Here is a 52398-nt window from a genome sequence, read left to right on the forward strand (position 1 = left end):
CCCCTTGAAGACGACGAGGTAGATAGGGCAGAGGTGGAAGTGTGGCAACACATGGAGCTGACTGTTACTAATCGGGTGAGGGCTTGACCAAAAAGCCGAGGAAGCGGGCAGGATGTAACAGAAATGGGGCGGAACAAGCTTGCTTGTGGAGAACCATTTATGGTACAGACTGAACATTTGCGAAGCAAATGACATCGAACGACAGAGTCGTGAGATGACCCCTGCTGGAGTAGCCTAAAGAACAGGCGATGCAGCTTTAGCTGCGAGCCCGTGAAAAAAGCTACGAATCGGTACGCAGGTTAAAATTGATTCAACAAAACGATTAGCTATCAATAGATACATGTATGTAGTTTTGAATATACAATCGTAAGAAAGTGGCTTAAACAGCCACTTTTTTTGTGCTATAATAAAGAAATACTTTATCATCGATTTCCCTATCAACTGAAAAAAGTTTCTCTATTCACGGTCCATAGCAAAACGAAAGGATTTATTTATGAAAACATTATACGTATCAGATCTCGATGGAACTCTTTTGCGAAAAAATGAAACTCTATCTTCATATACAATAAAAATAATCAATGCTTTAACTTCTTCAGGCATGTTATTTTCCTATGCAACAGCTCGTTCCTTAAATACGGCAAAAAAAGTAACAGAAGGCCTTAACACACATTTCCCTCTTATCATATACAATGGGGCATTTGTGAAAGATAATATAACAGAGGAAATTCTCATTGCCAATTATTTTGCAGAGGATATATATGAGGTATTGAGGGATCTTTTTGCGCATGAAATATATCCGATCATATATTCATATCAGAATAATATTGAAAAGTTTTCTTATATAGCAGCAAAGGCAACAAGTGGAATGCAGGCATTTTTAAACAGCCGGAAGGGCGACAAACGTACGAATATTGTAACTACAGAATCTGAACTGATGTATGGAGATCTTTTTTATATTACCTGCATTGATAAGCCGGAGAAGCTTGAACCATTTTATCATAAATATAAAAATAAATATCATGTTGTTTATCAGAAGGACATCTACACAGGAGAGCAGTGGCTGGAGATCATGCCGCAAAAAGCATCCAAAGCGCAGGCTGCTTTGCAGCTAAAACAAAAACTGGAATGTGACAGATTAGTTGTTTTTGGTGATGGAAAAAATGATATTGATATGTTTAAAATAGCGGATGAAGCCTATGCAGTGGAAAATGCAGTGAGTGAACTGAAAGCTGTGGCAACCGGGATCATCGGTTCCAATGAAAACGACGGAGTAGCGAAATATCTCCAGAAAATATCTATTTCAAAATCAACTGTTTTATGATATCATATAGCTTAACCTGCGGAAAATGGAGGTTATAAGACATGAATCATATTGAAGAAAAGATCATTCAGACTATAGATGAACACAGAGATGAGATCATAGCCTTTGCGAAGGATATCCAGAGTCATCCGGAACCAGGGTTTTATGAGGAGAGAACAGCCGCACACGTAGCGGTTTTTTTGCGTGGCCTTGGACTCCGTGTACATGGAGGACTTGCACGCACAGGGGTTCGCGCTGAGTGGATGGAACAGGACGGACCGAACATTACGATTATCGGAGAACTTGACGCCATCGGATGTAAGTCGCATCCGATGGCTGATCCCGCCAACGGGACAGCACATGCATGCGGACACCACGCACAGATTGCAGCTATGATCGGCGCAGCATTGGCACTGACCAATGAGGAGGTTCAAGCCTCTCTGTCTGGGTCCGTATCTTTTTTTGCCGTTCCGGCGGAAGAATACATTGATGCAGATAAACGTGCACGGCTTCGGAAAGAGGGAATCGGCTTCCCGGCATCCGGAAAAAGCGAGCTGATCCGGCTTGGAGAATTTGATCATTCAGACATTATTTTGACCACACATGTGCACATGATGCCGGTAGAAGAAGATTTTTACCTGGGAAATGCGGCATGCAACGGATTTTCCGCAGAACGAGTGACAGTAAGAGGAAAAGCCGCACATGCAGCCATTGATCCATGGGATGGTGTCAATGCATTAAGTATTACTTCCAGTGCCATCCAGATGATGGGACTGATGCGGGAAACCTTCCGGGAGGAAGACCATGTGCGTCTTCACAACGTGATCCGAAAAGCCGGAGATGTGATCAATGCAGTTCCGGACGAAGCGGTGATCGAAACAAAAGTCCGTGCAGCGTCTCTGGATGCGATCCGGGCAACACAGGAAAAAATGGACCGTGCCTATGACGGAGCTGCCTATGCATTCGGTGGTACGATCGAAAGAGAACCGCTTCAGGGATATATGCCGATCCTGCACAGAGGTGCGGATAAAGTGATGGAAGAATCCGTAAAGCTTCTGGATGCTTCATACCGATGTTCAAAGCCGGCAGATTTTAACAACGCCTGTACTGACGTAGGAGACCTGACCCATCTGTTTCCAGTGCTGAATTTTACATTCGGAGGATTTGCGGGAAAACTTCACGGAGCAGATTTTAAGATCATGGATGAAGAACTGGCATATATCAAACCAGCCAAGCTTCTGGCACTGACTACGTATCGTCTTCTTTGTGATCAGGCAAAAGAAGCAAAAAAAATCTGTCGGGAATTTAAACCTGTATTTAATAAAGAAACTTATTGTCAGTATATACGAGATAATTTTCATGAAAATGAGTAGTTAACCGAATCAGAGAAGTCCAATGAAGGTACAATAAGCAATCTTGAATCAGGAAATCCTATGAAGGTACAATAAGCAATCTTGAATCAGGAAATCCCATGGGGTACAATAAGCAATCTTGAATCAGGAAATCCCATGCGGGGTACAATAAGCAATCTTGGATCAGGAGAATCCCCTGCGAGAGTACAATAAGCAATCTTATATCAGGAAAGTCCCATGCAGGGTGCGGATATCATAGCAAACAGAAGGAGAACTAAATGTCCGAAATTTCATTAGAACTGAAAAACATAAAAAAGAGCTTCCAGGAAGGTGAGGACGTCCTGGAAAGCATCTGTCTTACAGCAAAAAAAGGAGAATTTGTCACTCTGCTGGGGTCTTCCGGCTGTGGAAAAACCACCACACTGCGGATCATTGCAGGCCTGGAACAGCCAGATTCCGGCCAGGTTTTTCTGGATGGAAAGGATGTGACATCCCTGGAACCGAATCAGCGCAATGTGAACACAGTGTTCCAGAACTATGCACTTTTTCCCCATATGAATGTAGCAGATAACATTGGATATGGGCTGAAATTGAAAAAAACATCGAAAGCGGAGATCAGCAGAAGAGTCAAAGAAATGCTGGAGCTTGTCCAGCTTCCGGGCTTTGAGAGGCGTAAGCCGTCAGAGCTTTCCGGCGGTCAGCGCCAGCGTGTGGCCATAGCCAGAGCACTTGTGAACAATCCGGAGGTACTTCTTCTGGACGAACCCCTTGGTGCGCTAGATCTGCAGCTGAGGCGTGCCATGCAGCACGAGCTGAAGCGCCTGCAGAAGAAGCTGGGGATCACCTTTATCTATATCACCCACGATCAGGAAGAAGCCATCAACATGTCTGATACGATCGCTGTGATGAACCACGGTCGCTTTGAGCAGATCGGGACGCCGGATGAGATCTATAATCATCCGAAGACCAGCTATGTGGCAACCTTTGTTGGAAATGCCAATATCCTGACCGGTATTGTGGAAAGCATTGTGGAAGAGGAGATTGACGGTACTTCCGCTCAGATCACCGTAAGAACTGATGCCGGAAAAGTAAAAGTATCAATGGACACCGCAGCTACATCTAACAGAGGATATTTCCCACAAAAAGGAGAAAAGGTTACCATCGCAGTAAGAAGCGAAAATATCCGGTTTGAGGAAAATAAAAAAAATGCACAACAAAGCACGCCGAATTGCACATCAGAAAACACACAAAAGAGTGTACAGGAGCCCGCAGAAAAAAACACAGATGACAGCTGCGATGGCTTAACCGCCGAAGTCATTGAAAAAAACTTCGCCGGCGGCCAGCTCCGTGTTGTTTTGAAAACTTCGGAAGGTCAGGAAATCGTGGCAAGCCGTTACGGCATTGATACAAATGTCAGTGTAGGAGAAAAGGTGCGCTGCTGTTTTCTTCCTACAGATGCAGTGCTGGTAGATCGGGAAGAAAGATCAGAAGAAGTATTGCCGGATCAGTCAGGTCCCTGTGCAGGAGGTACCCATGCGTAAGCACAGAGCAGGCTCCGTATGGATGATCCTGCCGCTGTATCTTTTTACACTGATCTTCGTTGCACTGCCTCTTCTGTATGTAGTTGCACTGAGCTTTTCTACAGCAGACGGCGGCTACGGTGTGAATTGGAAATTTACTCTGGATAATTACAAGCAGATCCTGGAGCCTGTATACCTGCAGACCTTTACGGGATCCTTCCGCCTTGCGCTCACCAGCACTTTGATCATCTGTCTGGTGGGCTACCCCTTCGGATACTTTATGGCAAAGCTTTCCGAGGGCAAAAAGAAGCTGGCCATGCTTTTCCTGATGCTGCCTTTCTGGGTGAATTCCCTGATCCGTCTTTATGGCTGGATCATCATTCTCCAGAAAAAGGGCCTTCTGAATTATCTGCTGATGAAGCTTGGCATCATCCAGGAGCCCTTAAAAATCCTGTACAGCTATCCTGCGATCGTGATTGGTATGATCTATGTATTGCTGCCGTTTATGGCACTGTCCGTATATTCCAGTGCGGAAAAGCTGGATTGGTCCCTTGTGGAAGCTGCCAGAGACCTTGGAGCCAGCAGATGGAAGGCTTTCTGGAGCGTTACCTTTAAGCTGACTTTGCCGGGACTTCTTTCCGGAGTGATACTAACCTTTATCCCGTCTATGGGGCTGTTTTTTATTGCGGATATCCTGGGCGGAAACAAGATCGTACTTGTGGGAAGCCTGATCCAGGAGCAGATGACAAGAGGCAATAACTGGCCCTTTGCCGCAGCACTGGCTGTGGTACTGATGATACTGACAACTCTGATGATCGTATTATATCGGAAGCTTACCAATGTGAAGGAACTGGAGGGAATCGGATGAAAAAGAACTCAAAGCTTTCAGGACTGTACCTGGGAATCCTGTTTTTCCTTATGTATCTGCCCATTGGTGTGGTAGTGGTATTTTCGTTTAATGAAGCAAGACTTCCGGTGCGCTTTACCGGATTTTCCCTGAAATGGTATCAGGAACTGTTTCAGGACAGGGATCTGATCCAGGCATTGAAAAACAGTCTGATCCTGGCGGTGTCCAGCTGTGGGGTATCTGCAGTGATCGGAACACTGGGGGCTGTAGAACTTTCCAGGATCCACTGGAAAACAAAAGGGGTGATGGAGTATATTTCCATTCTGCCTCTGATGATCCCGGAGATCATTCTGGGAATGGTACTGATGGCATTTTTCTATATGCTGAACCTGCCATTTGGAATGCTGACACTTCTGATCGGACACACGGTTTTCTGCGTGCCCTATATTTTGATGGAGGTAAAAGCAAGGCTTGTGGGAATGGATCCGTCCCTGGAAGAGGCAGCCAGAGATCTTGGTGCCGGTTCCTTTCGGGCCTTCTGGGACATTACCCTGCCGCTGATCATGCCGGCTGTTATATCAGGCTCTCTGCTGGCCTTTGCCATGTCCATGGACGATGTGGTGATCAGTATTTTTGTAACCGGGCCACGTGTATCCACGCTGCCGATAAAAGTTTACACACAGATGAAAACAGGCGTTACGCCGGAGATCAATGCACTTTGTACCATAATGCTGGGAGTGATCCTTCTGGTACTGGCAGTATATCTGATCGCAGGAAAACGCGGGAAGGGGAATATAAAAGATGAGCAATAAACTGATCGAGTTAAAAAATCTTACAAAAAACTTTGATGACCAGCAGGTGCTCCGGGGCATTAATCTGGACATTCACGAAAACGAATTCCTTACGCTTCTGGGACCCAGCGGCTGTGGAAAGACAACAACCTTAAGGATCATTGCCGGCTTTGAGGAGCCAAGTGGCGGAGAGGTACTGTTTAACGGAATTGAGATCTCCAAGCTGCCTCCATATAAAAGAGAGATCAACACGGTATTCCAGAAATATGCATTGTTTCCGCATCTCAATGTTATGGACAATATCGGTTTCGGCCTGAATCTGAAAAAGGTAGATAAATCTGTTATTGAGCAGAAGGTAAAAAGGATGCTGAAAATGGTAGGGCTGGAAGGCTTCGAAAAAAGAGATGTTACACTTCTTTCCGGTGGACAGCAGCAGCGAGTTGCCATTGCCAGAGCTCTTGTCAATGAGCCGAAGGTTCTTCTGCTGGATGAGCCACTCGGCGCACTGGATGCCAAGATCCGTAAGCAGATGCAGATCGAGCTGAAAAAGATCCAGAGAGAGGTAGGGATCACCTTTATCTATGTTACCCATGACCAGGAGGAGGCACTTTCCATGTCTGATACGGTAGTAGTCATGAACAACGGTGAGATCCAGCAGATCGGCAGCCCGACAGATATCTATAATGAGCCGGAGAACCGTTTTGTTGCCGGCTTTATCGGAGAGTCCAATATTATAGAAGGAACGATGATCAGGGATTTCCTTGTGGAGTTTGATGGCTTCCGTTTTGAATGTGTAGACAAGGGATTTGAGGACAACGAAGCCATTGAGGTTGTTCTCCGCCCGGAGGATCTGGATATTGTGGAACCGGATCAGGCCAAGATCAGAGGAACTGTACGGAACATTACGTTCAAGGGCGTGCATTATGAGATTCTGGTCGAGACGGAGCTTCGTACATACATGGTGCATACTACCGATTATGCAGAAGTGGGACGTGAAGTGGGACTGAAGTTTGGTCCTGAGGATATCCATGTTATGTGCAGAATGGGAGGATACTAATGAAACAGTTCAAGCATCTGATCAAGCCGTATATCATCTGGGCTTCGATCCTGATCGTGGTACCATTGATCCTGATCGTGCTTTATGCATTTACCTCAGATGGAAATGAAGTTCTGACCCTGCATTTTACATGGGCGAATTTTGCAAAATTTCTGGAAACTACATATTTAAGTGTTATCCTGAAATCCTTCCGCCTGGGTATCCTGACCACACTGATCTGCCTGGTCTGCGGATATCCGCTGGCATACATTATCTCCAAATATTCCGAAAAGGTGCAGAGCTTTCTGATCCTTATGGTCACCATTCCCATGTGGATCAACATGCTTCTCCGTACCTATGCATGGATGAACATTCTTTCTGACAATGGTCTGGTGAACAACCTTCTGAAAATGTTGGGAATCTCGCCGATTACCATGATGTATACAGATTTTTCCGTTATCGTGGGCCTTGTCTGTAACTTTATGCCCTTTATGATCATTCCGATCCATACATCCTTAAGTAAAATGGACAAGTCCCTGATCGAAGCGGCCAACGACCTTGGTGCCAATCCCTTCCAGACCTTCTGGAGGATCACCTGGAAGCTTTCCATGCCAGGTGTGGTCAATGGTATCATGATGGTATTCCTTCTGTCCATATCAACCTTCGTTATTCCGAAGCTTCTCGGCGGCGGCCAGTACATGCTGATCGGTAATCTCATCGAGTCACAGTTTATTTCTGTAGGTGACTGGAACTTCGGAAGTGCCATCTCTCTGATCCTGGCAGTGATCATCCTGATCTTTATGAGCCTGATGAAGAAGATGGATACTCAGGACGATTAAAGGAGGCAGGAGATGAAAAGAAAAAATACCATATTTTCAAAATTATATGTAGTGCTGTGTCTGGCATTTTTTTACCTGCCGATCCTTGTGACCATGATCTTTTCCTTTAACTCATCCAAGTCCCTGACCAGATTTACAGGATTTTCCCTGCGCTGGTACGGAGAGCTGATAAACAATATGGAGATCAGTAAGGCAGTTTATGTTTCGGTCACAGTGGCAATTCTGGCAACTGTTATTTCCACAGTGCTGGGAACCATCACAGCCATCGGACTTTCAAAATCCAGAAAGGTGCTGAAGGAGATGGTCCTTACCATCAATAACTTTCCAATTCTGAATCCGGAGATCGTAACCGCGATTGGTCTGATGCTGCTGTTTTCTTCGCTGGGAATGACGAAAGGCTATCTGACCATGCTGCTGGCACATATCGCATTCTGTACGCCCTATGTGATCACCAGTGTATATCCGAAGGTACGAAGCCTGGATCCGAACCTTGCCAATGCAGCCATGGATCTTGGTGCAACGCCATATCAGGCACTTACCAAGGTTATTGTGCCCATGATCAAAGAAGGGATTTTTGCGGGAGCGCTCCTGGCCTTTACCATGTCCTTTGACGATTTCGTAATTTCCTACTTTGTTTCCGGAAACGGAGTAAAAAATATATCCATTGTTGTATATAATATGACAAAGCGCATCAATCCCACCATCAACGCCCTTTCTACTATTGTGATCGTGGTCATTGTACTGGTGCTTCTTTTTGCAAATCTGATCATGCCGAAGCTTCAGGCCTCCACCGTGAAAAAAATGGATCCGAAAAAAAGAAGGATCGTTGCGGTTATCACAGCTGCTGCGGTTGTTCTGGTATTGGGAAAGTGGACGATTGTAAGCCAGGGAAACCACGTGCTTCGTGTATATAATGCCGGAGAATATATGGACCTGAGTCTTCTGGACAAATTTGAGAAGCAGTATAACTGTACTGTTGTATATGAAACCTTCGAGTCCAATGAGATGATGTACACCAAGCTGGCCAGTGGTGAAACCTACGATGTTCTGGTTCCGTCAGATTATATGATCGAAAGACTGATCAAGGAGGAATATCTTCAGGCCCTTGACTGGAAAAAGATCCCAAACAGCAAAAATCTTCTTCCCGAGGTACAGAATAAGGACTATGATCCGGGAAATCGTTATTCCTGTCCGTATTTCTGGGGAACTGTAGGAATCCTTTATAATAAGAATGTAGTCTCTCAGGAGGATCTTGACAAAGAGGGCTGGAATATTCTCTGCGATGAAAAATATAAGGGAGATCTTTATATGTATGATTCCGAAAGGGATTCCTTTATGATTGCCCTGAAAGCGCTGGGGTATTCCATGAACACAAAAAATCCTGATGAGATCCAGCAGGCTTATGAGTGGCTGATCCGGCAGAGAGATACCATGGATCCGATCTATGCAGGTGATGATGTGATCGACAATATGATCTCAGGAAACAAGGCAATGGCGGTTGTTTATTCCGGAGATGCTTCCTATATCATCAGCGAAAATCCGGAGCTTGGCTATTATACTCCGCAGCAGGGAACCAATACCTGGTATGATGCCATGGTCATCACCAAGGACTGTAATGAAGTAGATCTGGCTCATGAGTTCATCAATTTTATGTTGGATGATGAAAATGCTCTTTCCAATACCGAAGAAGTAGGATATACTTCTACTGTAAAGAGTGCATTCGAGGAGATGAAGAACGGAACTTATGAGGGAATTTCTTCCTATATTCCGCAGATTGACAATCCAAAGAATGAGATCTTCGGATACCAGAAGCCAAAGATCAAGCAGAAATTCGCAGAGCTTTGGACAAAGGTAAAAGCAAAATAACAAGATGTCAGAGAGAGACATGAAGGAGGTTCTATGAAATCAAAAAAAGCAGCAGCGATCATGTTATGTGCGGTACTTGGAACATCTATGATAACAGGTGTCAGTGTCAGTGCAAAGGATAAGGATGAACTGGTACTTTATACATGGGACGGAATGTTTCCGCAGGAAGTGCTGGATGATTTTGAAAAAGAAACAGGGACCAAGGTGGTATATTCCAACTTTGATACCGATGAGACCATGCTTGAGAAGCTTTCCCAGGCAAAGGGCGGCGATTACGATGTGGTAATTGCAGATGATTACATTATCGACAGCGCGGTAAAAGAAGGACTTGTCCAGAAGATCGACAAGGATACCGTTTCCAATTTTAAGAACATCAACCCCCTTTATCAGGGACAGTTTTATGATCCGGATGACGAATATACAGTACCTTACGGAGCAGGAATCCCACTGATCGTTTATGATCCGGAGCAGGTAGATATCGACATTAAAGGATACAAGGATCTCTGGGATAAGTCTCTGGAGGACAGCATTGCCATCGTAGGTAATTACCGCGTGATCTGTGGCATCACACAGCTTTCCATGGGAGAGAGCATGAACGAAGAAGATGTAGCCGTGATCGACAAGACCGGTGAGAAGCTGAAAGAGCTGGCACCGAACATTCGTATGATCCAGGATGACAATACACAGAATGCACTTCTCAACGGAGAGGCAAGTGTGGCATTTCTTTATACATCACAGGTAACACAGGCGCTGAAGGATAATCCGGATCTTAAGGTGGTTTATCCGGAGGAAGGTCTTGGATTTGGTATTATGGGAATGTTTGTGCCAAGTGAAGCACCGAATGCGAAGGCTGCCAATGAATTTATCAATTATATCCTGGAGCCGGAAGTATCTGCACAGTGCATCAACTATATCGGATACTACAATACAAACAAGGCAGCAGATGATCTGGTAGACGAGAGCCTGGTTGTTCCGGACAGCGTGACAAAGGGTGAGATCGTACAGAATGTAAGCCAGGAAGCAGAGCAGGAATACAATAAGATCTGGACAGAGTTTAAAGCTGCCTGCGATTAAGCAGACGAACCAGTAAGGGGGTTTTTCAGGTGGAGATATACAAAGGTACATCCGCTTTTTCCGGAATAGCTATTGGAAAAATACTGTATTACCACAGAGGCGAATATCAGATCCGTCAGTCCATGGTAGACAATGTAAAAAAGGAGCTGGATCGTCTGGATAATGCAAGAACAGCGGTAAAGAACCAGATCCAGCATATGTATAAAAACGGAGCACCCCTCCCCAAAGAGCAGGAGCTGACCTTGAAACGTCAGCTGAAGCTCTTAAGTGGCGGCAGCTTTCAGCGGGCTGTGGAAAGCATGATCACGACAGAAAAGGTCAGTGCAGCTTACGCAGTCCAGACAACCAGGGATGAGCTTGCAAATGTGTTCCGCAAGCTGGAGGACGAGGCTGTCAAAGAACAGATCGAAAATATCAGGGAGATCTCCGAGCTGCTGATCGGCGCCATGGGTGGTTCCCATGCACGGATCAATCTGGGAGATGAGCCGGTGATCCTTGCAGCAGAGCAGCTTTCCCCCAATGAACTTCTGGAGATGAACAAAGCCAGTCTTCTGGCGGTAGTCATGCATCAGGGGTCTGTTATTTCCCATGTATCGATCATGGCAAAATCCATGGAAGTCCCCACCCTGGTCGAGGTGGAGATACAGAAAGAATGGGATGGCCATATGGCTATTGTAGATGGGTATACAGGAACACTGTATATCGATCCGGAACCGGAGCTTCTTAAGGAATATGAGATCCGTCATGCAGCAGATAAGGAAGAGCGGGAAGAACTTTTGAGACTTCGGAACCAGAAGGATATCACAGCCGATGGCAAGGAGATCAAGCTTCTGGCAAACATCGGAAATCTGGATGATCTGAATACGGTTCTTTATTACGGAGCAGCAGGTATCGGTCTTCTTCGAAGTGAATTCCAGTATCTCGGAAGAGAGAATTATCCAAGAGAAAATGAGCTGTTCCGTGCCTATAAAAAAGTAGCCGAGGATATGGATGAACGGCCGGCAGTGATCCGTACTGTGGACCTGGGGGCAGACCGTCAGGCAGAATATATGGCGATTCCTGATGAGGTCAATCCTATGATGGGAAACCGCGGCATCCGCCTTTGCCTGGATCGCAAAAAAATGTTTAAAGCGCAGCTTCGGGCTATTTACCGTGCAAGTGCCTATGGAAATATCAACCTGATGTATCCGATGATCACGTCCGAGGAAGAGCTGGATGAGATCGAGAAGCTGATCCGTGAGGTAAAAAAGGGCCTGGATGAGAAGAACATTCCTTACAAAAACATCCGTACCGGAATTATGATCGAAACACCGGCAGCGGTCATGATCAGTGAAGAACTTGGAAAACGTGTGGATTTCCTGAGCCTTGGAACCAATGACCTGACTCAGTATACCCTGGCTATGGACCGGCAGAATCTTCTTTTGAAGGATAAATACAACGATCATCATCCGGCGCTTGTAAAGATGATCCGCATGGTAACAGAGGCAGGACATAAGTCAGGATGTGAAGTTTACATATGCGGAGAGCTGGCAGCAGATTCCAATCTTACAGAAGCTTTTATCCAGATGGGAGTGGACGGTCTTTCCGTTGTTCCTGCCTGTGTACTTCCAGTGCGAAAAGCGATCCGCAGCTCCTATGCGGATGAGGCAAACCGGCCGGAAGAAGCAGTAAAAGAGAAATAATATCCGGAAAAATAAAAATCCTGAGAATTTCTATGTTGATATCTGTTGATATCTCACATAGGATCCTCAGGATTTTTTGACGGAATCTTTCACTCACGGCTTATTGCTGTTCTCAATTGAAGCAGTGCGTGGAAGCATATCTGTTCCGGTTAAAGTTATCGAAGTCCAAGCACCTGGGCGGTTTCCGAAATAAACTCCGGTGTGGTACCACAGCATCCGCCGATCACGGAAGCACCGTTGTCCACCAGCACCTTCATATAACCTGCAAAATCCGCAGGGGTCATACTGTAAACTGCATTTCCAAGATCATCGATCTGGGGCATTCCCGCATTGGGTTTGGCAATGACCGGAATGGAAACGTTCTCTTTGATATTGCGGATAACCGATACCAGCTGATCCGGGCCAACCGAGCAGTTGATGCCGACAGCGTCTGCACCTGCAGCTTCCAGGGACATGGCAGCCTCTATGGCATTTCCGCCGCTGAAGATACTTCCGTCTGCTTCTACAGTCACGGTACAGATGATAGGAAGCTCGCAGATACTCTGGCAGGCGTCTACAGCAGCCAGTGTCTCCTCAATATTGATCATGGTTTCCGCTACGATCAGGTCCACACCCGCATCACGGAGATAGCCGATCTGTTCCTGATAGACTTCGAAGGCTTTTTCGTAAGTCATGTCACCGGCCGGTGACATCATCTTGCCTGTGGTGGTGATATCACCTGCTACGAAAACACCCTCCGGTGCGATCTCCTTTGAATAGCCTGCCAGGGTATGATTGATCTGTTCAATCTGATCCTCCAGTCCGTGCATAGTGAGGTTAATACGGTTTCCGCCGAAGGTAGGCGCATAGATGATATGGCTTCCCGCCTCGATGTATGCCTTCTGCAGAGACTGGATCACATCCTTGTGCTCAATCACCCAGCTCTCTGTGCAGACACCACGCGGCATGCCGGCCTTCATCAGGTTGGAGCCGGTAGCACCATCCAGCAGCAGGACATGATCTTCGGTCAGTTTCTGAAATTCCTGTTTTGTCATATGTTTATATCCTCCTTATGGCAGCCAATCACGGTTGGCAAAAAATAGGGCTCCTCCTGTAACCGCTGCACTCATTGCCGTGGGTTTATTTTAACACAGGGAATAAAAATAATCTATCCTGTTTCTGGGACGGGAAATAAAAAATAATAAAAATTAGGCAAATTGTACATATTTAACGGCTTTTCTGTCGGATAAAGAACTTGCGTATTAGAAAATGGGATTGTATAATAATCTGTAGACATGCCCAAGGGGCAAGACTGTCATCAGATAGAACATAAAGGTAAAGGTGAAAAGGAATTATGATTAAAGTTAAACTGAGCAACTGGAAGTCTGATCACCAGATGGATGAGGCTTATAAAGCTCTGCGAACAAATATCCAGTTCTGCGGGGCAGATAAGAAAGTGATCGCACTTATCAGCTGTACTCCTAATGAGGGAAAGAGCAGTGTGGCATTTAATCTTGCTGCCTCTCTTGCTGAGAGCGGCAAATCAGTGCTTCTGATCGATGCCGATCTGCGTAAATCCGTTTTGATGGGACGTGTGACAGTAGACCAGGAGGTAATGGGACTTGCTCATTATCTTTCCAAGCAGGCCAAGCTTTCTGACGTGATCTGTGCCACTACACTTCCGAAGTTCCATATTATCTTCTCCGGTATCGTACCTCCGAACCCGGCAGAGCTTCTCGGAAACAGACTCTTCAAGGATATGATCCGCGTGGTAAGAGATGTTTATGATTACGTTATTGTAGATACACCGCCGCTTGGACTGATCATCGACAGTGCTATCATAGCAGATTCCTGCGACGGATCTGTAATCGTCGTTGAATCCGGTACCATCAGCTACCGTTTTGTACAGGAAGTAAGAGATCAGCTTGCCAAGAGCAACTGCCCGATCCTGGGAACCATCCTGAACAAGGTGGACTACAGCAAGGCAGGCAATTACGGTCACTATGGCAAGTATGGTAAGTATGGTAAATACGGCAAGTACGGTAAGTATGGTTCCTACGGAGATTATGGTGAGAGCAGCAGTAAATAAAAAAACATTGACAACAGAAATGAGTAGGTTATTTTAATGAAGGGACTTTATGATATTCATTGTCATATCCTCCCCGGGGTGGATGACGGTGCAAGAAACATGGAAGAATCACTCTGGATGCTCAACAAGGAGTATCAGGAGGGCGTACGTCATGTGATCCTGACACCACATTTCCGGTACGATATGTTTGAGCCGCATATGAACATTGTGACAAGACAGTTCATGCAGCTGCGTAGAGCAGCCATGAATATTGGTGATGAAGGCATGAGACTTTATCTGGGCTGTGAACTCCATTCCAGTATGGATATGGTGGAATGCCTTAAGAAGGGACGGCGGCTTACCCTTGCAGGTTCCAGATATGTGCTTGTGGAATTCAGCAACGGAGATGAGAAAAATTATATTGAAGAACGGGTCAGAAGTCTTCTGATGAATGGTTTTATCCCGATCATCGCTCATGTGGAACGTTATAAGGCTACCTGGAACGATATTGGATTTTTGACAGAGCTGAAGGATATGGGAGCACATATCCAGGTCAACGCAGATACCATCAGCGGTCAGGACGGATTCGGGGCAAAAACCTTTGCACGGAAAGTCATGAAGCATGGGCTTCTGGATTTTGTCGGTTCTGACGGACACCGTAAGACGGAGCGTATCCCGGAGATCGGCAAATGTGTCGCCAAAATGGAAAAAACAATGGGGAGCGAATATGTAAAGAAGATCTTTATCAAAAATCCCCGGAAAATCACAGGGTAATGGAGAAAAGAAATGGAAAATCAGACTGTTAACAACAACGACGAAGTAGAGATCGATCTTGGTGAGGTATTTCACCTGTTACTGAGCAAGCTGGGTGTTATCATTTTATCCGGTATTGTTTTCTGCCTGGCAGCTGTTATGGGAACCATGCTTCTGATCACACCGAAGTATGAATCCACAACCAAGATCGTGGTACTGTCCAAGCAGGACAGCAGCATACTGACCAATCAGGATATCCAGACAAGTACATCACTGACCAAGGACTATGCGGAGCTGATCAAGAGCCGTACAGTTACTGAGGGTGTGATCGCACAGCTGAAACTGGATATGACACATGAGGAGCTTCTTAAGAAGCTTTCCGTAGATACACCAACGGATACACGAGTAGTATCCATCACAGTTACAGATACCGATCCTTATACAGCGGCACAGATCGCAAACGCAGTAAGAGATATTGCTTCCAAGCATATCCAGCAGGTTATGGATATCAAGGCAGTAAATGTGGTAGAGACAGCAAACATCCCGGATGAGCCATCAAGCCCAAGCGTACCGAAAAACGGTGTGATCGGCGGACTTCTGGGTATCCTTCTGGCAGCAGCCGTTGTGATCATCGTATATCTGACAAACGATACTGTAAAGACACCGGAAGACGTAGAGAAATATCTTGGATTAAGCGTACTTGGTACAATCCCATACTCTTCCAAAATGGGCAATAAATCCAAAAAGAAAAAGAAACGTCACGCATAAAAATAACAACAACGGATCAAAGTGTTGGGAAAGGCCGGGAGCAGCAAAAATATGAAGAAATTTTTTGTGTTTTTATTAGTAGTCATCTGCCTTGGTATGGGAGCCGGTGTAGTATACATGAAGAGCTCCGAGGATAATGAAGGACCGAAGATCACATTTGAAGAGGGAAAAGATATGAATTATACATCCGATATGACAGAAGAGGATCTTCTGAAGGATGTAAAGGCACAGGATGACAGAGATGGAGATGTTACAGAGTCTCTTACTGTAGAAACCATATATCCGAAGAATGACGGAAAACAGGTTTCTGTTATCTTTGTTGCAAAGGACAAAAACAACAACGTAACAAAAAAAGAATTTACCATGGAAGCTCAGGACGGCAGTGCCGAAAATCCGCAGCTGGGACTGATCGATAATGACGGTCTCACAGAGGACGGAGATTCCACAGACACAACAGAGCCTGCAGAAGAGACAGATATGCAGGATGGGACAGAAGCAGACAGCACAGATGCTGAAAGCGGAGATTCCGCAGAAGGAGAACTGACTCCGGAGGAACAGGCGCAGAAGACACAGGAAGACAAGATCGAGCAGCTTTCTCCGCAGGATCCGAAGATGTATCTGACTACCTATTACGTAGAGGTACCGGTAGGAACTACGCTGGATAAATTAAGCTATGTAAAGGATATCCAGGATGATACAGAGTCAACCAGTGATCTTTTCAAAAGGATCCAGATCACCGGTGATGTAAATACAGCTGCACCGGGAACTTACGAGCTTACATATTATGTAGTAGACAACAGTGGAAACAGCTCCAACGGAGCCGTACTTACCATTGTCGTGAAATAAATATCATCCCCTCTCCAGGTACCTGAGATACCGGAGAGGGGATAAATGCAACAAAAAATGTAAGCGAGGGAAGGCGTAGAAAAGAATATGTATCAAAAAGAAAACAGCAGCTGGGTAAAACATGCAGATTTTACGATTTGCGATATGTTGTGTCTGCAGCTTGCGTTTGTACTTGCATACTGGATCCGAAACGGGATCGATCAGCCATACGAGACAGAGCTGTATCGAAATGTGGCAGTGGTGATGTTTCTTATCCAGCTGATGGTCACATTTTTTAATGAAAGCTTCAGCGGAGTTCTGCGAAGAGGAATGCTGGTGGAACTGAAGAAAACCTTTGAACAGTGTACACTGGTCTGCCTTCTGGTCCTGGCATATATGTTTCTTTTAAGAATTGGAAACAATTATTCCAGAATGATCCTGCTGATCACCTATGTGCTTTATATCTGCTTCAGCTACTGCGGCAGACAGGCACTGAAGAAATTCCTGAAGGATCACAGATACGAAGAAAGCGAGAAGCGATCCCTGCTGATCGTTACAGTCAGTGAAAATGCAGACAATGTGGTGGAAACCATCCGCAAGAATAATTACGGAACCTATCATCTGGCAGGAATTGCTTTTATGGATTGTGACAAGAAGGGAGCATCCGTCTGTGGAGTGCCGGTAGTAGCCGGAAAGGATGATATGATCTCCTATATCCATAAGAACTGGATTGATGAATTATTTTTTGCAGTGCCTAAGGAAATCCCGATCCCGGAGCAGATGATCAAAGATTGCTCTGCAATGGGAGTTGTCATCCATATGAGACTGGCAACTATGAAATCCCTTGGCAAGAACCAGGTGGTGGAGGAGCTTGGCGGATACACTGTGCTTTCCAGCAGTATCCACATTGTAACACCGCGCCAGATGTTTGTGAAACGAGCTATGGATATCGCAGGCGGTCTGGTAGGTTGTCTTTTTACAGGAATCGCAGCGATCTTTCTGGTTCCGGCCATTAAGATCAAATCTCCGGGTCCTGCATTTTTCTCACAGGTCCGCATAGGAAAGAACGGTCGTCCGTTCAAGATCTATAAATTCCGCTCCATGTATATGGATGCAGAAGAACGCAAAAAAGAACTGATGAAACAGAATAACGTAAAAGATGGAATGATGTTCAAAATGGATGATGATCCACGAATCATCAAAGGAGTAGGACATTTTATCCGAAAAACATCCCTGGATGAATTTCCACAGTTCTGGAATATTCTGAAAGGAGATATGAGTCTTGTAGGAACCAGACCGCCGACAATGGATGAGTGGGAGAAGTATGAGCTTCACCATCGCAAACGTCTGGCCATCAAGCCGGGACTTACCGGTATGTGGCAGGTAAGCGGTCGAAGTGATATTACGGATTTCGAGGAAGTCGTAGAGCTTGACACAAAGTACATTGCCGAATGGTGTCTGAAGCTGGATATTGAGATCCTGGTTAAGACAGTTATGGTCGTTTTCCGCGGAAGCGGCGCCAAATGATCCATACATATTGAGATTCGAATATAATGACCCGGGCTGCGGAGACGCAGTTCGGGGATAAAAATAAATTAGATAAGTTATAAATATAAAAGAGGAAGTAAAAATGCAGATTTTATTGATCATGCTGATCGTAGTACTTCTTGCGTTCTCGGTCCTGCTTCTGGCACTGGCAAAACAAAGTCCCAGGGAAAAGCAGACAGAAGACAAAGAGCAGGAAGAATACATCAGGGATTATGCAGAAACAGTAAGACAGACCGGAGGAAGTATGAAGAAGTTAGAACATTGGAAAGTAATTGCGATATATCTGATGGAGAAAACTCCAAACGACCTCATCCACATCGGCAAACCCATCGAAATGGACGTACAGGAATTCGGATGGTTTTTGAAGTACTTTTTCCTTCGGCATTTGTATAGGACTGAGTGATATAAAAGGACTCGGAATTTTTTGATTTTGATGTTGTTATGCGCACAATAATCACCTCTGTCACTATTATACCATATATCACTAAATATTACTATATAATAAAGATGAAAATTTGACAAAAAAATAAGCCTATTTCAAGGCTTTGCAGTACTTTTTTGGATTTCAATGTGTCAAACTCCCGGGAACTGTTTTTGCATTTGGCGATTTACGATATTTCTTGCTTTTATCAGTAAAAAAGCGTAAAATGATTAGGATATTTGAATCTGTACAGAGAGTGTCCATATGAAATATTTTCTGTACCAGCAAAAATGGAGGATTGCATATGAGAAAAATGGGAAAACATATCCCAGGGCTGATCGTGACGCTTGTGGTTCTGATCACAGCGATCGTATTTGCGGTCATGCTTCTGAATATGAAGGTGATCCCGACGAAGTTCATTGCAGTGATCGGACTGGTAATGCTGGTCCTGATCGTGATCGTCGGAGCGCTTGTATGGAGTACGGATGGTAAGATAAGATTTGTAGTGGGAGTGATCCTGGCAGCAGTTTTTGCAGCAGTATTCATTCTCGGAAGTATGTATGTTTATAAGACACATTCCACACTGGCAGGGATTTCCGGTGTGAACACAGAGGTTACGGAGGTCGGCATTTATGTCCGTGCAGATGATTCTGCAGATTCCATAGAGGCTACAGCAGATTATGTGTATGGTGTGCTGACAGATCTTGACAGAGCCAATTCGGACAAGGCTATCCAGGAGGTGGATTCCGAGACAGGCAAGACTGTGCAGGTCCAGGAGTATGCAGGACTTACAGAGCTGGTTGACGGTCTTCTGAACGGACAGACAGGTGCGATCGTGCTGAACAGCGCATATTTAAGCGTTATTGAAGAGATGGATGGATATTCCGATATTTCTTCCAGGATCAAAGAGCTGACCGTGAAGAAGGTGGAGACGACCATTGAGCCCCAGGAGACAGAGGCGAAGGCTGAAGAGAGTACCAATGACGGTTCTGTATATACTATCTTTATCAGTGGTATCGACAGCCGCAGCGGTCTTGTTGCAAAGAGCCGCAGCGATTCCAATATCATTGCTACGGTAAATACAGCTACCAGACAGGTGCTTCTGGTTTCCACACCTCGTGATTATTTTGTACCGCTTTCTATTTCTGGCGGACAGAGAGATAAGCTGACACATGCAGGTATCTATGGTATCAATGTATGTATGGATACTCTGGGAATGCTTTACAACGAGGATGTCAACTATTATTTCCGTATCAACTTTGCAGGATTTGAGCAGCTGATCAATGCGCTTGGCGGAGTTACTGTTTATTCTGACTATGACTTTGATTCCAAGAATGAGACAGGATATCACTTCAATCAGGGAGAGAACTACCTGAACGGTGAGCAGGCTCTGGTATTCAGCCGTGAGCGTTATGCCTTTAAAGAGGGCGACCGTCAGCGTGGCAAGAACCAGATGGCAGTGATCAAGGGTGTGATCAACAAGGCTCTTTCACCGGAGCTTCTGAAGAATTATTCTTCTGTTCTTTCCAGCATCCAGGGATGCTTTGAGACCAATATCTCCTATGAGGAGATCGCCAGACTGCTCCAGCAGCAGCTGAACAACGGCGGTGACTGGAACATCGTAAGCTACAGTGTAAATGGTACCGGTGACACACAGAAGCCGTACTCCATGAGCCAGAAGGCTTACGTTATGATCCCGGATGAGTCTACCGTTCAGAAGGCGGAGGCCATGATGAAGAAGGTTCGTGACGGAGAGACTGTTTCCCAGGAGGAGGCAGACAGTGCAACATCAGCGGCAGCAGCTACGGATAATGATGCCCAGGCAGCTGCAGAGGGAAGTACAGCAGAAGCGCAGGGTGAGACTGCAGATGCCACACAGGATGGCACAGCAGATGCCCAGGCAGCAGACGGAACTGTTGCACAGCAGTAAGATAAAATTATTAAATTTTAGCATAAGAACAGCCGGGGAAGCGTAAAGCTTTCCAACGGCTGTTTTTTCATGAGAAACAGAACGAAAAAAATCCACCGGCGATCACCGATGGATTTTTTTTTACAGGATCTCTTTCAGATATCTTTCCAGGGCATCCTGCCATGTTGGAAGTGGCTGGAAGCCGTTTTTTACAAGCTTGGATTTATCCAGGCGGCTGTTGAATGGACGTACAGCCTTGGAAACGCCGTACTCTGCAGTTGTGACAGGAGATACCTTTACTTTTTCGTATTCCTTGTGGCCGAGGGCAGCAGCCTGGCGGAAGATCTCTTTAGTGAAATCATACCAGCTGATGAAGCCGCCTTCGTTGGTTGCGTGATAGTAGCCGTATTTCTCTGTCTCGACCATGTCTACCAGAAGACGTGCAAGGTCGTAGGTGTAGGTCGGAGTTCCGATCTGGTCACTGACTACGGTAAGCTTGTCATGGGTTTTTCCCAGATTTACCATGGTACGGATAAAGTTTTTGCCGTTTTTGCCGAATACCCATGCAATACGTACGATAAAGAATTTATCTACAGTGCCGGATACTGCCAGTTCACCGTCAAGCTTGGTCTGACCGTATACGTTCTGTGGAGCGTAGTCCTTGCAGTCCGGATCCCATGGTGTGGTTCCCTGGCCGTCAAAAACGTAGTCTGTGGAAATATACATCATCTTGATGCCAAGCTCCTTGCAGATGTCCGCAATGTTCTGTGTTCCTACAACATTGACAAGACGTACCTTTTCACGGTTTTCCTCGTCCTCTGCAGCGTCTACGGCTGTCCATGCGGCACAGTGTACCACTGCATCAGGCTTTACCTCACGGATGGTTTTTGCTACCGCTTCTTTATCTGTGATATCAAGCTGCACATAAGGCATGGTGGTAACAGGAGTACCATCAGCGATGCCGCTGTAGGAAGGAGCAATGTCACTTCCTACGCCTTCATGTCCACGGCCGGACAGTTCATTCATTACGTCATGGCCAAGCTGGCCGCCAACACCTGTTACGAAAAATCTCATGCTTTAACCTCCTCACGGTTTCCATACATTTCTTCGTAGTAGTTCTGATACTCACCGGAGATGATGGTTTCCCACCATTCCTTGTTATCAAGGTACCATTTGATGGTCTTTTTGATTCCGTCTGCGAATTTTGTTTCAGGAAGCCATCCAAGCTCGTTGTGGATCTTGGTCGGGTCGATAGCGTAGCGCATGTCATGGCCTTTACGGTCTGCTACATGTGTGATCAGGCTTTCCGGTTTGCCAAGCTCCTTGCAGATCAGTTTTACGATATCGATGTTTTTCATCTCGTTATGTCCGCCTACATTGTAAACCTCGCCTACACGTCCTTTGTGGATGATCAGGTCGATGGCACGGCAGTGATCCTCAACATAGAGCCAGTCGCGGACATTTTCACCCTTTCCGTAAACCGGGAGTGGTTTGTCGTTCAGAGCGTTGGCGATCATCAGCGGGATCAGCTTTTCCGGGAAGTGATACGGGCCGTAGTTGTTGGAGCAGCGGCTGATGGTCACAGGCAGGCCGTAGGTTCTGTGGTATGCGAGAACAAGAAGGTCAGCACCTGCTTTGGAGGAGCTGTACGGGCTGCTTGTATGGATCGGAGTTTTCTCTGTGAAGAAGAGGTCCGGTCTGTCAAGAGGAAGATCTCCGTAAACCTCGTCTGTGGAAACCTGATGATAACGCTGGATTCCGTATTTACGGCAGGCATCCATGAGAACAGCAGTACCCTTGATGTTGGTGTCAAGGAATACCTCCGGGTTTTCGATGGAACGGTCTACGTGGCTCTCAGCTGCGAAGTTTACCACGATGTCCGGATGCTCCTCCTCGAAAAGCTTGTAAACAGCGTCACGGTCTGTGATGCTTTCCTTTACAAAGCGGAAGTTCGGTTTGTCCATGACCGGTGCAAGAGTGGAAAGGTTTCCGGCATAGGTCAGGCAGTCCAGGCATACGATACGGTAATCCGGATGAGCCTCCATCATATGAAAAATAAAGTTGCTTCCGATAAATCCGGCGCCGCCGGTAACGATGATTGTCATAAAAAATCTCCTTTATAATAAATGATTGATCTTATACGGATTCCGTCGAAACGGAGTCCGCAGGTAAATTCAGTGTCGGAAAATCAGATCGGCTTAGTGAAGCGCGTCCAGATATTTTCCGTCCAGAACATCCTTGAGATACTGGCCATACTGGTTTTTCTTAAGGATTTCGTAAACCTTGAGCACGTCCTCCTTTGTGATCCAGCCGTTTAAGTAAGCAATCTCCTCAAGGCATGCGATCTTGCGGTGCTGATGCTGCTCCATGGTTTTTACGAAGTTGGTTGCCTCTACAAGGCTTTCGTGTGTACCGGTATCCAGCCATGTGAAGCCCTGGCCCAGAAGCTCAACGTTCAGCTGTCCCTTCTCAAGGTAGATACGGTTCAGGTCAGTGATCTCAAGCTCGCCTCTTGCGCTTGGCTTCAGATTTTTTGCGTACTCTACAACCTTGTTGTCGTAGAAGTAGAGACCGGTTACACAGTAGTTGCTTTTTGGCTTTTCCGGTTTCTCTTCAATGGAAACAGCTTTTCCGTTCTGGTCGAATTCCACGATGCCGAAACGCTCCGGATCATCTACATAGTATCCGAAAACAGTGGCACCTTTGCCTGTTTCTGCATTGTCTACAGCAGCTTTCAGGCGCTTTTTGAGGCCATGTCCTGCGAAGATGTTGTCACCAAGGACCATACATACGGTGTCGTTGCCGATGAATTCCTCGCCGATGATAAATGCCTGGGCAAGTCCGTCCGGGCTTGGCTGTACAGCGTAGGTAAGGTTGACACCGAACTGATGGCCGTCACCGAGAAGCTCCTCAAATCTCGGGGTATCCTGCGGGGTGGAGATGATCAGGATATCACGGATGCCTGCGTTCATAAGAACAGACATAGGATAGTAGATCATCGGTTTGTCAAAGATCGGCAGAAGCTGTTTGGAGGTCACCATGGTAAGCGGGTAAAGACGTGTTCCGGAGCCTCCGGCTAAAATAATTCCTTTCATATGTTTTCTCCTTTGCGTGATGATGTGCAGCATAAGTCGTGCCTGCACATAACTTTGTTACTGTAACTGTATTATAAAAGGTGACGTAAGGTTACCTTCAAGAGTTTTTTTCATATTTTTTATTTTTGGCTATTTTTCACAAAGAAATACGCCGGCATCCTTGGTGATGCGGAATCCTTTGGCAGTTTTTCTGGCGGTGTAGGCCCGGAATTCCTTGTAACGGTCCAATATATACTGATTCTGGTTGCCGTGGCAGGAGAGGACGTAGGAGATCAGCGGCTCCGCATCCTGGACCAGAAGGCAGTCTTCATAAGAAAGCCACTGAGCCTTTGGGAAAAAAGGCGCCAGGATACTCTGGCCGTTTTCACGTCCGAACCGTTCATAAAGCCGGTCTGCGGAAAGCACGATCCGTTCATCAAAATCCTGCACCAGCTGGCTGACCTCCTGCATATGTGCCTTTCCGTAAGCACTGCAGAGAAATCTCCCACCGGGAGCGAGGACACGGCGGACTTCCTTCAGGACGGAGGGAATATCATCGCAGTAAAAAAGCACGTGATTGGCGATCACCAGATCAAAGCTTTCGTCCTTGCAGGGGATTTTTCTGCAGTCAAAGGCCCGGAATGCAAACCGGGTATCCGAGGAACCGATGGCTCGTCTGGCATCGCGGAGCATACCGCTGGAAATATCGGAAAGTGTGATGGAGATATCCTCCGGCAGAAGGGAAAGGTTGTCGGTCCATAACGTTCCGTCCCCGCAGCCCAGCTCCAGAATACGAAGACCGGGTGAGATCCGGCACTGCTCAAAGATCCAGGGAAACCATCCCTGTTTGTTCTGGGAGTACAGGCTGTGGAGGTTGATCCTGGAGGAAATGTTGGTGGCATTCTGATACTGATTCTTGAGGCTTTTTTCCATGCCGGTCAGGTGAATCAGGTTCAGCATCTGGCTCCAGTCAATGGTGTGCTGTTCCTTTATCATCTGTGCGGTATCCTGGATCGCTTTTTCCACCAGCTGCATCTGTTCGATCCGGTCACGGACCAGACGAAGCTGGATATTCAGAGAATTCAGCATGAAATGATAATCGGAATCACCGATGGTCATTTCACGGATGTCATCCAGGGAAAAGCCCAGGTATTTCAGAAGGAGGATCTGCTGAAGCATTGCAAAATCCTCGTCTGTATAAAAACGTGCGCCGGATTCGGTGACGAGAGAGGGTTTCAGGATATCCTGTTTATCATAATAGCGGACAGTACGCAGAGTTACGTGTGCCATGCGTGCAAATTCGCCGGAAGAATAGTAGCCGTCTTTTTTCATAAAAAATAGAATCCTTTCTGAGGAAATAACAAACATCCTGTCATAGAAGTCATAAAAGAATTATAATTCAGATCCGGAAGCCGTACAAGAGTAAAACGTACAGGAGAAAAACAGCATTGACAAAATTCTGCTGGTTTGTTAGTATATCGTTTCGAAAAAAAGGAACCCCGGAATCATATTTCCGGGATAAGTGTTCGATATAAAAAGGAGTAATTTTTATGCGAAACCGTACTCTGGATATGGTAAAGGCGATCTGTGCTTATGCAGTTGTGCTTCTTCACGTCCATTTTCCGGGAAATGCCGGAATCATAGCCAATGTACTTGCCAGATTTGCAGTACCTGTGTTTTTTATGGTATCCGGATATTTTTGTTTCCGTGGCGATGATACGGAATTTATAAGAACCGGAAAAAAGATCCGGCATGTTCTGAAGCTGATGCTTGTGGCATTTCCGGTCTGCTGTCTGTGGGAGCTGATCCAGAATTACATCGACGGAGCAAGCCAGAAGGAATGGCTGGAAGCCCTGGTTTCGGGGGAACATATCCGCCAGTTTCTTCTATATAATAACAGCTCTCAGGTGAAATGGCATCTGTGGTTTCTCCCGGCACTGCTCTATTGTTATCTTCTTTTTGCCCTGGCAGCAAGATTCCGGATTTGTAAGCAGGCATATGTTCTGATACCGGTGCTTCTTCTGATCCATTTCGGAATGGAGGAATTTTCGACCTTCCTGTTCCCGGAAAAGCATTTCCGTGTTATGCAGTTTCGAAACTATCTGTTTACCGGATTTCCGTTTTTTATGTTGGGACATCTGATACACAGACATCAGGAAAAGCTGGAAGCCTGGTTTGCCGGAAAAAAAGTGCTTTTTTTGTATGGCATGGCAGCTGGCGGCGGGATCGCAAGTCTGCTGGAATACCGGTATTTTGGCAAACTGGAATTATTTCTGGGTTCAGTATTTATGGCTGTTGGCCTTTTTCTCATTGCGATCATGGGAAAGAATCGGAAAGTGCCCGAGCTTCCGGTAGCCATCGGTCAGAAATATGCATTTTTTATTTATCTGTTCCATCTCTGTGTGGCTGATATCCTGAAGGATGTGGCTGTGGCAGCTGGAATTGAGAAAAATCTTTTATATCTGTGGATGAGACCGGTGATGGTCTGTGTTCTTGTGACTGCTGTGGCGGTAATGTATGGATATGGAATGAGGATCTGCCGGAAATAGAAGAGTTTATGGTATTTTCATATTTATGCGCTGTGATTTTGTACCAAAATATGCTAAAATATCCTTTATTGATAAGTCACAGCACACACCCGGAGGATGCGGGGAAAGCGACTGGAATATCCCGCTTCAGGGTAAAAAATACTGAGACATGAAAGAAAAAGGAGATTTTTATGGATTTACAAAACAGAGCGGAGGCCGGCAGTGACGGACATGATGAGAGTGTACTGAATCCGGAGATGCCCAACGAAACTGATCTGACGAAGAAGGAACGCCGCCGGATCGAAAAAGAGAAACTGAAGGGAATGGAAACAGGTAAGAAGATTCAGTATATCTGGATGTATTATAAGATACATATGCTGTGCGTGCTTCTTGCCATTGGCGGAGTCTGTCTGGGAGTGAATATTTATCGTCACGCACAGATGAAGACGGTGCTTTCCATTGCGGTGGTGAATGCAGGGAATTATGACTCTGAGAAGGTGGAAGAGGATGCTCTGAAGACACTGGGAACAGAGGATAAATATGCAGAAGTCAGTGTGGCGCAGAATCTGATGACGGACGAGACAGGAGAGGATTTTGATTACTATGCCAGGATCGCATATGTGACGGAAATCCAGAGTGCTACCGTTGATGTCCTGATCATGCCGAAGGAACTCTATGAACATGAGAAAGACAGCGGAATGTATGCAGATCTCAGGGAAACGTTTGGAGATGAGGTGTTTGAGTCTCTGGGCGCTGTGGATGATCAGCATCTGGAGCTTGACGGCAGCAGTAGTGTTGCTCAGGAATTTGGCCTGAGATATGATCCGGTGTGCATCTGCCTTCCGGGTAATGTGAAGAATAAGGAGAATGCGTTGAAATGGATCCAGTCTGTTCTGAAATGACGGATCCATATGCTTAGCTGAGTACAGAGATAAATAAGGCCTCCGGTTCGTAACACAGGAACCGGAGGCCTTATTATATATGAATATTACAGTGTATCGTTACGTTTGATGTAGCCAGGCTCATCCGCAGGACGGATGATCTCCTTGGCATGCGTGATCTTGGCATGCTTGTCTACCACCAGATTTTCGATATGGACATTCTCACCGATGGTGCAGTCTGCAAGAACTACACAGTTCTTGATAACAGCGCCCTTTTTGATGGTACAGCCACGTCCGACAATGGAATTCTCTACAGTTCCCTCGATCATGGAACCATTGGAGATAACGGAGTTGGAAACATTGGCTGTGTCAAAATAATGAGTCGGGCAGGAGTTATTGGTGCGTGTATAGATTGGCCAGTTATCATGGAAAAGATCCGTTGCAGTTTTGTAGTCAATCAGATCCATATTTGCATCGTGATAGCTCTTGAAATCAGTGATCGATGCAAAATATCCGCGATGAGATATACCACGCACATCCAGCTCACCGTCTCTGCAGCCGGCATTGATCACGTCTGCAAGGGTATAAAGAGAGGAAATCTCTTTTGCCTTATGGATGAGGCTGATGAAAAGCTCCTTGCTCATTACGTAGGTATCCATGAAAATGTTGCGGTTCTTCGCATTGCCATGGTTGTGCTCAATGGAGAGAACACCCTTCTGACGGTTCAGGTTCAGGATGTGGCAGTTCAGATGGTTATCCTTGGCATTATCAACGGAATGATAAAGCATGGTCACATCTGCACCGGATTCGATATGGGCATCGATCAGCTTGGAGTAGTCGGTGGTGTAGATCATGTAATTCGGAGCGATAACAACATACGGATAATGAACTGCTTCGATGCACTCCAGATTGGAGTAGTAGTTGTCGATATCGGTGTTATAGATATCGTTGACTCCGGAATGCTCTGAAAAGAGAATCTGGAGATTACCGCTCTTGGAGTTGATGTTGTAGTGACGTCCGGTTCCGAGATGTTCTACAAGAGAACGGGGTTTGTTCTTTACATAGACCTGAATGTACTCGATCCCGCTGTTGGTCATATTTGAGATCGGGAAGTCGATGACACGATATCTTCCGAGAAATGAAAAGGCGCCGATCGCACGGTAGTCCTGAAGCCCCTCCACATGGATATTTCTTTCTGAGGAATTCACGATTCCAAATGCTTTAAACATATTACTCAGCCCCCTTTACACGTTTTGATACAAGTTCGATGTGCTCACTGTCTTTGGAACCGACACGAGCGTTGGCACCGATCACGACTCCGCCTGCAACGAGAGCACGCTGGACAACGGCACCTGCCTCAACAACAACACCCGGCATCAGGACACTGTCGATGATCTTGGCACCAGAACCGACCTTGACGCCTGTGAAAAGTACTGAGTTGGTGATCTCACCCTCCACAACACAGCCCTGAGTGATGAAAGCAGTGTTGATCACAGCTGTATCACAGATATACTGTGGAAGAGAGGTGGCATCCTCAGTGTAGATCTTCCAGGTAGGATCGTTAAGATCAAGTTCACTGTTTGGACTGAGAAGATCCATGTTTGCTTCCCAGAGGGAATCGATGGTTCCTACATCCTTCCAGTAGCCTTTGAACTTGTAGGCGTAGAGCGCCTTGTCCTGTGCAAGGAGTGTAGGGATGATGTCTTTACCGAAATCGTGATTGGAATCCGGATTTTTGATATCTGCCAGCAGGAGCTTGCGCAAAAGCTTCCAGTTGAATATGTAGATACCCATGGAGGCAAGATTGCTCTTCGGGTGTTCCGGTTTCTCTTCAAATTCCACGATGCGGTCATCTTCACCGGTGTTCATGATACCGAAACGGCTGGCTTCCTTCATGGGAACCTCTATAACTGCAATAGTCGCATCTGCCTTATGCTGGATATGGTCATCAAGCATCTTTGCATAATTCATCTTATAGATGTGGTCACCGGAAAGGATCAGAAGGTATTCCGGGTTCTGTGAGTCGATGAAATCAATATTCTGAGAGATCGCATCAGCTGTTCCACGGTATACATCCAGACCGGCATCAGCCTTCTCACGTGGAGGAAGTACATAAACTCCGCTGTCCTTGGCATCAAGGCCCCAGCGGCCACCGGCTGCTACATAGCTGTTCAGTAAAACTGATTCATACTGTGTCAGTACACCTACGACATCAATGCCGCTGTTGGCACAGTTACTGAGCGGAAAATCCACGATACGGTATTTACCGCCATAACCAACGGCTGGCTTGGCAACTTTATTCGTCAACTCGTGAAGACGACTTCCTCTTCCACCGGCCAGGATCATTGCTAACATACTGTTTTGTTTCATGGCGAATCCTCACTTTCATTTCTTGTTTACTGCCAGGTGTCTTTAACCATAAAAACAATAAACTTTGTTAATATTATACACCTTTCAAAAAAGAAAATCCAGTTTTTTTGTGCAAAAAAACGTTGTTTTTATGTTGAAAAATTAGACGGATTTGGGAAAATTGATGGAGGATCTGTCGAAAAAAAGAAACGCTTAAGAAGGTTCCGGGATGCTGAAAAAACAGTAACACTGAAAATAGCCGGATTTCGGATACATCGGCGAAGATTCTTGCGGAAAATGTGAAAGCAGTGTATTCTGTAAAAAAAGTCCGGAATACAGCGGAGAAAGGATATCGATATCAGACAGGGAGAAGACAGGATGAAAGAAGAAAGAATTTCCAACTATGTAAAACTATGTGAAGAGTGGGCACAACGCTTTTTGAAGATGGATCAGGCAGATCTGCATAAACGGGTGCCGGAACTGAAGGAAGAAAACGGGTTTCTCACGATCATTCATTTCGGAAGAAGATACGGGGTGAGTCTGGAAGACGGCAGTATCCGGAGCCTGGATGGACAGAGAGAACCGGATACTACGGAGATGCTGAATATTTATACGCTTCTGGGGTATGCGAAAGAGGGGGCTTTTATTATGGATAAGTGGGTCCCTTTTGCAGATCTCAGGAATGCAAGACCATTTGCGCCGGCGTATCAGATCGGAGAGACGGATGTGTTCAGTGCTACATTTTCCGGCCATGAAAAGGAATTGAGGGAGGCGTTTCAGAAGCTTGACGGCAGGGAACTGCCCCAGGGTGATGTGGGATATGAGATCAGGGCCTTTGACTGTATGCCTATGAGATTCTTTTTCTGGGAACGGGACGAGGAGTTTGAAGCACAGGGAAATATCCTGTTTGATTACAGTGCCACAGATTTCAATCATGTGGAGAGTGCGGTATCCATAGCAGATTCCGGGATCAAAAGGCTTGCGGAGCTTGCCGGGGTTCCGCTCAGGGGGAAATCTTTTCAGATGCGCTGATAACCGAAATATAATAAAACCAATATGAAAAATAAATAATACGAAAGATAATTGCAGTTGTCAGAAAAATCGTATATAATGAAAGAATATTTAAGGATTTTGAGACAGTAACTGTCACGAAGGATCTATGAGAAATTTACGAATCCGGAGGTGATGCTCGTGGGGAAAAATGCATCGGGAATGTATGTCATAGATGAGGATTATAAGATTATCAGCTATAACCTGGCAGCACGTGAGATCTATCCGCAGCTGAAGAGGGGCGAGAAATGCTATCACTGTCTGAGAAACAGAGAAACTCCCTGTGAGATCTGTCCGGTCGTTAACGGGATCAAAGGTCCGAAGAACTATCTGGAACCGGGACGGAATATCCTGCTTTCGGTTGATGCTGTGGAGATTCCGCTGGAATCCGGCGGGACAGGACATGCCCTTGTTTTTTCGGATACAGAGACGAATGATGAGATCAGCAGCGGAATGATGGAGAATCCGCTTCTTATGGGGATCATTAATGTTCTCGGAAAAAATTTTATCAATATCTACTCTGTTGACAGAGAGACTCATAAGGTCCAGGTATGCCGCTTCCAGGGGCAGAGTGGAGCTTATGGGGAGGAGGGACTTCGCAGGGATGAATCCTATGAGAAGATCATGGATATTTATATTGAGAGCAGTGTTGCGGCAGAGGACAGGATCCGGATGCATCAGATGATGGATTTTGAGAAGATATGCCAACGTCTTACAAGGATTCCCCAGTTGATGGTACATTATCGTGTACGCCGAAGCAACGGGAGGATTGAATATTTCTATGTGAAATGTGCCAGGGTAGGAACGGCTGAGGATTTTCAGGCCGTGGTGTTTGCTTTTGCCAATGAGGATATGGATGTACGGTACAGTGAGATGGAGGCCATACTGGAACCAGGAGGAACAGCATCCGGAAGAAAACTTCTTATTGTAATGAATGACGAGACGGATCGGAAAGCGCTTACAGAACATCTGGAGGGCAGTTTTGAGGTTATCACTGCGATGAATGAAGCAGAGGGGATGAAGCGTCTGTCTGAGAATTACAAAACCCTTTCTGCAATTCTTCTTGATATGAGTGTGCCGGTATGTGATGAATTTCAGTTTCTGGAGCTGATCCGTGATAATGTGATGCTGACCTCTGTGCCTGTGATCATCATAACCGGAAGTAACCGGTTGGAGGATGAGGTGCGATGTCTGGAACTGGGAGCAGTGGATTTTGTACGGAAACCGTATAATGTCCGTATATTAAAAAGTAAGATCAACAATGTGATCAAGCTGAGAGAGTCCGTGATGGTACTCTCAGCTCTGGAATATGATGATCTTACAGGGCTTTATATCAGACAGGCCTTTTTCCATCATGCAAAGACGCTGATGCGCTTTAATACGAATCAGGATTTTCATGTGGTGGTGGCAGATATAAAGAACTTTAAATGGATCAACGGAACCTATGGAGAGAAGACCGGTGATCAGGTTCTTACCTATCTGGGAGATACGTATAGAAATCAGGTTCGCTACGGGACGGTGGGCAGATATGGAGGAGACCAGTTTGTAGCCATCATATATGGAAAGAAAGAGATCCGTATGACAGATATGGAGAAATTTATCCACAGGGTCGAGAGCGGAGCACCGATTCCTAATCTGGTGGTCAACTATGGGGTCTATGAGAATGTGGATAAGACACTGCCTTTTACCCTGATCTGTGACAGAGCTTTTCTGGCCATGAAGAGTATCCGGGATGACTATGAGCACCAGATCGCTTTTTATGATGATGAGATGAGACGGAGACATATCCGTAACGGACAGATGGAGAATGCTTTCGAGGAGGCTATACGCAATGAAGAATTCGTAGTCTACCTGCAGCCGAAATACAGTGTGGAGACAGAAGAGATCGTTGGGGCGGAGGCACTGGTGCGCTGGAAGAGAGCGGAAGGAACTATGGTTTCGCCGGGAGAATTTATCCCTCTTTTTGAGAAGGATGGTCTGATCGTACGCCTTGATGAATATGTTTTCCGAAAGGTATGCAGCATCCAGGGGGAACGTATAAGATCAGGGAAAAAGATACTTCCGATTTCGGTGAATCTGTCACGTGCCAGTATCCATTACGATAATATGATCTGTCGTTATGTGAAGATCGTGGAAGAAAATGGCATTCCGTTTTCTTCTGTTCCCATTGAATTGACAGAAACTGCTGCGTTGTATAATGATCGGATCAGTAAGCTCATAGAGAAGATGGTGGATGCAGGATTCGAGCTGCATATGGATGATTTTGGCTCCGGCTATTCATCTATGACAAGCCTGAACCAGCTGCCATTCGATACTCTGAAGCTGGATAAAAGTCTGATCGATTACATAGAGAATTTTCGTGGGCAGCAGGTGATCCGTCATACCATTTCGCTGGCACACAGCCTTGGAATGAAGGTTCTTGCCGAGGGCGTGGAGAAAGCAAAACAGGTGGAGATCCTGCGAAGCCTGAGCTGCGATGAGATCCAGGGCTTTTATTATGCACGGCCTTTGCCATGGGAAAACTTTGAAACAAAGGTTATAAGAGCAAAAGAGGCGTGTAAAAAATGAGAGATCATTTTTACACGCCCTTTTTACAGCTAATGCTTCCGGACCTGTTTTTCAATAAGATAAAGTGCAAAATACAGCAGCATGGCAATGATGCAGAGGATCACAATGGACATCAGGACCCATGTAAGTCTGAATGTCTGGCTTCCGTAAATGATCAGGTATCCCAGGCCTTTTCGTGCACCGATAAATTCTCCGATGATCACGCCTACCAGGCAAAGCCCGATGTTGACCTTCATCACACTCAGGATAAGAGGAACGGAGGAGGGCAGGACGATCTTCAGAAGCTTTTCCTTTTTGTGTCCCCCCAGAGTTTCGATCAGCTTCAGCTTTTCCGGATCTGCCTGGCAGAAGCCGGAGTACAGATTGATAACGGAGCCGAAGATGGCTACAGACATGCCGGCGACCACAATGGTACGTTCGTTGGCACCAAGCCATACGATCAGAAGAGGGGCCAGAGCAGATTTCGGGAGACTGTTCAGTACCACCAGACATGGCTCCAGGATCCGTGCGATCCGTCGGGAGCACCAGAGAAGTACTGCGGTTCCTACACCCAGGATCACAACAAAAAAGAAACTGACAAGAGTTTCTGCCAGTGTCACGGCAATATGTGCAAACAGGGACTGATCCCTGCACATGGAAAGAAAGGTCTCTGCGATCAGGGAAGGACTGCTGAAGATAAAGGAATCGATCCATCCAAGATCAGAGGATATTTCCCAAAGTCCCATAAACAGAACAAAAAGAAGTGTCCGTGCAGCCAGGATAATGTGTTTTTCTTTTTTCTGCCGTGCAAGATATTGTTTCTGCTGTCTGGAAATTTCAGGCATTTTCATTGAGCTCCTTCCATATGATGTTAAAATATTTCTTAAAATCCGGAGCATTTCTGGAGGAGAGGGGAGTGCGGTCGCTGATATCCAGATCGATATCAATGATCTTTCGTACAGTAGCAGGACGTGCAGAAAGGATCAGTACCCGGTCGGCCATGCTGATGGCCTCTGAGATATCGTGAGTGACCAGGATCGCAGGCTTGCCGGAGCTTTTGAGGATTTTTCCGATATCATCACTGACATTTAAGCGTGTCTGGTAATCCAGTGCAGAAAAAGGTTCGTCCAGAAGAAGGAGCTCCGGTTCCAGCACCAGGGTCCGGATCAGAGCGGCACGTTGGCGCATACCGCCGGAAAGCTGGGAAGGGCGGGCATCACGGAAACGGTCCAGACCGTAGGTCTGAAGAAGGGCTTCTGCATGTGCCAGCTTTTCAGGTGTGAGTTCTTTCCGGATCTCCAGGCCGAGAAGGATGTTTTTGTAGATGCTCCGCCATTCCAGAAGATGATCCTTCTGGAGCATATATCCTACAGCGGCACTGCCGGAGGATACCGGCCGGCCTCCCAGAGTAATGGAACCGTGCTCCGGAGTGAGCAGGCCGGCAATGAGATTCAGAAGAGTGGATTTTCCGCATCCGGAAGGTCCTACAATGGACAGGAATTCACCGGGCATCAGGTCAAAGGATATATGAGAAAGGGCGGGTGTCTCACCGGACAATGTGTGATAGGAGAGACACACGTCCCGCACTTTCAGGACAGGATTCATGGATATTGCCTCCTTTTCGTAGATAATGGTATAATATTATCATATGTCTGAAACATGAGAAGGCCAATGGCAGAGATGTATACTTTGATGTCTGCCTGAAAACAGTCATAGAGAAAGGAATTACAAACATTGAACAAGAGAAATTACCAGAAAGAACTGGATAAACTGATTGAAGGAAACCAGAAAGAGGGGAAAATTCCCAGACTTTTTCTGCATGCCTGCTGTGCACCCTGCAGCAGCTATGTGATGGAATATCTGTCACAGTATTTTGAGATCACCATATTTTTTTATAATCCTAATATCGCACCGGAGGAGGAATATGCCCATCGCGTGGCTGAGATCCGGCGTCTGATCGGGGAGATGGAGTTTGTACATCCGGTAACGCTGGTGGAAGGACGGTATGACCCGAGAGAATTTTATGAGATGGCAAAAGGTCTGGAAGATGTTCCGGAAGGAGGAGAACGGTGCTTTCGGTGTTACCGTCTGCGGATGGAAGAGGCGGCAAAACTGGCGAAGGAGGGAGGATATGATTATTTCACCACAACCTTAAGTATCAGTCCGCTGAAAAATGCACAGAAGATCAATGAGATTGGCGAGGAGCTGGCAGAAATCTATAAAGTGCCACATCTGACTTCAGATTTTAAGAAAAAGAATGGCTACAAGCGTTCCATTGAGCTGTCTCATGAGCATGCTCTGTACCGGCAGAATTACTGCGGCTGTGTATTTTCAAAGAAAGAAGCCATGGACAGAGAACGGCTGGTTACTGAGAACCGAGTGAACAGTAACAACGGCTGAAGACAGCAAACGTATAATTATGAAAAACTTTGCATTTTTATAAAAATATGTTACACTAACACAGAAAAGTGCAGACGTCCGGGAGACGGAGCTCGTGTATGTCCGGAGAAGACAGTTCTGCCGCAAAAAAGAAAAGTGAGGAAGAATCAATATGGCACAGTTATGGGGAGGCCGTTTTACAAAAGAAACGGACAAGCTGGTTTACAATTTTAACGCATCCATTTCCTTTGATCAAAAATTTTACAGACAGGATATCCGTGGAAGCAAGGCACATGTTGCCATGCTTGCAAAACAGGGGATCCTGACAGAGGAAGAAAAGGAGCAGATCACAGAAGGACTGGACGGTATCCTTGCAGACGTGGAAGCAGGCAAGCTGGAGATTACAGCGGAGTATGAGGATATCCACAGCTTCGTGGAGGCAAACCTGATCGACCGTATCGGAGATGCCGGAAAGAAGCTTCACACAGGAAGAAGCCGTAATGACCAGGTAGCTCTGGATATGAAGCTTTATGTCCGCGACGAGATTGATGAGACAGATAAGGAGCTGAAGGACCTTCTTCTTGCCCTGCAGAAGATCATGGAAGAGAATGTTCACACCTACATGCCGGGATTTACCCACCTTCAGAAGGCACAGCCGGTAACTCTGGCACACCATGTAGGCGCATATTTTGAGATGTTCCGCAGAGACCGTGACAGACTTTTTGATATCCGTAAGAGAATGAATACCTGTCCGCTTGGAGCGGGAGCACTGGCAGGAACCACTTATCCGCTGGATCGTGCCTATACTGCAGAGCTTCTCGGCTTTGATGCACCAACCAGAAACAGTATGGATTCCGTATCTGACAGAGATTATGTCATCGAGCTTCTCAGTGCATTTTCTACGATCATGATGCATCTGAGCCGTTTTTCAGAGGAGATCATTCTATGGAATTCCAATGAGTACCGTTTCGTTGAGATCGATGACGCATACAGCACAGGCAGCAGTATCATGCCGCAGAAGAAGAATCCGGATATCGCAGAGCTTGTCCGTGGAAAAACAGGCCGTGTTTACGGAGCGCTGACATCTATTCTCACAACCATGAAGGGAATCCCGCTTGCATACAACAAAGATATGCAGGAAGACAAGGAGCTGACCTTTGATGCCATTGACACCGTAAAGGGCTGTATCGCCCTGTTTACCGGCATGGTTTCCACTATGCAGTTCAACAAAGCCAACATGGAGGCAAGTGCAAAGAGAGGATTTACAAACGCCACAGACGCAGCAGACTATCTGGTTAACCACGGTGTACCGTTCCGTGATGCTCACGGCATCGTCGGAAGACTGGTCCTTCTCTGTCTGGATAAGGGAATCTCTCTGGATGAGCTTCCGCTTTCCGAGTACAAAGAGATCAGTCCTGTGTTTGAGGAGGACATCTATGAAGCCATCAGTATGAAGACCTGCGTGGAAAAACGTGTGACTCTGGGAGCGCCGGGACCGGACGTGATGGAGCAGGTGATCGCTCAGAATAAAGAATATCTTGAAAAAAATTAAGATAATGCTTGCATTTTAGGAAAAATTGGTATAGTATTTACAGAAAAGACAAATGTGTGCCATGGAGGGACACAAGATGAGGAGAGTTTTATTATGAGTGAAAAGCTTAAAGTCGGTATTTTAGGTGCAACTGGAATGGTTGGTCAGAGATTCATTTCTCTTCTGGAGAATCACCCGTGGTTTGAGGTGGTTACTGTAGCGGCAAGCCCGAGAAGCGCAGGCAAGACCTACGAGGAGGCTGTAGGCGGCAGATGGAAAATGGATACTCCGATGCCGGAGGCAGTAAAGAAGCTGGTTGTTATGGATATCCACGAGGTTGAGAAGGTTGCAGCTACTGTTGACTTTGTATTTTCCGCAGTTGATATGACTAAGGATGAGATCAAGGCGATCGAGGAAGAATATGCAAAGACAGAGACACCGGTTGTGTCCAACAACAGCGCACACCGCTGGACACCGGACGTTCCGATGGTAGTTCCGGAAATCAATCCGGAGCACTTCGAGGTTATCGAATTCCAGAAGAAACGTCTCGGAACAAAACGCGGCTTTGTAGCTGTTAAACCGAACTGCTCTATCCAGAGCTACGCTCCGGTACTTACCGCATGGAAAGAGTTCGAGCCGTATGAAGTAGTTGCCACTACATACCAGGCTATTTCCGGAGCAGGAAAAACCTTTAAGGACTGGCCGGAGATGGAGCACAACATCATTCCGTACATCGGTGGTGAGGAAGAGAAGAGTGAGAAGGAGCCATTAAGACTCTGGGGCAAGATCGAGGACGGTGTGATCGTTCCGGCTACCACACCTGTCATCACATGCCAGTGTGTACGTGTTCCGGTTCTCAACGGACATACAGCAGCTGTATTCGTTAAATTCCGCAAGAAACCTACCAAAGAGCAGCTGATCCAGAAGCTGGTTGAGTTTAAGGGACTTCCGCAGGAGCTTGAGCTTCCAAGCGCTCCGAAGCAGTTCATCCAGTATCTTGAGGAGGATAACCGTCCGCAGGTACAGATGGATGTAAACTATGAGAATGGAATGGGAGTATCTGTAGGACGTCTTCGTGAGGATACTGTTTACGATTACAAGTTCATCGGACTTTCCCATAACACAGTAAGAGGTGCCGCAGGCGGAGCGGTTCTCTGTGCAGAAACTCTGAAAGCGAAAGGATATATCCAGGCTAAATAAGAACTGGATCCTTTACAGGAAATAAAGAAAATCATCAGAAACGGGATATCGGTTTTTCCGGTGTCCTGTTTTTGCGTATGTGGAAGGAACAAAGGAGATATGCGCAGAAAAGTAATTACTACAGTTGTGACATTTTCCACAACCACGGCTGCCATGAAAATGGAAAGAACGGCCAGGGAATCTGAATTTCCGGGAAGGCTGATCCCGATCCCTTCAGAGATCAGTGCCCAGTGCGGACTGGCATGGAAATGCGTGGAGCAATCAGAGGAGGAAACAGAAAAATTCCTGAAAAAAAAGGAACTGGCCTGGGATGGCATCTATCGTGTTCTGGTATAAAACGGATATTGTTTGTTGTATGTAACAAAACGAAAATTTTTGAAAATTTTCGCATTTTTATTGTTAAATAATTAGTAAAGTGTTACAATATAACAAGCAGATTTCCGGAAAGCGTGTTGCTGTGAACAAAGAAGCAGCAACAAAGTGCCACGCTTGCTAAAAATATGTGGAGGTGCTATTTATGAACAGGGAGGATGTAGAGAAACTGTCAACCGCTGCGAAGGGTAAGATAAACTTACTGAACAGCAATTTCGGAAAATACTTTATGCGGGCGATCATGGCCGGATTTTTTATTGATGTGGCGATGATCTACAGTAACGTTGTTGGAAATGTATTTTCCAAGACATTCCCGGAATGGGGGAAATTCCTTGGAGCCATCGTGTTCTCTATTGCGGTCCTGCTGATCGCAATGGTAGGAGGAGAGCTGTTTACCGGTAACAATCTGGTAATGGCTTTTGGTGCGTATGACAAGAGCGTATCATGGAAAGATGTTGGAAAGGTCTGGGGAATCAGTTACATCGGCAATTTTGTGGGATGCCTGATCCTGGCGCTGATTTTTGCAGGTGCCGGAGCGTCCGGTACAGCAGATTATTTTGCCGGATTTATAAACGGAAAACTGAGTATTCCGGCAGGACAGATGTTTTTCCGTGCGGTACTTTGTAATTTCTTCGTCTGTCTTGCTGTTCTCTGCGGCATTAAGCTGAAGAGTGAGTCAGGCAAGTTCCTGATGATCGTGATCTGTATTTCAGGTTTCGTTGTCAGCGGATTTGAGCATTGTATTGCAAATATGGGTATTTTTACAGTTGCATTCTGTATGGTGCCAGGATTGTCTGTCGGCGCTATGCTTAAAAGCATGGTGATCGTAACACTGGGAAATATAGTTGGCGGAGGTGTGCTTCTGGCATGGCCGCTTAGAAAGATGAGTGCAGATAAATAGTATGGCAAAGGCTTTATACATAGCGGAGAAGCCCAGCGTGGCACAGGAATTTGCGAAGGCTTTGAAGATCAACGGTCAGAGAAAAGACGGATATCTGGAATCTGATGATTCTGTGGTAACCTGGTGTGTAGGACACCTGGTTACCATGAGCTATCCCGAAAAATATGATATCAAGTTTAAAAGGTGGAGTTTTGATACCCTGCCTTTTTTGCCGCGCGAATTTAAATATGAAGTGATCCCCGGGGTCAAAAAGCAGTTCGAGATCGTAAAAGGACTGCTGAACCGGCCGGATGTGGATACCATTTATGTGTGTACCGACTCTGGACGTGAGGGTGAATATATCTACCGTCTGGTAGCCCAGATGGCAGGAGTAAGGGGAAAAGTCCAGAAACGTGTGTGGATCGATTCCCAGACAGAGGAAGAAATCTTAAGAGGGATCCGTGAAGCGAAGGATATTTCGGAGTATGATAATCTGGCAGCATCTGCGTATCTCCGCGCAAAGGAAGATTATCTTATGGGAATCAATTTTTCCAGAGTTCTGACCTTGCGCTACGGAAGCAGTGTCACCAATTATCTCCATTCCAAATATCAGGCCATTGCAGTTGGGCGTGTGATGACCTGTGTTCTTGGCATGGTGGTGCGGAGAGAACGGGAAATCCGTGTCTTTGTGAAGACACCGTTTTACCGTGTCCTTGGCAGCATTGGACTTGCAGGCGAAAATTTTGATGGTGAATGGAGAGCTGTGGAAGGCAGCCGGTATTTCCAGTCCCCGTATCTTTATAAAGAAAACGGCTTCAGGAAAAAAGAGCATGCACAGATGCTGATCGATCAGCTGATGGTGAACCAGCCCCTTTCCTGTATTGTGGAAAAGGTGGAACGAAAAAAAGAAAACAAAAATCCGCCGCTTCTTTTTAACCTGGCGGAGCTTCAGAATGTGTGCTCAAAGCTGTTTAAGATCAGTCCGGACGAGACACTCCGGATCGTACAGGAGCTTTATGAGAAGAAGCTGGTGACTTATCCGAGAACGGATGCCAGAGTTCTTTCCACGGCAGTGGCCAAGGAGATATACAAGAATATATCCGGTCTTCGAAATTATCAGCAGGCTGGTGCTGCGGCGGCAGAGGTTATGGGGATGGAATCCTGGAAAAGCATTGCAAAGACCAGATATGTGAATGACAAGCAGATCACAGACCATTATGCGATCATTCCTACCGGTCAGGGATTGAATGCGTTGGGAAGCGTGTCTCTTACTGCGCAGCGTGTGTACGAGACTATTGTACGGAGATTTTTGTGTATTTTTTATCCGCCGGCCGTTTATCAGAAGGTGAGTCTTGTGACGAAGCTGGACGGCGAGGCATTCTTTTCATCCTTTAAGGTTCTCAAAGAAGAAGGCTATCTGAAGATCGCTACTAATTCTTTTTCGCGGAAAAGGGCTTCAGACAGTGAGAAAAACGGAAATGGAGAGGAAGACGAGGTTTCCTGTGATACTGTGCTCCTGGAGGCGTTGCAGAAGCTGAAAAAGGGTGATATACTTCCTGTGAACGGTTTGAGTATCAAGGAGGGTGAGACTTCACCGCCCAAACGATACAATTCCGGTTCCATGATCCTTGCCATGGAAAATGCAGGACAGCTGATCGAGGATGAGGAGCTTCGAGCCCAGATCAAGGGAAGCGGGATCGGCACCAGTGCTACCCGTGCCGAGATCCTGAAGAAGCTTTTTAACATCAAATATCTGGCACTGAACAAAAAGACCCAGGTGATCACTCCAACGCTTCTTGGGGAAATGATCTTTGATGTGGTAAATTGTTCTATCCGGCAGCTTCTGAACCCGGAGCTTACGGCAAGCTGGGAAAAGGGGCTCACCTATGTGGCAGAGGGCAGCATCACGGAACAGGAATATATGGACAAGCTGGAGCATTTTGTGCGGGTACGTACCCGGCAGGTGGAGGCAAGCAATTATCAGTATAACCTGCGGCAGTTTTTTGATGCGGCCGCTGTAAACTACAGGAAGCCGGAGCGAGCTTCCGGACAGGGAGGAAAGAGATCATCATGATGAAAGATTTTACTATCAGCAATATGCTGGATCTGAATGAGACCATTGCAGCAGAGCTTTTTGAGGGAAAAACCTATCCGTGGGAGGTTCTTCCGGAGATCGGAGATTTCATTATTAAGCTGGGAAAAACACTGGATCCTTCTGAATATGAGGAGAAGGGCGAAAATGTATGGATCGCAAGATCCGCTACAGTTGCGCCGACTGCAAGTATCACCGGACCGGCTATCATTGGCAGAGACGCCGAGGTGCGCCACTGTGCATTTATCCGCGGCAAGGCTATCGTTGGTGAGGGCGCAGTTGTGGGAAATTCCACAGAGCTTAAGAATGCAGTGCTGTTTAACAAGGTTCAGGTTCCTCATTATAATTATGTTGGAGATGCTGTGCTGGGATATAAGTCCCACATGGGTGCCGGATCGATCTGTTCCAACGTAAAATCAGACAAGAAGCTGGTTGTCGTAAAAGACGGGGATGAAAAGATCGAAACCGGTCTTAAGAAATTCGGAGCGATGCTCGGAGATCATGTTGAAGTCGGATGCGGTTCTGTGCTGAATCCCGGTACTGTGATCGGACGGAATTCTAATATCTACCCGCTGTCACCGGTACGTGGATGTGTTCCTGCAGATTCCATTTATAAAAATGCAAAAGAGATCGTAAAGAAAAAATAAGAAACAGATTCTTCTGGACACGCATTTAGGCTGCACTTTTGAGAGAGTGCAGCTTTTTTTGATGGGGGATGGATGCGATGCAGCAGTATTGGTCGTGGAAGGATGAACCGACCGGGAGCGGGCGGGATTAAGATAAAAACAAAAGCTGTCGAAGTATGACCAGTCCTATAATATGGACTGGGTAAAACCAGTAAAAGAAATATTTTGCTGATTTTCCGCGGATGAAGCCTCTTTTTCCATTGTACAGGTTAATGGACAGAAAGGCAAAGGAGGCTCTCCATTCATAGTAAAGCCAGCAGCTTCCGAGGATTGCCTGGCCTGGCTTATCGTTTCGCATATAGTACATGATCAGCAGGAAAATATACCCCCGCCATCCATAGTCTGCTTTCAGAAAAATGGAAACAACAAGCAGTCCCAGGATGCAGAGAAGCTGCATCGAAGGTCTGGTCTGGAAATATTCGATGGCACAAAAGGCCAGATATCCGAGGAAAAGCGTGAAAAACACATTTTGTCTTTCGTAACGCAGCGTATTTGTAAACATCAGATTCCACGGAATTTCTGAGAGCAGCGCAAAAAGAAGGAGATTTCTTCCATAGAGGAACCGGCTCCGTGTATGCCGGAAACCTTCCAGCAGGAGAAAACAGAAGATGGGAAAAGCAGCTCTTCCGATATCGCGGAAAATAAGATATACATTATATTCTCTACCGAAAAGCGTAAACAGGATTTTCTGTGCGGGCTGATACATACTGAGCAGCACAGCTCCGATATGATCGATCAGCATGGTGATGACCGCGATCATCTTCAGAGCGCTTCCGCTGAGAATGCGGTATTTTTCTGGAAAAACAGAATCCACAGATGCATTCATGAAAAATATACCTCCAGGGTTAAACTTGCTAATATATTATCACATACATACAGTAGTTGCCAGAAATATTTGACAGTTAGGCATGCAATACTGCCGGAATAACTACCAATATTATGCGTTTTATGGCAAAATTTTATTAAATATGACTGGACGAAACAAAGGTTTTGTGAGAAAATAGCGATAGGGTGTTATCGAACTTTTTTTTCTCAATAACATCGGTCAATCTATACTTGAAAGGAGTTTTAAAATGATTTATTCACGCGAAGTAGAAGAAATGTGTCCAGTGGCACAGGGCGTACATCATGGTGCCGCTCCGATCCCGGAAGAAGCAAAATGGGTTCAGGCAAAAGAAGTAAAGGATATCTCCGGATTTACACACGGTGTTGGCTGGTGTGCTCCGCAGCAGGGTGCTTGCAAGCTTTCCCTTAACGTTAAAGAGGGAATCATCCAGGAGGCACTTGTTGAGACAATCGGATGTTCAGGAATGACTCATTCTGCAGCTATGGCTTCTGAGATCCTTCCAGGACTTACCGTTATGGAGGCGCTGAACACAGACCTTGTATGTGATGCAATCAATACAGCTATGAGAGAGCTTTTCCTTCAGATCGTTTACGGACGTTCCCAGTCTGCATTCTCCGAGGACGGACTTGCAGTAGGCGCTGGTCTTGAGGACCTTGGAAAAGGACTTCGTTCTCAGGTTGGTACAATGTATGGAACTCTGAAAAAAGGACCTCGTTACCTTGAGATGGCTGAGGGTTATGTTACAGGTATCGCTCTTGATGAGAACGATGAGATCATCGGATATCAGTTCGTAAGCCTTGGAAAAATGACTGACTTCATTAAGAAAGGTGATGACCCGAACACAGCATGGGAGAAAGCAAAGGGTCAGTACGGCCGTGTTGCAGATGCTGTTAAGATCATCGACCCAAGAAAAGAGTAATTACACTTCGTAAGGTAAAAATATCAGGAGGTTACAGGAAATGGCTTTATTTGAATCATATGAGAGACGAATTGACAAGATCAATTCTGTTTTAAACAGCTATGGAATCGCTTCTATCGAAGAAGCTGAGAAAATCACTAAAGACGCAGGACTGAACGTTTACGATCAGATCAAAGGCATTCAGCCGATCTGCTTCGAGAACGCTTGCTGGGCTTACACAGTAGGTGCAGCTATCGCGATCAAAAAAGGCTGCAGAAGAGCCGCTGATGCAGCTGCAGCTATTGGAGAAGGTCTTCAGGCTTTCTGTATCCCGGGATCCGTTGCAGACACACGTAAAGTAGGTCTTGGACATGGAAACCTTGGAAAGATGCTCCTTGAGGAAGAGACAGACTGCTTCTGTTTCCTTGCAGGACATGAGTCTTTCGCAGCAGCTGAGGGTGCGATCGGTATCGCTGAGAAAGCAAACAAAGTTCGTAAAAAACCTCTTCGTGTTATCCTGAACGGTCTTGGAAAAGATGCTGCTCAGATCATCTCCCGTATCAACGGCTTTACATATGTAGAGACAGAGTATGATCCATATAAGAACGAGGTTAAGGAAGTATTCCGTAAATCCTATTCTGAGGGACTTCGTGCAAAGGTTAACTGCTACGGCGCTAACAGCGTTCCGGAAGGTGTTGCAATCATGTGGAAAGAGGGCGTTGACGTTTCCATCACAGGAAACTCCACAAACCCGACTCGTTTCCAGCATCCGGTAGCAGGAACATACAAAAAAGAATGCAACGAGAAAGGCAAAAAATACTTCTCCGTTGCTTCCGGCGGTGGTACAGGACGTACACTTCATCCGGACAACATGGCAGCAGGTCCTGCTTCCTACGGTATGACTGATACACTTGGACGTATGCATTCTGACGCTCAGTTCGCAGGATCTTCTTCCGTACCGGCTCACGTAGAGATGATGGGTCTTATCGGCGCTGGAAACAACCCGATGGTTGGTATGACAGTTGCTGTAGCTGTTTCCGTACAGGAAGCTGCAGACGCTGGAAAGTTCTAATATAAGCATAGCTTAAAATAGCGAAAAAGCCGTAAACTCAAGGGTTTGCGGCTTTTTTACGTTTGCCTGAAAATTAGAACAAAACACTCTGAAAAAACGATAAATTTGACGGGTAGCTAACAAGTAGCGTAAGCGCTTAATTCTTGGGTAGATAGACATTTGCCTATTTCTAGCTCATAATGATGATAGTAAATAGATTTTTACTCCGCTCCATGGATAGGAGATAGAAAATTACTACATTTGGAGGTTTCATTATGAGTAACAAACGTGCTCCGGGGCGTTCCCTGGATGAATGGATGGAACTGGTAACCGAGTGCAGGCAGAGCGGATTGACGGATGCTGCGTGGTGTAATGAACACGGGATTTCTCCCAGCTGTTTTTATAATGCAGTTACCCGTCTGCGCAAAAGAGCCTGCCAGATACCGGATCCAGTTGGAAAAGCCAGCACTCTTGATCCCACATCCCATAAACAGGATGTGGTTCAGATTGCTATAGAACCGGAGATTTCTCCGGTAGAACTGATCCCGAATGGGAGAAACAGTTCTATGCACCTTGACAATTCACATACGATTGAAATCGAAGCGAAAGGATTGCTGATACGCATGAGCAATACCATTCAGCCAACTCTCCTGAAAGTTTTGATGGATGCACTGAAGGAGCCGTTATGTTAGCGGATATCTCAAATGTTGATGCCATCTATATCGTCTGCGGCAGGACAGACATGCGCAAATCCATTGATGGATTATGTGCGATCATCCAGGAGCAGTTTTCCATGGAGATAGACCATGCACTCTATCTTTTTTGCGGACGTAAATGCGACCGCATCAAAGCTATCCTAAAAGAGCCGGATGGTATCGTGATGATCTACAAAAGGCTGACTGCACAAGGATCTTACAGGTGGCCGAGAAACAAATCCGAAGTCCGGAACCTCACATGGAGGGAGTTCGACTGGCTGATGTCCGGCATTGATATCGAACAGCCAAAGGCTATCAAAACCTCGTGATCTCAGCATAAAAACATGCACATAAATGCGGGCATTTCCCTTGCTTTTTCGTCATTTTTCAGTCAATGAATGTCCCCGTTTTACTGGGAAATTCTCTTGTTTTCTGATATAATGAAGACAGTAAAAACAGGAGGAAAAAGCAGTGGCAGACAGTTCCAAAGATATCCAGCTGCGCGAGCTGAAAGATATGATCACCGATCTGAAAAAGATGATAAAAACGCTTCAGGCAACTGTCGATGCTGCCAATAAACGGGAAGAAGCCCTGACACAGGAAAGGGACAACCTGAAAGATGAAGTGGCCCTTCTGCGTAAAAAACTCTTTGGCTCTTCCAGCGAGAAACGTACTTTTGATATCCCGGGTCAGCTGAACCTTTTCAATGAAGCAGAAATGGAACAAGACCCGGCTGCAGCCAAGGCAGAAGAACTGGAGGCGTCCCTTCCAGATAAAACAGGAAAGAAACGGAAAGCCAGGACTACAGATGCAGAGCGTTTCAAAGGGATCCCTGTCCAGAAGAAATATCTGGATCTTGCCGACGGGGAGAAAGTCTGTCCAGTCTGCAATACTGCATTGGAAGAGATCGGAGAAGAGTTTGTCCGCCGCGAACTGGTTTTTATCCCGGCAAAACTGAAGGTGTATGAGTACTACAGTAAAAACTATACATGTCCTGAATGCAGCAAACGTGACCTTCCCGTGATAAAAAAAGGGAAAGATGGAAAACCCCATATGCTCTATGGGATGGCTTCTGCAGGTACAGTCGCATGGGTGATGTACCAGAAGTTCTGCAACGGGCTTCCGTACTGCCGTCAGGAAAAAGACTGGAAACAGTACGGTGCTGCCATTACAAGGGCAACCATGGCTAACTGGGTGATCCATAACTCTGAAGCATTTTTTCTTCCAATGTATGAGTACTTTCACCGGAAACTTCTGGAAAGAGGATTTGCAATGGCAGATGAAACACCCCTGCAGGTACTCCATGAACCGGGACGCCGTGCACAGACAAAATCTTACATGTGGCTTTTCCGCAGTGGTGAAGACGGCGGCCCGCCGATCATCCTCTATAAATATTCGGAGACCCGAGCAGGGGACAATGCGGTGGACTTCCTTCATGGGTTTAAAGGCTATCTGATGTGCGATGGCTACAGCGGATACAACGAAGTCCCTGACGCAAAACGGACAGCCTGCTGGGCACATATCAGGAGATATCTGACAGATGCCATTCCCAAAGGGAAGGAACTGGACTACGCCCAGCCTTCCGTGCAGGGTATCATGTATATCAATCAGCTCTTCCATCTGGAAGATGTGATCAAGGCAAAGTGCACTTCCTTCGATGCTATCAAAAAGGCCCGTCTTGAGAAAGAAAAGCCGATAGTGGGAGGCTTTTTGTCGTGGCTTGATAAGCAGTCACCTGTCCGCGGATCCAGAATGGATAAGGCAGTGACGTACATCCAGAACCGTCGTTCCTATCTTACCACCTATCTGGAAGATGGACGGTGCAGTTTTTCCAACAATCTCAGCGAAAACGCCATCCGGCCATTTACAGTTGGCCGCAAAAACTGGCTGTTTTGTGATACTCCTAATGGAGCCCAGGCCAGTGCTGTCGTATACACGATGGTAGAAATGGCAAAAGCAAATGGAGTAAACGTCTATCACTATCTGACTTATCTGCTTGAGAAACTTCCAAATGATAGGATGAGTGATGAAGAGTTGGAACTCCTGGCACCATGGAATGAAAACGTGAAAGATGAAATCAAACGCCGTGCAGGCGACAGGAATCAATCATATGTGAATTGTCAAGGTGCTCCGGCTGCTGAAAAGTAGCCGGGTATTTTTCTATCAACGGCTGAAAATTAAGCGCTTACCAAGTAGCTTACACGTAGTTAACAACGGTAGCTTACAAATTATTCGCTGGGGATCTATGGCCAGGTGATCATATTCATAGCTGTACGCAGGTCTTCGATGGTCCTGTGAGTGTATACTTTTTCCGTGATATCCTGGATTTCATGACCAACGATTAACTTTAGGACATATTCGTTTATGTTGGATTCCTTTGCCTTGGTAATAAAGGTGTGCCGGGTGTCGTGAGGCTTGTGGGTCATATTCAGGCGTGACATAACCTTTTTGAAACGGTTTCTGTATTTGTCATATGTAAGATGAGTTCCCTGCTGCCCATCCGGATCATTGAAAAGATATTCGCTGTGCATAGAAGTGGCCTGATTGTAATTGCGGCGAACCAGATCCATGATCTGTGGGTGAATAGGAACGGTACGATTCTTTCCGGCATCTGTTTTCAGTCCACCGATAAAAGTCATATTTTCAAAGTCAATATCTGCAATTTTCAGGACAGCCAGTTCCTGCGGCCGCCAGCCAGAATATATTCCGATCAGAACCATATCTGCAAAAGGAATTTCAAGATGGGACCAGAGAGACAATATTTCCTGATCAGAAAAAGGAACACGGATGATTTTAGGCTTAGGTTGCTGCACACCATCACAGAGTTGGGCATAGTCTTTAGTTACAATTTCATGTTTCATGGCATATCGGTACATAAGATTGAATAAGCTTTTCATTCGTGCTTTTGTGCTGTCACCGACCTGAGCATTACGAATAGTTTTTTCCAGATGCTCGACCCGGATATCTTTCATTTTGATATTGTATAGTGGAGCACAGTGCTTATATGCAGAAGTAATAGTACGGACACTGGAAGGACCACCCAGGGTAGGGAAATGTACATCAGACCATGCTTCGTACACATCACTAAAAGTGGGTTCTTTGGCAAATAAATCGTAGGGATTTTCGTTATATCGGGTAAGAGCTTCCAAAGCTTCTTTTCTGGTGCTAAAGTATCCAATAGCTTTTTTGACTTGTTTTGCCTGATTGGTTTTGGTGTCGATTTCCCATCCGGTTGTTTTACTGGCTGCCCAGGGTTTACGTCTCTTTCCGGGAAGTTTATAAACAGATCCGAAACCATTTGGTAACTTCATAAATATCATCCTCCTTGTAAATATGGGTACAAAAATAACAGCCAGTGAACGAGTGTTTCGCTTGCAAGGCTGCTCCGAAGATGATACAATATTTTTGCAAAATGAGGTATCTCTTCGGAGATCCACCACCGTCCCGGTATTGGCGTACTGGGGCGGTTTTTAATATTAATTTTCGGAAATTATATCATAAAAAACATTTTCGGGAATAATCTCTATATCATATCCATCAAGCTTTAACTTTTCAGCTTTTTTCTGTTTGGAGCTTTTTCCGTCTTTGATGGATTTACAATAATCATTATTACCTAAAATGAGATAATTAGTTTTTTTGGTTACGCTGTCGGCATTTTTTCCACCAAGATCAGCAACGATTTGCATTGCTTCCTTGCGTACCATTTTTTCAAGTGTTCCGGTAAATACGCATACTTTTCCATATAACAAATTAGATGTATCAAAATCAGTTTTAGAAGTGCTGATGTCATCTGCTCTAACACCACTTCTGGAACGTCTACATGCTTTGCTAAATGCTTCTAATGATTCATATTTTTCTGTAATTTCATTAACGAGACATATATAGCATTTAGAAGTTATTTCTACATCACTTAAGGCTCTATGTGCATTTTCATAACTGAGATTATAGTATTGAACTAAATCAGATAATTTATGATGGTTAAGTTCCTTATGTATACGTCTAGAAAGTCTCATGGTGTCGATGAAGTCATTAGATAAATACTTGTGGATAACGTGTTCACAATTGTCATATAGAAAATTAATATCAAAATTAACGTTATGTCCTACAAGAATGGAATTTCCAATAAAGGAATAAAATTTTGATAGTACCAATGCGGTAGAATCTGCTTTTGATAACATTTCATCAGTTATTCCGGTAAGATTAACGATAAAGTCATCCAAAAAAGATTCATCGGTGGTAAAATCATCTGGTTTTATAAGAGAAGTGAAAGTATCGACAAGATTTCCTTTATGAAATTTTGAAGCAGCGATTTCAATAATACTATCCCAATCAGGCGAAAGTCCTGTTGTTTCGATATCAATGACACAGTAATCATCTGGAAAAGAGATAACATTTTTTCCCTTGTACTGTCGATCATGAGTAAAACTTATTTTTTCTCCAGTTAAAATATCAAATCCGATTGTCATATGTGACTCCTTTTACTTTATTTATAATCATTAAAAGCTTGTATAAGATCTTCAGAAGCTTCACCCATCAGAACGTATTTTCCGTTTATAGCTAAAGCATTTATTGTATAACCATCAATGCCTTCAACTGAAATGGCATTTCCAGAAACTAATTCTTTATATTGGGTAGAAGACATATCGTATTCGTAAATTTCAGCATCACCATATTTAAAACCAGATATGGCACCAACCATATCAGCGGCCATTTCAATACGTTTGCCAGAAAGAACATTCTTTTTAAGTAAATAGTCTTCCATATTATTATTCTTAGTATCATCAGACTGATATTTTTTTAATTTGGAAGTAAGGTCATCGACTTGCTTTTGTAAATCATCAACCTGCTTCTGCAAGGCAGCGATTTTGTCGTCTTTTGTATCTGCAAAAACAGCTACGGACGGAGAAAAAACAAAAATAGTGGTAAGCAAAATTGCTAAAAACTTCTTTTTCATAATATCCTCCCTTTAAAATATAATATCCATAAATAATACGATATTCATTATGGAAAATCCCTTGTTCAGATTATAAAGTATTAATTTTTATTACAGCCAACTGCGGAATAAAATAGATTATATAATTGTCCATAGCAACATACTGTCCGTACTTGGAACGGTAACAGTCTATTACTTCGGTAAGATAATTCTCCGGTACATCCAGATATTCTGCCATCTCATGAAGACTCCGGCAGCGAGATTCATAAGCATTGATGATCCCGATCAGCCCTACTCGAAGATTATAGCCATAAAGTCTGGCCCGGTATTCCTGCTTTCGGTTCATGACATCAGTTGACTGATCCAGAATATTACCTGTGGTAGTATAGTGGTGGCCAAGTTCCTCAGCCAGAATACAGGACTTTTCTGCCTGAGTTTTAATTCCTTTTCTGATAGCTACAGTTCCATCACAATATAACCCCTTTATTCTTTCAGTTTCAAATGGATAATCTATAACATCTATACCGTCCCTGCAGGCGGTATCTAGTAATTTTTCGTATGTATTCAATTCAAAACCTCCCGCTCGTGTATATTGAAATTGACAAATATTTTTAAGTGACTTATAATATACTTAACAAGACAGCTGGAACGATAGCTGAAACCTATCCGTTTCTGGCGTTATAAGAGTTATAGAAATAGCATCCTACTTTACCAGAGCGGGGATGCTATTTCTTATTGTTCAGATTCAGAATGGCTACGATTAAAAGTCCTACATTTAGGATAATCATAAATTCTTCATATGTACTCATAAGCCCCACTCCTTTCTGCAAGACTCAGAAACGGAGTGGTACCGCATCCTTCCAGTTGCCTGGGTAAGTATATTATATTGTCAAAACATATCTGGCAGATCTGCCAATTATTCCCGTTTCATTTTTTACTCACAGTACTGTAAAGCACAGATATTATTTTCTTTTACCTTTTACAAATTCTGCGAACTGACGGATTTCATTCAATTCATCTTCTGTATATTCCTCGCTATCGAAGTGAGCGGCGAGAGTAGTAGGTTGTCCATGAGAATCATCTGCCAGATAGTCAATGGTACAGCCAAGATATGCAGAAAGTTTTTTTAATGTAGAAAGTTTTATATTATCAGTTCCTTTTGTATAAAAACCGGCGATTGTAGTATATGGAATACCGGCTTCTTTTGAAAGGATAGACTTATTGATTCCCTTTTTAGCCATTAATTCATCTAACTTATCAGTGAATGACATATCTAATACCTCCTGTTAAATTCTATTATACATATAAAAATAACTTTGTAAAGTAAAAAAATACCCCGCAAAGTAAAAAAAAGTATTTTATGGGTTGATAAACTACCCTATAACGTATAATCTATAATCAAAGTTACCTTGCAGGGTAACAGAAAGGAGGAGAAAATGTTTTTTAACTTAAATGCCGAAATGGGAAGAGCCAAATTAACCATTAAGAAGTTATCTGGGATTACGGCTATAAACTATGAATCTTTAAAATTGAAACTCAGAGGTGTTACAGAATTTAAGCTGAGTGAAATGATGGCAATTAAGAGAAAAGCTTTCCCAGATAAGACATTGGATTACTTATTTGCAACTGAAAACGACAAGTAATCATTCATTTGAAGGGAGGAGGTGAGAAGTGATGGATACATCAAAAGAAGAAATTGTAAACCTGCGTAAGCAGATAAACAGGTTAAAAATTAGTTTACTCAAACTTCCCACACCAATAAGGTGTGCTGAACCTTGAAAATCCAATATTTCAGCCAATAAAAAAGGCATAAATACAATCCTTTGG

50 protein-coding genes and 1 rRNA gene are annotated in these 52398 nt (G+C 45.2%); 35 read left to right on the forward strand and 16 right to left on the reverse strand.

Going from position 1 to position 52398, the window contains the following annotated elements:
* The 11 genes from ACTNDQ_RS10640 to ptsP form a co-directional block, all read left to right on the forward strand.
* Positions 1-91: ribosomal RNA gene (locus ACTNDQ_RS10640) — 23S ribosomal RNA — on the forward strand; the annotation flags it as partial.
* A 402-nt stretch (positions 92-493) separates the two neighbouring features.
* Positions 494-1321 carry an HAD family hydrolase gene (locus tag ACTNDQ_RS10645; protein WP_278796219.1) on the forward strand — a complete coding sequence of 276 codons (828 nt, stop codon included), beginning with the start codon at positions 494-496 and terminating at the stop codon, positions 1319-1321.
* Positions 1322-1362: 41 nt separating this feature from the next.
* A complete protein-coding gene (locus tag ACTNDQ_RS10650; RefSeq protein WP_441064589.1) occupies positions 1363-2673 on the forward strand; it encodes an amidohydrolase in 1311 nt (436 codons plus the stop codon).
* A gap of 257 nt (positions 2674-2930) precedes the next feature.
* Entirely contained in the window at positions 2931-4193 is a 1263-nt protein-coding gene (locus ACTNDQ_RS10655) for an ABC transporter ATP-binding protein (RefSeq protein WP_441064590.1), read from the forward strand.
* Positions 4186-5040: an ABC transporter permease gene (locus ACTNDQ_RS10660; protein ID WP_015525679.1), complete on the forward strand. Its 855-nt coding sequence runs from the start codon at positions 4186-4188 to the stop codon at positions 5038-5040. The genes ACTNDQ_RS10655 and ACTNDQ_RS10660 overlap by 8 nt, the downstream gene beginning before the upstream one ends.
* On the forward strand, positions 5037-5831 hold the full coding sequence (locus ACTNDQ_RS10665) for an ABC transporter permease (protein WP_320810398.1): 795 nt from the start codon (positions 5037-5039) through the stop codon (positions 5829-5831). The genes ACTNDQ_RS10660 and ACTNDQ_RS10665 overlap by 4 nt, the downstream gene beginning before the upstream one ends.
* Positions 5821-6867: a spermidine/putrescine ABC transporter ATP-binding protein gene (gene potA / locus ACTNDQ_RS10670; RefSeq protein WP_015525681.1), complete on the forward strand. Its 1047-nt coding sequence runs from the start codon at positions 5821-5823 to the stop codon at positions 6865-6867. Before ACTNDQ_RS10665 ends, potA begins: the two co-directional genes overlap by 11 nt.
* A complete protein-coding gene (locus ACTNDQ_RS10675; protein ID WP_173746457.1) occupies positions 6867-7685 on the forward strand; it encodes an ABC transporter permease in 819 nt (272 codons plus the stop codon). Before potA ends, ACTNDQ_RS10675 begins: the two co-directional genes overlap by 1 nt.
* Before the next feature lie 12 nt (positions 7686-7697).
* On the forward strand, positions 7698-9551 hold the full coding sequence (locus tag ACTNDQ_RS10680) for an extracellular solute-binding protein (protein ID WP_279198888.1): 1854 nt from the start codon (positions 7698-7700) through the stop codon (positions 9549-9551).
* Between the two features lie 33 nt (positions 9552-9584).
* Positions 9585-10625 carry a polyamine ABC transporter substrate-binding protein gene (locus ACTNDQ_RS10685; protein ID WP_015525684.1) on the forward strand — a complete coding sequence of 347 codons (1041 nt, stop codon included), beginning with the start codon at positions 9585-9587 and terminating at the stop codon, positions 10623-10625.
* Positions 10626-10654: 29 nt separating this feature from the next.
* Positions 10655-12307: a phosphoenolpyruvate--protein phosphotransferase gene (ptsP, locus tag ACTNDQ_RS10690; protein ID WP_021651063.1), complete on the forward strand. Its 1653-nt coding sequence runs from the start codon at positions 10655-10657 to the stop codon at positions 12305-12307.
* A gap of 155 nt (positions 12308-12462) precedes the next feature.
* Here the strand turns inward: ptsP and ACTNDQ_RS10695 are convergent, their stop codons facing one another.
* Positions 12463-13341, reverse strand: a complete 879-nt coding sequence (locus ACTNDQ_RS10695; RefSeq protein ID WP_441064591.1) for a homocysteine S-methyltransferase family protein — start codon at positions 13339-13341, stop codon at positions 12463-12465.
* A 299-nt stretch (positions 13342-13640) separates the two neighbouring features.
* On the opposite strand from ACTNDQ_RS10695, the gene ACTNDQ_RS10700 reads away from it, so the two are divergent.
* The 7 genes from ACTNDQ_RS10700 (at position 13641) to ACTNDQ_RS10730 (ending at position 20599) form a co-directional block, all read left to right on the forward strand.
* Positions 13641-14375 (forward strand): polysaccharide biosynthesis tyrosine autokinase, encoded by a 735-nt coding sequence (locus tag ACTNDQ_RS10700; RefSeq protein WP_441064592.1) that lies wholly within the window; start codon positions 13641-13643, stop codon positions 14373-14375.
* A gap of 36 nt (positions 14376-14411) precedes the next feature.
* A complete protein-coding gene (locus tag ACTNDQ_RS10705; RefSeq protein WP_441064593.1) occupies positions 14412-15128 on the forward strand; it encodes a CpsB/CapC family capsule biosynthesis tyrosine phosphatase in 717 nt (238 codons plus the stop codon).
* Positions 15129-15140: 12 nt separating this feature from the next.
* On the forward strand, positions 15141-15875 hold the full coding sequence (locus ACTNDQ_RS10710; RefSeq protein WP_441064594.1) for a YveK family protein: 735 nt from the start codon (positions 15141-15143) through the stop codon (positions 15873-15875).
* A 51-nt stretch (positions 15876-15926) separates the two neighbouring features.
* Complete coding sequence (locus ACTNDQ_RS10715) at positions 15927-16721, forward strand: immunoglobulin-like domain-containing protein (protein ID WP_279198894.1); 795 nt, start codon at positions 15927-15929, stop codon at positions 16719-16721.
* Positions 16722-16808: 87 nt separating this feature from the next.
* Positions 16809-18227 (forward strand): sugar transferase, encoded by a 1419-nt coding sequence (locus ACTNDQ_RS10720; protein ID WP_441064595.1) that lies wholly within the window; start codon positions 16809-16811, stop codon positions 18225-18227.
* A 103-nt stretch (positions 18228-18330) separates the two neighbouring features.
* Positions 18331-18651 carry a hypothetical protein gene (locus ACTNDQ_RS10725; protein ID WP_441064607.1) on the forward strand — a complete coding sequence of 107 codons (321 nt, stop codon included), beginning with the start codon at positions 18331-18333 and terminating at the stop codon, positions 18649-18651.
* A gap of 322 nt (positions 18652-18973) precedes the next feature.
* Positions 18974-20599: an LCP family glycopolymer transferase gene (locus ACTNDQ_RS10730; protein ID WP_279199688.1), complete on the forward strand. Its 1626-nt coding sequence runs from the start codon at positions 18974-18976 to the stop codon at positions 20597-20599.
* A 120-nt stretch (positions 20600-20719) separates the two neighbouring features.
* Here ACTNDQ_RS10730 and rfbD read toward each other — a convergent pair whose 3' ends face one another.
* The 4 genes from rfbD to ACTNDQ_RS10750 all read right to left on the reverse strand — a co-directional run bounded on the left by rfbD (position 20720) and on the right by ACTNDQ_RS10750 (position 24984).
* Complete coding sequence (gene rfbD, locus ACTNDQ_RS10735; RefSeq protein WP_279199691.1) at positions 20720-21652, reverse strand: dTDP-4-dehydrorhamnose reductase; 933 nt, start codon at positions 21650-21652, stop codon at positions 20720-20722.
* Positions 21649-22683, reverse strand: a complete 1035-nt coding sequence (gene rfbB / locus ACTNDQ_RS10740) for a dTDP-glucose 4,6-dehydratase (RefSeq protein WP_441064596.1) — start codon at positions 22681-22683, stop codon at positions 21649-21651. The genes rfbD and rfbB overlap by 4 nt, the downstream gene beginning before the upstream one ends.
* Before the next feature lie 93 nt (positions 22684-22776).
* A complete protein-coding gene (gene rfbA, locus ACTNDQ_RS10745) occupies positions 22777-23673 on the reverse strand; it encodes a glucose-1-phosphate thymidylyltransferase RfbA (RefSeq protein ID WP_015525711.1) in 897 nt (298 codons plus the stop codon).
* A gap of 129 nt (positions 23674-23802) precedes the next feature.
* Positions 23803-24984 carry a MerR family transcriptional regulator gene (locus ACTNDQ_RS10750; protein ID WP_279199695.1) on the reverse strand — a complete coding sequence of 394 codons (1182 nt, stop codon included), beginning with the start codon at positions 24982-24984 and terminating at the stop codon, positions 23803-23805.
* Between the two features lie 218 nt (positions 24985-25202).
* Here ACTNDQ_RS10750 and ACTNDQ_RS10755 point away from each other — a divergent pair, with 218 nt between their 5' ends.
* Positions 25203-26201, forward strand: a complete 999-nt coding sequence (locus ACTNDQ_RS10755; RefSeq protein WP_279199698.1) for an acyltransferase — start codon at positions 25203-25205, stop codon at positions 26199-26201.
* 170 nt (positions 26202-26371) lie between these two features.
* On the forward strand, positions 26372-27082 hold the full coding sequence (locus ACTNDQ_RS10760; RefSeq protein WP_279199701.1) for a hypothetical protein: 711 nt from the start codon (positions 26372-26374) through the stop codon (positions 27080-27082).
* 86 nt (positions 27083-27168) lie between these two features.
* Here the strand turns inward: ACTNDQ_RS10760 and glgD are convergent, their stop codons facing one another.
* Both glgD and ACTNDQ_RS10770 read right to left on the reverse strand, forming a co-directional pair.
* Positions 27169-28290: a glucose-1-phosphate adenylyltransferase subunit GlgD gene (gene glgD, locus ACTNDQ_RS10765; protein ID WP_279199704.1), complete on the reverse strand. Its 1122-nt coding sequence runs from the start codon at positions 28288-28290 to the stop codon at positions 27169-27171.
* A 1-nt stretch (position 28291) separates the two neighbouring features.
* Positions 28292-29431, reverse strand: a complete 1140-nt coding sequence (locus tag ACTNDQ_RS10770) for a glucose-1-phosphate adenylyltransferase (protein WP_441064597.1) — start codon at positions 29429-29431, stop codon at positions 28292-28294.
* A gap of 357 nt (positions 29432-29788) precedes the next feature.
* Between ACTNDQ_RS10770 and ACTNDQ_RS10775 the strand changes: the two genes are divergently transcribed.
* Both ACTNDQ_RS10775 and ACTNDQ_RS10780 read left to right on the forward strand, forming a co-directional pair.
* Positions 29789-30442 carry a DUF3786 domain-containing protein gene (locus tag ACTNDQ_RS10775; RefSeq protein WP_015525717.1) on the forward strand — a complete coding sequence of 218 codons (654 nt, stop codon included), beginning with the start codon at positions 29789-29791 and terminating at the stop codon, positions 30440-30442.
* A gap of 159 nt (positions 30443-30601) precedes the next feature.
* Entirely contained in the window at positions 30602-33028 is a 2427-nt protein-coding gene (locus ACTNDQ_RS10780) for a putative bifunctional diguanylate cyclase/phosphodiesterase (RefSeq protein WP_279199711.1), read from the forward strand.
* 29 nt (positions 33029-33057) lie between these two features.
* On the opposite strand, the gene ACTNDQ_RS10785 is transcribed toward ACTNDQ_RS10780, so the two are convergent.
* Positions 33058-33852, reverse strand: coding sequence for an ABC transporter permease (locus ACTNDQ_RS10785; RefSeq protein WP_118625339.1), 795 nt, complete (start codon positions 33850-33852; stop codon positions 33058-33060).
* Entirely contained in the window at positions 33845-34612 is a 768-nt protein-coding gene (locus ACTNDQ_RS10790; RefSeq protein WP_092069257.1) for an ABC transporter ATP-binding protein, read from the reverse strand. The genes ACTNDQ_RS10785 and ACTNDQ_RS10790 overlap by 8 nt, the downstream gene beginning before the upstream one ends.
* Before the next feature lie 129 nt (positions 34613-34741).
* On the opposite strand from ACTNDQ_RS10790, the gene ACTNDQ_RS10795 reads away from it, so the two are divergent.
* The 7 genes from ACTNDQ_RS10795 to ACTNDQ_RS10825 all read left to right on the forward strand — a co-directional run bounded on the left by ACTNDQ_RS10795 (position 34742) and on the right by ACTNDQ_RS10825 (position 42108).
* On the forward strand, positions 34742-35407 hold the full coding sequence (locus ACTNDQ_RS10795) for an epoxyqueuosine reductase QueH (protein WP_279199713.1): 666 nt from the start codon (positions 34742-34744) through the stop codon (positions 35405-35407).
* Between the two features lie 151 nt (positions 35408-35558).
* Entirely contained in the window at positions 35559-36938 is a 1380-nt protein-coding gene (argH, locus tag ACTNDQ_RS10800) for an argininosuccinate lyase (protein ID WP_015525719.1), read from the forward strand.
* Between the two features lie 93 nt (positions 36939-37031).
* Positions 37032-38117, forward strand: coding sequence for an aspartate-semialdehyde dehydrogenase (asd, locus tag ACTNDQ_RS10805; protein WP_015525720.1), 1086 nt, complete (start codon positions 37032-37034; stop codon positions 38115-38117).
* Between the two features lie 99 nt (positions 38118-38216).
* Positions 38217-38453, forward strand: coding sequence for a DUF3343 domain-containing protein (locus ACTNDQ_RS10810; RefSeq protein WP_250789802.1), 237 nt, complete (start codon positions 38217-38219; stop codon positions 38451-38453).
* Positions 38454-38634: 181 nt separating this feature from the next.
* The gene (locus ACTNDQ_RS10815; RefSeq protein WP_177968721.1) at positions 38635-39390 is read left to right on the forward strand and encodes a formate/nitrite transporter family protein; all 756 of its coding nucleotides are present in this window, start codon (positions 38635-38637) and stop codon (positions 39388-39390) included.
* Between the two features lies 1 nt (position 39391).
* Positions 39392-41443, forward strand: a complete 2052-nt coding sequence (locus ACTNDQ_RS10820; protein ID WP_441064598.1) for a DNA topoisomerase — start codon at positions 39392-39394, stop codon at positions 41441-41443.
* On the forward strand, positions 41440-42108 hold the full coding sequence (locus ACTNDQ_RS10825) for a transferase (protein WP_021651109.1): 669 nt from the start codon (positions 41440-41442) through the stop codon (positions 42106-42108). The genes ACTNDQ_RS10820 and ACTNDQ_RS10825 overlap by 4 nt, the downstream gene beginning before the upstream one ends.
* A gap of 127 nt (positions 42109-42235) precedes the next feature.
* Here ACTNDQ_RS10825 and ACTNDQ_RS10830 read toward each other — a convergent pair whose 3' ends face one another.
* On the reverse strand, positions 42236-42973 hold the full coding sequence (locus tag ACTNDQ_RS10830; protein ID WP_278796533.1) for a TraX family protein: 738 nt from the start codon (positions 42971-42973) through the stop codon (positions 42236-42238).
* A gap of 247 nt (positions 42974-43220) precedes the next feature.
* Here ACTNDQ_RS10830 and ACTNDQ_RS10835 point away from each other — a divergent pair, with 247 nt between their 5' ends.
* From ACTNDQ_RS10835 to tnpC, 5 genes are all read left to right on the forward strand, one after another.
* Positions 43221-43913, forward strand: coding sequence for an iron-sulfur cluster assembly scaffold protein (locus ACTNDQ_RS10835; RefSeq protein WP_015525726.1), 693 nt, complete (start codon positions 43221-43223; stop codon positions 43911-43913).
* Positions 43914-43953: 40 nt separating this feature from the next.
* Positions 43954-44964 carry a GGGtGRT protein gene (locus ACTNDQ_RS10840; RefSeq protein ID WP_015525727.1) on the forward strand — a complete coding sequence of 337 codons (1011 nt, stop codon included), beginning with the start codon at positions 43954-43956 and terminating at the stop codon, positions 44962-44964.
* Positions 44965-45218: 254 nt separating this feature from the next.
* The gene (tnpA, locus tag ACTNDQ_RS10845; protein ID WP_441064599.1) at positions 45219-45635 is read left to right on the forward strand and encodes an IS66 family insertion sequence element accessory protein TnpA; all 417 of its coding nucleotides are present in this window, start codon (positions 45219-45221) and stop codon (positions 45633-45635) included.
* Complete coding sequence (gene tnpB / locus ACTNDQ_RS10850; protein ID WP_291808221.1) at positions 45629-45967, forward strand: IS66 family insertion sequence element accessory protein TnpB; 339 nt, start codon at positions 45629-45631, stop codon at positions 45965-45967. The genes tnpA and tnpB overlap by 7 nt, the downstream gene beginning before the upstream one ends.
* A 142-nt stretch (positions 45968-46109) precedes the next feature.
* Positions 46110-47786: an IS66 family transposase gene (gene tnpC / locus ACTNDQ_RS10855; RefSeq protein WP_441064600.1), complete on the forward strand. Its 1677-nt coding sequence runs from the start codon at positions 46110-46112 to the stop codon at positions 47784-47786.
* A gap of 95 nt (positions 47787-47881) precedes the next feature.
* Here tnpC and ACTNDQ_RS10860 read toward each other — a convergent pair whose 3' ends face one another.
* From ACTNDQ_RS10860 to ACTNDQ_RS10880, 5 genes are all read right to left on the reverse strand, one after another.
* Positions 47882-48949 (reverse strand): tyrosine-type recombinase/integrase, encoded by a 1068-nt coding sequence (locus tag ACTNDQ_RS10860; protein WP_441064601.1) that lies wholly within the window; start codon positions 48947-48949, stop codon positions 47882-47884.
* 165 nt (positions 48950-49114) lie between these two features.
* The gene (locus ACTNDQ_RS10865; RefSeq protein ID WP_441064602.1) at positions 49115-50104 is read right to left on the reverse strand and encodes an exonuclease domain-containing protein; all 990 of its coding nucleotides are present in this window, start codon (positions 50102-50104) and stop codon (positions 49115-49117) included.
* Positions 50105-50121: 17 nt separating this feature from the next.
* The gene (locus ACTNDQ_RS10870) at positions 50122-50592 is read right to left on the reverse strand and encodes a hypothetical protein (protein ID WP_441064603.1); all 471 of its coding nucleotides are present in this window, start codon (positions 50590-50592) and stop codon (positions 50122-50124) included.
* A 70-nt stretch (positions 50593-50662) separates the two neighbouring features.
* Positions 50663-51139, reverse strand: a complete 477-nt coding sequence (locus ACTNDQ_RS10875) for a hypothetical protein (RefSeq protein WP_129975997.1) — start codon at positions 51137-51139, stop codon at positions 50663-50665.
* Positions 51140-51533: 394 nt separating this feature from the next.
* A complete protein-coding gene (locus tag ACTNDQ_RS10880) occupies positions 51534-51842 on the reverse strand; it encodes a helix-turn-helix domain-containing protein (RefSeq protein WP_441064604.1) in 309 nt (102 codons plus the stop codon).
* A 165-nt stretch (positions 51843-52007) separates the two neighbouring features.
* Here ACTNDQ_RS10880 and ACTNDQ_RS10885 point away from each other — a divergent pair, with 165 nt between their 5' ends.
* Complete coding sequence (locus ACTNDQ_RS10885; RefSeq protein WP_441064605.1) at positions 52008-52214, forward strand: hypothetical protein; 207 nt, start codon at positions 52008-52010, stop codon at positions 52212-52214.
* On the opposite strand, the gene ACTNDQ_RS10890 is transcribed toward ACTNDQ_RS10885, so the two are convergent.
* Positions 52215-52398, reverse strand: a 184-nt coding sequence (locus ACTNDQ_RS10890; RefSeq protein ID WP_441064606.1) for a hypothetical protein, incomplete at its 5' end; no start/stop codon positions are given.

Source organism: Blautia massiliensis (ex Liu et al. 2021), from assembly GCF_052064225.1.
GTDB classification, from domain to species: Bacteria; Bacillota; Clostridia; order Lachnospirales; family Lachnospiraceae; genus Blautia_A; species Blautia_A fusiformis.

Excerpts from the sequence above, each read along its gene's own strand:
- glgD (WP_279199704.1), bottom strand. The coding sequence starts at position 28,290 with ATGTTTAAAGCATTTGGAATCGTGAATTCCTCAGAAAGAAATATCCAT.
- ACTNDQ_RS10785 (WP_118625339.1), bottom strand. The coding sequence starts at position 33,852 with ATGCCTGAAATTTCCAGACAGCAGAAACAATATCTTGCACGGCAGAAA.
- ACTNDQ_RS10770 (WP_441064597.1), bottom strand. The coding sequence starts at position 29,431 with ATGAAACAAAACAGTATGTTAGCAATGATCCTGGCCGGTGGAAGAGGA.
- tnpA (WP_441064599.1), top strand. The coding sequence starts at position 45,219 with ATGAGTAACAAACGTGCTCCGGGGCGTTCCCTGGATGAATGGATGGAA.
- ACTNDQ_RS10775 (WP_015525717.1), top strand. The coding sequence starts at position 29,789 with ATGAAAGAAGAAAGAATTTCCAACTATGTAAAACTATGTGAAGAGTGG.
- ACTNDQ_RS10820 (WP_441064598.1), top strand. The coding sequence starts at position 39,392 with ATGGCAAAGGCTTTATACATAGCGGAGAAGCCCAGCGTGGCACAGGAA.
- ACTNDQ_RS10730 (WP_279199688.1), top strand. The coding sequence starts at position 18,974 with ATGAGAAAAATGGGAAAACATATCCCAGGGCTGATCGTGACGCTTGTG.
- ACTNDQ_RS10645 (WP_278796219.1), top strand. The coding sequence starts at position 494 with ATGAAAACATTATACGTATCAGATCTCGATGGAACTCTTTTGCGAAAA.
- rfbB (WP_441064596.1), bottom strand. The coding sequence starts at position 22,683 with ATGACAATCATCGTTACCGGCGGCGCCGGATTTATCGGAAGCAACTTT.
- ACTNDQ_RS10810 (WP_250789802.1), top strand. The coding sequence starts at position 38,217 with ATGCGCAGAAAAGTAATTACTACAGTTGTGACATTTTCCACAACCACG.
- ACTNDQ_RS10710 (WP_441064594.1), top strand. The coding sequence starts at position 15,141 with ATGGAAAATCAGACTGTTAACAACAACGACGAAGTAGAGATCGATCTT.
- ACTNDQ_RS10835 (WP_015525726.1), top strand. The coding sequence starts at position 43,221 with ATGATTTATTCACGCGAAGTAGAAGAAATGTGTCCAGTGGCACAGGGC.
- ACTNDQ_RS10880 (WP_441064604.1), bottom strand. The coding sequence starts at position 51,842 with ATGTCATTCACTGATAAGTTAGATGAATTAATGGCTAAAAAGGGAATC.
- ACTNDQ_RS10755 (WP_279199698.1), top strand. The coding sequence starts at position 25,203 with ATGCGAAACCGTACTCTGGATATGGTAAAGGCGATCTGTGCTTATGCA.
- ACTNDQ_RS10760 (WP_279199701.1), top strand. The coding sequence starts at position 26,372 with ATGGATTTACAAAACAGAGCGGAGGCCGGCAGTGACGGACATGATGAG.
- rfbA (WP_015525711.1), bottom strand. The coding sequence starts at position 23,673 with ATGAAAGGAATTATTTTAGCCGGAGGCTCCGGAACACGTCTTTACCCG.
- potA (WP_015525681.1), top strand. The coding sequence starts at position 5,821 with ATGAGCAATAAACTGATCGAGTTAAAAAATCTTACAAAAAACTTTGAT.
- ACTNDQ_RS10655 (WP_441064590.1), top strand. The coding sequence starts at position 2,931 with ATGTCCGAAATTTCATTAGAACTGAAAAACATAAAAAAGAGCTTCCAG.
- ACTNDQ_RS10840 (WP_015525727.1), top strand. The coding sequence starts at position 43,954 with ATGGCTTTATTTGAATCATATGAGAGACGAATTGACAAGATCAATTCT.
- ACTNDQ_RS10725 (WP_441064607.1), top strand. The coding sequence starts at position 18,331 with ATGCAGATTTTATTGATCATGCTGATCGTAGTACTTCTTGCGTTCTCG.
- ACTNDQ_RS10705 (WP_441064593.1), top strand. The coding sequence starts at position 14,412 with ATGAAGGGACTTTATGATATTCATTGTCATATCCTCCCCGGGGTGGAT.
- ACTNDQ_RS10680 (WP_279198888.1), top strand. The coding sequence starts at position 7,698 with ATGAAAAGAAAAAATACCATATTTTCAAAATTATATGTAGTGCTGTGT.
- ACTNDQ_RS10660 (WP_015525679.1), top strand. The coding sequence starts at position 4,186 with ATGCGTAAGCACAGAGCAGGCTCCGTATGGATGATCCTGCCGCTGTAT.
- ACTNDQ_RS10885 (WP_441064605.1), top strand. The coding sequence starts at position 52,008 with ATGTTTTTTAACTTAAATGCCGAAATGGGAAGAGCCAAATTAACCATT.
- ACTNDQ_RS10675 (WP_173746457.1), top strand. The coding sequence starts at position 6,867 with ATGAAACAGTTCAAGCATCTGATCAAGCCGTATATCATCTGGGCTTCG.
- ACTNDQ_RS10830 (WP_278796533.1), bottom strand. The coding sequence starts at position 42,973 with ATGAATGCATCTGTGGATTCTGTTTTTCCAGAAAAATACCGCATTCTC.
- ACTNDQ_RS10750 (WP_279199695.1), bottom strand. The coding sequence starts at position 24,984 with ATGAAAAAAGACGGCTACTATTCTTCCGGCGAATTTGCACGCATGGCA.
- ACTNDQ_RS10790 (WP_092069257.1), bottom strand. The coding sequence starts at position 34,612 with ATGAATCCTGTCCTGAAAGTGCGGGACGTGTGTCTCTCCTATCACACA.
- ACTNDQ_RS10685 (WP_015525684.1), top strand. The coding sequence starts at position 9,585 with ATGAAATCAAAAAAAGCAGCAGCGATCATGTTATGTGCGGTACTTGGA.
- ACTNDQ_RS10715 (WP_279198894.1), top strand. The coding sequence starts at position 15,927 with ATGAAGAAATTTTTTGTGTTTTTATTAGTAGTCATCTGCCTTGGTATG.
- ACTNDQ_RS10695 (WP_441064591.1), bottom strand. The coding sequence starts at position 13,341 with ATGACAAAACAGGAATTTCAGAAACTGACCGAAGATCATGTCCTGCTG.
- ACTNDQ_RS10650 (WP_441064589.1), top strand. The coding sequence starts at position 1,363 with ATGAATCATATTGAAGAAAAGATCATTCAGACTATAGATGAACACAGA.
- argH (WP_015525719.1), top strand. The coding sequence starts at position 35,559 with ATGGCACAGTTATGGGGAGGCCGTTTTACAAAAGAAACGGACAAGCTG.
- ACTNDQ_RS10815 (WP_177968721.1), top strand. The coding sequence starts at position 38,635 with ATGAACAGGGAGGATGTAGAGAAACTGTCAACCGCTGCGAAGGGTAAG.
- ACTNDQ_RS10870 (WP_441064603.1), bottom strand. The coding sequence starts at position 50,592 with ATGAAAAAGAAGTTTTTAGCAATTTTGCTTACCACTATTTTTGTTTTT.
- ACTNDQ_RS10825 (WP_021651109.1), top strand. The coding sequence starts at position 41,440 with ATGATGAAAGATTTTACTATCAGCAATATGCTGGATCTGAATGAGACC.
- tnpB (WP_291808221.1), top strand. The coding sequence starts at position 45,629 with ATGTTAGCGGATATCTCAAATGTTGATGCCATCTATATCGTCTGCGGC.
- ACTNDQ_RS10865 (WP_441064602.1), bottom strand. The coding sequence starts at position 50,104 with ATGACAATCGGATTTGATATTTTAACTGGAGAAAAAATAAGTTTTACT.
- asd (WP_015525720.1), top strand. The coding sequence starts at position 37,032 with ATGAGTGAAAAGCTTAAAGTCGGTATTTTAGGTGCAACTGGAATGGTT.
- ACTNDQ_RS10720 (WP_441064595.1), top strand. The coding sequence starts at position 16,809 with ATGTATCAAAAAGAAAACAGCAGCTGGGTAAAACATGCAGATTTTACG.
- ACTNDQ_RS10665 (WP_320810398.1), top strand. The coding sequence starts at position 5,037 with ATGAAAAAGAACTCAAAGCTTTCAGGACTGTACCTGGGAATCCTGTTT.
- rfbD (WP_279199691.1), bottom strand. The coding sequence starts at position 21,652 with ATGAGATTTTTCGTAACAGGTGTTGGCGGCCAGCTTGGCCATGACGTA.
- ACTNDQ_RS10860 (WP_441064601.1), bottom strand. The coding sequence starts at position 48,949 with ATGAAGTTACCAAATGGTTTCGGATCTGTTTATAAACTTCCCGGAAAG.
- ACTNDQ_RS10700 (WP_441064592.1), top strand. The coding sequence starts at position 13,641 with ATGATTAAAGTTAAACTGAGCAACTGGAAGTCTGATCACCAGATGGAT.